This window comes from Corallococcus sp. AB030 (genome assembly GCF_003668965.1).
Lineage (GTDB): Bacteria > Myxococcota > Myxococcia > Myxococcales > Myxococcaceae > Corallococcus > Corallococcus exiguus.
The window spans coordinates 1-57,671 of sequence record NZ_RAWQ01000003.1 but is presented as its reverse complement, the minus strand read 5'-3'; the positions used below and the strand labels follow the sequence as shown (position 1 = coordinate 57,671).

At 70.7% G+C, this 57,671-nt stretch carries 41 protein-coding genes; 12 read left to right on the top strand and 29 right to left on the bottom strand.

Annotated features, from left to right (window positions below; genetic code table 11):
- Positions 1-509 precede the first annotated feature (509 nt).
- From D7Y15_RS01340 to D7Y15_RS01255, 20 genes are all read right to left on the bottom strand, one after another.
- Positions 510-2,672: a hypothetical protein gene (locus D7Y15_RS01340; protein WP_121751458.1), complete on the bottom strand. Its 2,163-nt coding sequence runs from the start codon at positions 2,670-2,672 to the stop codon at positions 510-512.
- Positions 2,669-4,279 carry a hypothetical protein gene (locus D7Y15_RS01335; protein ID WP_121751457.1) on the bottom strand — a complete coding sequence of 537 codons (1,611 nt, stop codon included), beginning with the start codon at positions 4,277-4,279 and terminating at the stop codon, positions 2,669-2,671. The genes D7Y15_RS01340 and D7Y15_RS01335 overlap by 4 nt, the downstream gene beginning before the upstream one ends.
- Positions 4,248-4,442: a hypothetical protein gene (locus tag D7Y15_RS44025; protein WP_120594156.1), complete on the bottom strand. Its 195-nt coding sequence runs from the start codon at positions 4,440-4,442 to the stop codon at positions 4,248-4,250. Before D7Y15_RS44025 ends, D7Y15_RS01335 begins: the two co-directional genes overlap by 32 nt.
- 4 nt (positions 4,443-4,446) lie before the next feature.
- Positions 4,447-5,634 carry a phage baseplate assembly protein V gene (locus D7Y15_RS01330; protein ID WP_121751456.1) on the bottom strand — a complete coding sequence of 396 codons (1,188 nt, stop codon included), beginning with the start codon at positions 5,632-5,634 and terminating at the stop codon, positions 4,447-4,449.
- Positions 5,631-5,840, bottom strand: a complete 210-nt coding sequence (locus D7Y15_RS01325) for a hypothetical protein (RefSeq protein WP_120565664.1) — start codon at positions 5,838-5,840, stop codon at positions 5,631-5,633. The genes D7Y15_RS01330 and D7Y15_RS01325 overlap by 4 nt, the downstream gene beginning before the upstream one ends.
- On the bottom strand, positions 5,840-6,181 hold the full coding sequence (locus D7Y15_RS01320; RefSeq protein ID WP_121751455.1) for a hypothetical protein: 342 nt from the start codon (positions 6,179-6,181) through the stop codon (positions 5,840-5,842). The genes D7Y15_RS01325 and D7Y15_RS01320 overlap by 1 nt, the downstream gene beginning before the upstream one ends.
- Positions 6,182-6,212: 31 nt before the next feature.
- Positions 6,213-13,820, bottom strand: coding sequence for a hypothetical protein (locus tag D7Y15_RS01315; RefSeq protein ID WP_121751454.1), 7,608 nt, complete (start codon positions 13,818-13,820; stop codon positions 6,213-6,215).
- Positions 13,817-17,587, bottom strand: coding sequence for a phage tail protein (locus D7Y15_RS01310; RefSeq protein WP_121751453.1), 3,771 nt, complete (start codon positions 17,585-17,587; stop codon positions 13,817-13,819). Before D7Y15_RS01310 ends, D7Y15_RS01315 begins: the two co-directional genes overlap by 4 nt.
- A gap of 451 nt (positions 17,588-18,038) precedes the next feature.
- The gene (locus tag D7Y15_RS44570; protein WP_158628982.1) at positions 18,039-20,552 is read right to left on the bottom strand and encodes a hypothetical protein; all 2,514 of its coding nucleotides are present in this window, start codon (positions 20,550-20,552) and stop codon (positions 18,039-18,041) included.
- The gene (locus D7Y15_RS01300) at positions 20,549-24,316 is read right to left on the bottom strand and encodes a baseplate J/gp47 family protein (RefSeq protein WP_121751451.1); all 3,768 of its coding nucleotides are present in this window, start codon (positions 24,314-24,316) and stop codon (positions 20,549-20,551) included. The genes D7Y15_RS44570 and D7Y15_RS01300 overlap by 4 nt, the downstream gene beginning before the upstream one ends.
- The gene (locus tag D7Y15_RS01295) at positions 24,313-24,687 is read right to left on the bottom strand and encodes a GPW/gp25 family protein (protein WP_121751450.1); all 375 of its coding nucleotides are present in this window, start codon (positions 24,685-24,687) and stop codon (positions 24,313-24,315) included. Before D7Y15_RS01295 ends, D7Y15_RS01300 begins: the two co-directional genes overlap by 4 nt.
- Complete coding sequence (locus D7Y15_RS01290; protein ID WP_121751449.1) at positions 24,687-25,874, bottom strand: phage late control D family protein; 1,188 nt, start codon at positions 25,872-25,874, stop codon at positions 24,687-24,689. Before D7Y15_RS01290 ends, D7Y15_RS01295 begins: the two co-directional genes overlap by 1 nt.
- Positions 25,874-26,152 (bottom strand): LysM domain-containing protein, encoded by a 279-nt coding sequence (locus D7Y15_RS01285; protein ID WP_120574501.1) that lies wholly within the window; start codon positions 26,150-26,152, stop codon positions 25,874-25,876. Before D7Y15_RS01285 ends, D7Y15_RS01290 begins: the two co-directional genes overlap by 1 nt.
- 10 nt (positions 26,153-26,162) lie before the next feature.
- The gene (locus D7Y15_RS01280) at positions 26,163-26,891 is read right to left on the bottom strand and encodes a hypothetical protein (RefSeq protein ID WP_121751448.1); all 729 of its coding nucleotides are present in this window, start codon (positions 26,889-26,891) and stop codon (positions 26,163-26,165) included.
- Positions 26,888-27,100 (bottom strand): hypothetical protein, encoded by a 213-nt coding sequence (locus D7Y15_RS44020; protein ID WP_126932725.1) that lies wholly within the window; start codon positions 27,098-27,100, stop codon positions 26,888-26,890. The genes D7Y15_RS01280 and D7Y15_RS44020 overlap by 4 nt, the downstream gene beginning before the upstream one ends.
- 18 nt (positions 27,101-27,118) lie before the next feature.
- Entirely contained in the window at positions 27,119-27,994 is an 876-nt protein-coding gene (locus tag D7Y15_RS01275; RefSeq protein ID WP_121751447.1) for a hypothetical protein, read from the bottom strand.
- Between the two features lies 1 nt (position 27,995).
- A complete protein-coding gene (locus tag D7Y15_RS01270) occupies positions 27,996-28,487 on the bottom strand; it encodes a phage tail protein (RefSeq protein WP_120574497.1) in 492 nt (163 codons plus the stop codon).
- Between the two features lie 24 nt (positions 28,488-28,511).
- Positions 28,512-29,075 (bottom strand): phage tail protein, encoded by a 564-nt coding sequence (locus tag D7Y15_RS01265; protein WP_121751446.1) that lies wholly within the window; start codon positions 29,073-29,075, stop codon positions 28,512-28,514.
- Entirely contained in the window at positions 29,075-31,396 is a 2,322-nt protein-coding gene (locus D7Y15_RS01260) for a phage tail sheath subtilisin-like domain-containing protein (RefSeq protein ID WP_158628981.1), read from the bottom strand. Before D7Y15_RS01260 ends, D7Y15_RS01265 begins: the two co-directional genes overlap by 1 nt.
- Before the next feature lie 16 nt (positions 31,397-31,412).
- Entirely contained in the window at positions 31,413-33,371 is a 1,959-nt protein-coding gene (locus D7Y15_RS01255; protein WP_120574494.1) for a hypothetical protein, read from the bottom strand.
- 273 nt (positions 33,372-33,644) lie between these two features.
- On the opposite strand from D7Y15_RS01255, the gene D7Y15_RS01250 reads away from it, so the two are divergent.
- The gene (locus D7Y15_RS01250) at positions 33,645-34,019 is read left to right on the top strand and encodes a DUF1622 domain-containing protein (protein ID WP_120574493.1); all 375 of its coding nucleotides are present in this window, start codon (positions 33,645-33,647) and stop codon (positions 34,017-34,019) included.
- Between the two features lie 201 nt (positions 34,020-34,220).
- A complete protein-coding gene (locus tag D7Y15_RS01245; RefSeq protein ID WP_158628980.1) occupies positions 34,221-36,542 on the top strand; it encodes a PAS domain S-box protein in 2,322 nt (773 codons plus the stop codon).
- A 75-nt stretch (positions 36,543-36,617) separates the two neighbouring features.
- On the opposite strand, the gene D7Y15_RS01240 is transcribed toward D7Y15_RS01245, so the two are convergent.
- Complete coding sequence (locus D7Y15_RS01240) at positions 36,618-37,769, bottom strand: hypothetical protein (protein ID WP_120574491.1); 1,152 nt, start codon at positions 37,767-37,769, stop codon at positions 36,618-36,620.
- 304 nt (positions 37,770-38,073) lie between these two features.
- On the opposite strand from D7Y15_RS01240, the gene D7Y15_RS01235 reads away from it, so the two are divergent.
- The 3 genes from D7Y15_RS01235 to D7Y15_RS01225 are packed head-to-tail and all read left to right on the top strand — an operon-like array spanning position 38,074 to position 41,170.
- Positions 38,074-39,105 (top strand): hypothetical protein, encoded by a 1,032-nt coding sequence (locus D7Y15_RS01235; RefSeq protein WP_120574490.1) that lies wholly within the window; start codon positions 38,074-38,076, stop codon positions 39,103-39,105.
- On the top strand, positions 39,102-40,784 hold the full coding sequence (locus D7Y15_RS01230; RefSeq protein ID WP_121751443.1) for an AMP-binding protein: 1,683 nt from the start codon (positions 39,102-39,104) through the stop codon (positions 40,782-40,784). Before D7Y15_RS01235 ends, D7Y15_RS01230 begins: the two co-directional genes overlap by 4 nt.
- The gene (locus D7Y15_RS01225; protein WP_120574488.1) at positions 40,784-41,170 is read left to right on the top strand and encodes a DUF4280 domain-containing protein; all 387 of its coding nucleotides are present in this window, start codon (positions 40,784-40,786) and stop codon (positions 41,168-41,170) included. The genes D7Y15_RS01230 and D7Y15_RS01225 overlap by 1 nt, the downstream gene beginning before the upstream one ends.
- Position 41,171: 1 nt before the next feature.
- Here the strand turns inward: D7Y15_RS01225 and D7Y15_RS01220 are convergent, their stop codons facing one another.
- From D7Y15_RS01220 to D7Y15_RS01200, 5 genes are read right to left on the bottom strand one after another with little or no spacing between them, the layout of a single operon-like run.
- Positions 41,172-42,839: a type VI secretion system baseplate subunit TssF gene (locus tag D7Y15_RS01220; RefSeq protein WP_120574487.1), complete on the bottom strand. Its 1,668-nt coding sequence runs from the start codon at positions 42,837-42,839 to the stop codon at positions 41,172-41,174.
- Between the two features lie 3 nt (positions 42,840-42,842).
- Complete coding sequence (locus D7Y15_RS01215) at positions 42,843-44,474, bottom strand: hypothetical protein (protein WP_120574486.1); 1,632 nt, start codon at positions 44,472-44,474, stop codon at positions 42,843-42,845.
- The gene (locus D7Y15_RS01210; protein ID WP_120574485.1) at positions 44,471-44,857 is read right to left on the bottom strand and encodes a GPW/gp25 family protein; all 387 of its coding nucleotides are present in this window, start codon (positions 44,855-44,857) and stop codon (positions 44,471-44,473) included. Before D7Y15_RS01210 ends, D7Y15_RS01215 begins: the two co-directional genes overlap by 4 nt.
- A 14-nt stretch (positions 44,858-44,871) precedes the next feature.
- On the bottom strand, positions 44,872-45,816 hold the full coding sequence (locus tag D7Y15_RS01205) for a hypothetical protein (RefSeq protein WP_120574484.1): 945 nt from the start codon (positions 45,814-45,816) through the stop codon (positions 44,872-44,874).
- A 13-nt stretch (positions 45,817-45,829) separates the two neighbouring features.
- Positions 45,830-46,816, bottom strand: a complete 987-nt coding sequence (locus tag D7Y15_RS01200; RefSeq protein WP_121751442.1) for a type VI secretion system protein IglI family protein — start codon at positions 46,814-46,816, stop codon at positions 45,830-45,832.
- A 55-nt stretch (positions 46,817-46,871) separates the two neighbouring features.
- Here D7Y15_RS01200 and D7Y15_RS01195 point away from each other — a divergent pair, with 55 nt between their 5' ends.
- The gene (locus D7Y15_RS01195) at positions 46,872-47,471 is read left to right on the top strand and encodes a hypothetical protein (RefSeq protein WP_120574482.1); all 600 of its coding nucleotides are present in this window, start codon (positions 46,872-46,874) and stop codon (positions 47,469-47,471) included.
- A gap of 63 nt (positions 47,472-47,534) precedes the next feature.
- Here D7Y15_RS01195 and D7Y15_RS01190 read toward each other — a convergent pair whose 3' ends face one another.
- The 3 genes from D7Y15_RS01190 to tssB are packed head-to-tail and all read right to left on the bottom strand — an operon-like array spanning position 47,535 to position 50,343.
- Positions 47,535-48,182 carry a hypothetical protein gene (locus D7Y15_RS01190; RefSeq protein ID WP_120574481.1) on the bottom strand — a complete coding sequence of 216 codons (648 nt, stop codon included), beginning with the start codon at positions 48,180-48,182 and terminating at the stop codon, positions 47,535-47,537.
- A gap of 32 nt (positions 48,183-48,214) precedes the next feature.
- Positions 48,215-49,732: a type VI secretion system contractile sheath large subunit gene (gene tssC, locus D7Y15_RS01185; RefSeq protein ID WP_120574480.1), complete on the bottom strand. Its 1,518-nt coding sequence runs from the start codon at positions 49,730-49,732 to the stop codon at positions 48,215-48,217.
- A gap of 50 nt (positions 49,733-49,782) precedes the next feature.
- Positions 49,783-50,343: a type VI secretion system contractile sheath small subunit gene (gene tssB, locus D7Y15_RS01180; protein ID WP_120574479.1), complete on the bottom strand. Its 561-nt coding sequence runs from the start codon at positions 50,341-50,343 to the stop codon at positions 49,783-49,785.
- A gap of 310 nt (positions 50,344-50,653) precedes the next feature.
- Between tssB and tssK the strand changes: the two genes are divergently transcribed.
- The 6 genes from tssK to D7Y15_RS01150 form a co-directional block, all read left to right on the top strand.
- On the top strand, positions 50,654-51,907 hold the full coding sequence (gene tssK / locus D7Y15_RS01175; RefSeq protein WP_120574478.1) for a type VI secretion system baseplate subunit TssK: 1,254 nt from the start codon (positions 50,654-50,656) through the stop codon (positions 51,905-51,907).
- Between the two features lie 27 nt (positions 51,908-51,934).
- On the top strand, positions 51,935-52,513 hold the full coding sequence (locus D7Y15_RS01170; protein WP_120574477.1) for a hypothetical protein: 579 nt from the start codon (positions 51,935-51,937) through the stop codon (positions 52,511-52,513).
- Between the two features lie 12 nt (positions 52,514-52,525).
- A complete protein-coding gene (locus D7Y15_RS01165; protein WP_121751441.1) occupies positions 52,526-53,164 on the top strand; it encodes a DotU family type IV/VI secretion system protein in 639 nt (212 codons plus the stop codon).
- On the top strand, positions 53,161-53,478 hold the full coding sequence (locus tag D7Y15_RS01160) for a hypothetical protein (protein ID WP_233596578.1): 318 nt from the start codon (positions 53,161-53,163) through the stop codon (positions 53,476-53,478). Before D7Y15_RS01165 ends, D7Y15_RS01160 begins: the two co-directional genes overlap by 4 nt.
- Before the next feature lie 3 nt (positions 53,479-53,481).
- On the top strand, positions 53,482-57,183 hold the full coding sequence (locus D7Y15_RS01155) for a type VI secretion IcmF C-terminal domain-containing protein (RefSeq protein WP_121751440.1): 3,702 nt from the start codon (positions 53,482-53,484) through the stop codon (positions 57,181-57,183).
- Positions 57,180-57,671, top strand: a 492-nt coding sequence (locus D7Y15_RS01150) for a hypothetical protein (RefSeq protein ID WP_121751439.1), incomplete at its 3' end; no start/stop codon positions are given. The genes D7Y15_RS01155 and D7Y15_RS01150, both read left to right, overlap by 4 nt.

Sequence of the window (57,671 nt, the reverse complement as noted above, 5' to 3'; positions counted from 1 at the left end):
TTGTGAAGTGACATCCCCGCCCGCGGTGCGAGGCCGAAGTGGTCGTGGCTCCGCGACCTCCGTCTGGAACTCTGGGGCGCTGGGGACAACGGGGAGCGCGAGCGAGGAAGGCAGTTGCCCATCTGGGCTTCGGTTCACGGGTTCGACCGGTGGCCGTGGTTCCTGGAGCTGTGCCGACGTACCGACAGGTCGGGGAACACGACGGCGGATGGGTGCGCTGGGTTCCGTTACGGCCGGGACTCCGACCCGCTCATGACGCTTGAGCACGGGTGGCGTCGCGTTGTCAGGTTCCGTGAGCCCCATGGACCTGGGGCCTGTCGATGGCGAGGCGGTCTTCACCGCGCGGCCTGGCTCCCCTTCCCGCCTCCGCGCACCCGGCGTTGGCAGGGACGGTGGCAGCGGTGGATCCACCTTGAACTCTCCGCGCTCCCCCCGCTCCAGGGGATGGAGCACCCGGTCCAATTCCGCGAGCAGCGCGGCCACCGCGAAGAGGTCGTCTCTGGCTTCGCTCATGTCGGCACTCCCAGCCAGGACTTGAGGACCGTGGTCGCGGCTCTCAACTCCGGGTCCCTCAACACCGTCTTCGTCACGCCGCCGTCCTGCACCGTGATGTTCGCTGTGCCTGAATCCAGCTCGATGGGGAGCATGACTCCCGTGGCGAGACTCGGGCCTCCGAAGCCCTTGAAGTCGCGCCGCAGCGTCACGTCGCGCACCAGCGCCTTGGGCATCTGCAGATCGCGCAGCGTGATGACCACGACCTCCTCGTCGTCCTCGCAGCACAGCGGCGTGGGCGTCGTTGTCACCTCGTCGTCCGCTCGGGCCGCCGCGCCCGTGCGCACGTCCACCGTGTCCACGGTGGCCACTCCCTGCCACCACGTCCCTTCGTCGTCCGCTCCGCGCACGAGCAACAGCTCCCCCGGCCTTGCGACCTGCACCGGTTTGCTCGAGCCAGATGTGCTCGTCAGCGGGCTGCCATCCAGGAACAGTCGCGTCGCGCCGACCTCCACCGGCGGCAGCAACTTGAACGTCTGGCCTGGATACGGCGCGGCCACCGATGACGGCACCAGACCCAGCGCGCCGCCGCCCTGCCCCAGGATCAGGTTCAGCTTCGCGCCCAGGGCGATGATCTCCTGCACCACCCCGTCCGCCTGCGGACCCGCCGCCGCGTGTCCATCCATCAACTCCTGCGTGGAGATGGACACCGCGCTTCCACTCACGGGCGACCCGCCCCTCACCATTCCGGCGACTCCGGGCAGCTTCGCATCCGTCGCGATGGACACATTCAGCGGCGCGATGATCAGCCGCTTCTCGGCTCCTTTCACCTCCCAGCCCAGCACCAGCGCCAGCGTGGGCCGGTCCCCTCCCACGTTCGCCACATGTCCCGGCTGCACTTGTCCCAGGTCCACCGTAGGCGTCACCGACAACGCCGTCGCCTGCGTGAGCGTGTCCTTCACCAGGGCCACCGGTCCCACCAGCGGGATTCCCGTGGACTGTCCCGCGAGCACTCGCGTCAGGCTGTCGCAGAATGGCTTCAGCACGAGCTTCAGCAGCGGTGCCAGCGCAGCCCGGTTGCGCACGTCGAACCATCGCTGACGGAACACCCAGTGGAAGCGCAGCGACCACTCCAGCGTCCGGAGCATCCGCAGCGACCCGTCCGGATATGCCAGCCGCGACGCCACCGCCTCGTCCATTCCCTTCCCTGCCTCGATGTCCAACGTCGTCAGCTCGTTGGACAGCTGGCCGGGGATGCCCGGTGAATCCGCCCTCCGCAGCGTGGTCTTCAACGATGCCAGCCCCGGCACGGACGCAATCACGGTGCGTGGCGGCTGGAGCGCCGTGGCCACCGCGCCGTAGTCCGTCGCCGATGCCTGAAGTGAATCCGCCGCGCGTTGGAGCGCATCCGTCAGCTCCGGGGCCGCGCCCTGCTCCTCCAGCGTGGCCTTCGCCTGGAGCAGCACGTTCCGGTCCGACAGGCACTCGCTCTGGCGGGTCGAGGCCCCGGACGCCACCGGGTCGAAGGCGCTGGATGCCGACGAGATGCTCAGCCCATCCAGCACGTTGCTCAGGGACACCGTCTCCGATGTCGTCTTCAACTCCGCCCGCCTCGTGGTGCGCAGGCCCGTCCAGGTCCCCAGCTCCGCGACGCCGCTCTCCGCCGCATCCTTCCGCTGGTCCGTGGTGAAGAGCCCCGCGTCGATGGCGTCCTCCACGGTGCCGCTCGTCGACAGGGGCCCGAAGTCATACGTGGGCACCCGCACCGCCACCTCGCCGCCGTGCTTCTCGTCGCGGAAGGCGAACAGCGTCACCGTTCCCGCGAGCAACGCCGCTCCCGTGAGCTTTCCGTCTCCATCCGCTCCGATGGTGCCCACCGCGAACTCCAGCTCCTCCACGCCCGGCAGCCGGCTCTCACTCCCCACGAGCGAACCGGCGGACACATTCGGCAGTCCTTCGCCCCGGGGCGCGGCGGCCAGGGCTGGCGCTAGCGCGATGCCCACCGCGCGACGACGGGCCCGCTCGATGACGTTGAACACGGGCAGGAGCGCGCACACCGTCTGGACGTGCGGCGCGTCCTGATCCGCCACGCCGTCCATTCGGTCCAGGAACGCCTCCAGCTGCTTCCAGGCCGCTGTCCAGCCGTCCAGCTCCGCGCTCAGGCGTGTCACCGCGCTCACGGGCCGGTTCCCTTCTTTGGCGTGTTCGGTGGCGGCGTGGATGTGTCAGCCGAGGGGGGCTGCGGACTCGGCGGACGTTCGGACGCGCCCGGACCTCCGAAGCCGATCGCCAGCGAACGCCCTCCCCTGCGCTGGGCGTGCTTCGTGGACGCCATGCCCTGCAGGATCTCCTTCTGTTCCTCCACGTGCTCCTTCGACTGGTCCAGCACTTCCACCAGCGCGGCGCGGCTCCGCTCGGCAGCGGCCTTCAGTTCATCTGGCGTGCGCCCCACCGCCCTCACGAACCGCTCGGGCGCCTTCTCCACAGCGTTCACGAACTTGTCCGCCTGCTTCTGGGCCTTCGTCTTCAGGTTGCCCCAGGCGTCCTTCACCTCGTCCCCGCTCGCCTCCAGCACCTGCGCGGCCTCGCTCTCCAGCAGGGCCTTCTTCACGTCCTGGAGTGTGAGGTCTCCCGACGCCAGCTCCATCGCGGACGACAGGCCCAGCAGCTCCCAGAGCATCGCGGCCTTCGCCAGGTTGGGCCCCGCCGCCAGCAGACAGATGCCTCCCACGTAGCCTCCCGGGGGCCTGTTCGTCGCCGTGAGGAAGGCCTGCTTCAGCCCCGCCACTCCGCCCGTCGTGGACACCGGCAGCGCGTACATGCCCGCGGACTTGAGCGCGTTCAGCAGGTCGATGATGGCCTGCACCGCCTGCGCCAGCTTCATCAACACCTGCACCTTGTCCTGCATCGCGGCGGCGAGACTCCGCAGAAGCGTCGCCAGGTTGTCCACCGACAGGAGCAGCGCCCTCAGCGCCTCCGGGAGGATGAGCAGCTTCTCCAGGTCCGGGAACAGGTCGCGCATGCGCGCGGACTTCCAGTCCGGCTTCACCGACCTTCCGCGCGCCCGGCTTCGGCGTGGATCCAGCGCGCCCTTCGGGTACTTCTCGAACGCCTTCTTGAACGCGCTGATGTTGAGCAGCTTGCCCAGCAGGTACAGCGCCTGCCGGAGCGCATCCAGCGACGGCGCCGCCATCACGATGAACACCGCCTGCACCGGCGCGCCGTCCGTCACCGTCGGGCGCGAGTCATCCCCCGGATCATCGAAGGACGCGACGAACCGCCCCGCCCAGCGCGCGAAGCCGTCCGGCGTCACCGGCGGGCGCTCCAGCGCGAAGCCCGCCTTGAAGTCCTTGGGGATGTTCGGGATGAAGCCCGTCTCCGCCAGGTTCGTCTCCGTGGGCCCGATGCCCGGTGCGTCCGCGTAGAGGTACGCGCCCGCGTTGAGCAGGTCGTTGATGATGTCCTTGAGAAGCTCGTAGGCCGCGAGGATGAGCGCCCGGAACGGATCCGGCAGGCCCAGGAGGATGGCCGCCAGCGCCTGGAGCAGCGCCTGCACGAACTGGAGCACCGCGATGATGATCTGCAGCGGCGGCTTGATGATGCCCACCAGCTGCTCCAACCCCGGCGGCACGCCAATCAACAGCGGCCGCCACGCGGGCCCGGCCCCGGCGTCCGTGCCGGTGGCGTCCGTGCCTTCCGCATCCTCCAATGCCTTCGCCAGGTCCTCGCAGCAGGCCTCCAGCGCGCCGTGGAGCTCAGCGATAGCGGCGTCGTTGAACTCGGCCACGCGCGTCCTCCCGGGTGCGTTGTTCCAGCTCCATCAGCTTCTCCAGCCGCTCGGCGTCCTGGGCCACGCCCACCGCCGCCGCCTGGAGCAGCAGGGCCTTCACCTCCTCCAGCCGCTCGCGCAGCACCGATGCTTCCAATGGCTTCCAGTCAGGAGCCTTCATCGCGTCACCCCACCGGCATGCGCTTGACGAAGCCGAAGTAGGACCAGTCCAGCATCGGCGTCATCGCCGCCCAGACATCCAGGAGCGGCCCGTACGCGGCTACCGTCATCGGGTTCACCGCCTTGAGGATCTGCGCCAGCATCGTGAAGTGGATGGCCAACCCGTCCCCCAGCACCATGGGGGAGATGGCGGTGAGGCCTCCCATCTGGCACACGCCCAGCATCGTGTTGATGGACACGTTGCCCGCCAGCGCGTCGATGGAGACGGCGTTGAGCGACGGGCCCGGCAGGTCCGGCATCGCCGCGGCCACCTTCACCGCCTTGCCCGCCGCGAGGTTCACGTTGCCGCCGGACGTGACGCCAAAGCCCCCCACCGCCGTCTCCTGCGACGCGCCGGAGACAATGCGCGTGTGGCTGCCCTGGATGCGGTCCTCGCGCGGACCGCCCACGATCTCCTTCAGGCCGCTGCCACCCACCGTGCGCGAGTAGCCCGCCACGTCCACCTTCTCCGTCAGCGACCCCGTCACGTGCAGCGACACATCCCCGCCCACGTCGCGGGTGTGGCTGCCGTCCACCGTCTCGTCCTGCTTGCCCGCCACCTCCAGGTGGTCGTCGCCGTCCACCTCCGCGGAGCGGTTGCCCTCGTTCACCGTGCGCTCGTTGCTGATGAGCCGGTCCAGGCCTTCCGCGGACAGGATGACGCGGTTGCCCTGCCGGTCGTGGATCTCCACGCGCGCGGTCTCCGGCCGGTCGTCCAGGACGATGTAGTGGCCCGTGGCGGACTTGAGCATCCGCACGCCCGGCACCGCGGACTGGGGCGGGTAGTCGTGCTTGGGAATCTCACTGACGTCCGGGGCCACTCGCGCGGTGGAGTCCGGCTGGCCCAGGTCCGCGAGCGCGGGCTGCCCCCACCACATGCCGCTCCAGATGGGTTGGGACAGGTCTCCGCCCTCGAACTCCACCCACACGCCCGCGCCCACGTCCGGCACCACGAAGAGGCCCTGATCCGGTCCCGCGTATGGCGTGCACGGCATGGCCCAGCCCGTGGCCACGTCCCCCATCAGGCGCGGCACCACGCACTGGATGCGCCCCAGGTTGAGGGGGTCCGAGACGTTCGTCACATAGCCCCGGTACTTGCCGAAGTAGCGGCTCTCCGTGCGTTCGATGAGCTGCTGCAGCAGTTGTTCGATCATCGCGCGCTCCCCAGGTCGTCGTCCTCGTCGTACTGGCGCACGCCGGAGACGTCCGACAGGTTGATGTAGACGGGTGTGGCGCCATCCGGCCCGGTGAGGTGGACGACGTCGTCGATGAGCTCCACCACCAGGCCCACGTACACCTGGCCCAACGTGGTGAAGAGGTAGCAGCGCTGCCCCATGCTGGCTTCGAGCAGCTTGCGCATCACTCCTCCAGCTTCTGCACCAGCCGCGTGGCCAGCTTCACGCGCGTGTCCACCCAGATGCCCACGTCGCGCTGGCGCTCGGAGGCGAGCCTGCGGCGCGCGGCGCGCACCAGGTCCTGGAGCGTCACGGGCACCGTGGGCACCGGCGGCAGACGGGAGATGCGCACGTCCAGCGCCCGGAGCACGGAGGTGTCCAGGTCCAGCTTCGCGCGCGTGCCGGCCAGGTTCTCCAGCGTCGCGGCCTTCGCGTCGGGCGCGTCCGGCGTGGCGGAGAGGGAGACTTCGGGCAGCGCGGTGCGCTGGAGGGCGACACGGCCACTGAGGGCGAAGGGGTCGGGCATGGGGGTGTCCTCGCGAAAGGGACTTCCAGCGCTACGGGTTGAGCTCCACCACGGCGTCGGCTTCCTGGACGTGCACACCGGAGGTGGTCGCGTTGCCGACGGCCGCCACGCGCGAGCCGCCCAGGATGATGACGGAGTGGGCATACGGATCCGGTAGCGGCTCCGGCGGGAGGGGCCGGATGCCCGCGTCCTGCACCGGGATGGGGCCGGTGGTGCCGCCCGTGTAGAACGAGTCCGCCAGCACCTCGTGCAGCACGGAGACGTTGAGGATGCTCTCCTTCACCGTGGACGCCGCCGAGTCGATGCCGAGCACGCTCTTGTCCACCAGTTGGAGGGCCTTCTTCGGGTCGCCGTCCGCCGCGGTCAGCACGGAGCGCACCTGGCCCTGCACGTCCTCGGGCTTGTCCGCGTGCATCGCGACGCGGTCCACCAGGTCCCGCAGGGCGCTCGTGGGCGAGTCGTCCTTGGTCACCGCGATGCCGTAGAGCGTCCGGGCCGCCATGCTCACGTCCATGGTCGCGGGCAGCTTCGAGCGGACGTCCTGCATCGTCGTGTTGTCCAGCACGCCCTTGGCGGGGATCTCCGCCCGGGCCTGGGGAGGGAGGGGCGTGGGTTGGAAGACGAGCTCCGCGAGCAGCGTGGAGAAGGCATCGCTCGCCACGTCGCGGCGGCGCTGGAGGCCGCCCAGGAGCAGCTCCTGGTCCAGGGGCACGCCCAGGGTGGAGCCTCCGCCCACGGGAATCTGGAGCGTCAGCCTGTCCGAGGGCATCAGCCACTGGGGACGCACCACAGGCGGGGGCGGCGTCACCGTCTCCGCTCCCAGCACCACGTTGCCGGTGAAGGTCACCGGCGCTTTCTCCACGCGCAGGACGACGACGTTCACGGCGTCCAGGCACTCGCACCGGTTGCCGCTGAAGACAGTGGAGTCCGCGCGGCGCAGGTACACCGCGCCCACGCCGCCCTCGCTGCGCAGCTCATTGCCGGACACGGCCACGGAGATGACCGCGCCGCCGTTGCCCAGCAGGAGCAGCGCCGGGCCTCGCGCGGTGATGTCGTTGCCCTCCACCTGCACGCCCCGCTTCTCCTTCACCACCGGCTTCGGAAGGATGGGGAGGGGCTTGACGAGGAAGTCCACCAACGCGGGCTGCACCAGCGCCGTCGTCGCCGAGAGGTAGCGCGAGGCCGCCGCGCTGGCGCTCAGGGTGGGCGCGAAGTCCGCGGCCGTCACCGTGAGCGCGCGGTTGAGCACCGGCCCCGCGGCGAACTTCTGCTTCAACGAACCCAGCTGCACCAGGTCCTCCACGCGGGGCACCGACGCGAGCGTGGCGATGGAGGACGGCGCGGAGTTGCCGGGGACCGTGCGGCCATCCGTGCTCGGTTTGGGCACCGGGTCCGTGGCGAGGAAGGGCACGCGCGACAGCTTCGCCACCAGGTCCGGAGGCAGCGTGTCGGTGACGACGAGGACGCCCGCGCCTCCGCCACCACCGCCCGCGTGGCGCACGGTGTTGCCGCGCACCACCGTCTCGCCTCGCCAGTCGATGGCCACCTCGTGGAGCACCGCCTGCGGCAGCGTGTTGCCGCTCTCCAGGAAGACGTTGCCCTTCACCACCAGCTCGCCGGAGCCCACGAACGAGGCCACCGCCTGGCCCAGGCCGGGCTCGCCCGCGGTGGGCAGGCCCGCGCACGCGAAGAGGTGGTTGTCGGAGACCACCGTCACGGACAGGTCCGGCCGCAGCCGCAGGCCCGCCACCGCGCAGCCCTCCAGCCGATTGCCGTCCACGTCCAGCAGCGAGCCTGGATCCGTGGGCGCCTCCGTCAGCAGGTGCCCCGCAGCGCCCAGGGCGGTGATGCCGGTGGCCGTGTCGCGCACGGTGTTGTCCGCCAGCCGAACGCGGCCCTGCACGCCGGACACGAAGAGGCCGTCCGCGGGCAACGGGAAGGTGTCGAAGACGGGATCCACCAGGTCGCCGGGGTCAGGGGCCTCGCCGCGCGCCAGCTGCTCCAGCGACTTGCGCAGCATGTCCAGGATGGCGTCCAGCGCCTGCATGCCGGTGACGACGGCGACGAGCGACGCGGAGACCTTGTCGGAGCGCTGGCGCAGGTACTCCTGGAGCCGCGCGACTCGTGATGCGTCGTCCTCGTCGGGATCCAGTGCCTGCTCCACGGCGCGCAGCAGGACCGCGGCGGCGTCCAGCTCGGCCGTCACCGCGGTGGATCTGGAGACGGCCTCCGCAGCGGTGGTCGCGGGCTCGTCCACCAGCAGGTGCAGGGCCTGACGCGCGGGCACACCACCGTTGCCGCTGGTGAGCGCGGTGATGGCGTCGCTCACGCGCTGGAGCGCGAGCGTGCGGAGCTTTCCCTGGACGCCAGCGATGTCCAGCACGCGGTCGTACTGGGAGAGGTAGAGCTGCAACGAACCGCTGAGCACCGGCCCCGGCGCCATGCCGCGCACGGCCAGCACCAGCGCGCCCAGGGCGGAGACCCAGCGCTCCAGCGGCTCCGCCTTATCCGGCACGGGCGGTAGGGGCATGGGCAGCACGTCCAGCGTCTGCACACGGATGCGGTCCAGGAGACTCCGGGCAATGGCCACCTGCTCCATGCGCTTCTGCGGCTGGGCGATGGCGTTGAGCACCGCCTGGTGCGCCTGCAACGAGAGCGAGGACAGCTCCGCGTCGCCGCTCACCAGCTCGCCCAGTTGGCCCACCGCGGTGCCGAAGGAGCGCAGCTGCTTCTCCACCGTGTCGTCGGATTCAGAGACGAGGCCCGCCGCCTGCCGGTCCAGGTTCGTGGCGTACAGGCCGATGGTGGCGGTGAGCCCCTGCGCCGCGACGCGCGCGCCGTCCTCCGGCGTGACGTCCGACGTGGGCAGCACGCCGGTGGTGAAGTCCAGCACCTGCTTGAGGGTGGCGCGCATGCGGTCCACCATCGGCTGCATCTGTCCTCCGGTGCGCTCCACGTCGCGGTAGTCCGCCTCCACTTGCGAGGCCAGCCCGGGGTGAAGCTGCTGGAGCTGATCCGTCAGGGCCTCCTTGGACAGGCGCAGCTGCACGAGCACGTCCGTGTTGGCCTTCGCGCCCCGCGTGCCCGGCTGGAGCGGCAGCTGTTGCAGCGCGGCCTGGGCGAAGGTGCCGATGATGGTCTTCTTGGGCCCCACCGCCTGGCCGATGACGGGATGCCTCGCGCGCTGCGCCTGCGCCTCGCGCAGTTGGGCCACCTGGCTCAACGCCCCCGCCAGCGTGACCAGCGCGGTCAGGTCAGTCGGCCCGCCCTGTACCCGGGCCAGGGCCTTGAGGAGTCCCTCCTGCGTGTCGGAGGGCAGCCCCTGCACCAGCGAGTCGAAGGCGCCCTTGATGCGGTCCGCCGTCGCCACCACGGCGTCCTTGCCGGACACAGTGGCCAGATCGAATTGCGCCACCATGTCCCACGCCTCCTGGGACACAGGATCCGGCGCGGTGAAGCTGGAGGCGCGCGCCAGCGACGAGCGCACCGCGTGCGAGGTCTGGGTGTGGTCGTTGAAGCCCTGGGCGGCACGCAGGTCCGCCACGTCGCTCACCAGCGCGTTGAGGATGTTGTCCGGTACGGTCCCCAGGTCCTCCAGCTCCACCACCAGGGTATCGAGCGGGCCGTACAGGCCCCGGCCGGCCTTCTGGCGCCCGTCCACGTTCGCGCCCGTGTACCGCAACAATGTGGAGTACAGGCCCACCACGGCGCTGTGCACGTCCGCGCGCTCCGGGCGGACGGTGGAGCTCGTGACACTGAGTTGCTGAAGCACCACGGTGATGGGCGGCAGCTTCACCGGGCCCGTCACGGGCGGCGGCTGCGTCGTCGTCACCGGCGCGTGCACGCCGTCCACCTCGTTGCCCTCCACGGTGATGCCGGAGCCGGACACCACCGCGATGCCCGCCGCGCGCACCTCCGCGTCCGGGAGTCCGGGCGCGCCGTAGGCCTCCGTGCGCCCCACCTGGAGCAGCCGGTTGCCGCGCACCTGCGCCTCGTCCACGCCCGAGAGCACCACCGCGCCCCGGAGCGTCAGCCGCTCCAGCCAGCGCAGCGCCGCGTCCAGGGGAGCGCGCACGCGGGTCGTGGCGTTGGCGAGCAGCGCCTCCACGAGCGGCCGGGGACGGGACTTCGCGTCCGCGCTCAGCACGGCCTCCAGGCCCGGGTCCAGGCGGGACAGCGCCAGCGTGTTGTCCTCCTGCGACGGCACGTCCGCGAGCGCCACCTGTTCGAACCGGTTGTCCTCCACGCGCAGGCGTCCCACCGCGCCGCCCGTGCCCCAGGTGCGCACGGCCGAGTCCCCCAGCGCGCGCACCACGTTGCCCCGGATGCGCACGTCGAACACCGGCTGCGGACCGCCCAGCAGGATGCCGAAGCCCGGCGTGGACTCGCCGTCGCCTTCGATGCGGTTGTCCACCACCTCCACGTCCGAGGCGGGGCGGCCGTTGGACGCGCCGTCATCCAGGCCGTCGCCCACGACGATGCCGGCCACCACGCCCAGCACGGACGCGGCGGGCACGGCCGGCAGGGAGATCCACGACTCGCGCACACGCAGCGCCCGGCCCACCAGTTGGATGCCCACCTGGAACAGGCTGTCCGACACGGCGTTGCGGATCTCGTTGCCCACGACGTCCACGCCGTCGCCCGCGACCTGGATGCCCACGGCCGCGGATCCCAGAATCTGGTTCTCCGCCACCACCACGCGGTCCACCGGCCCCGCGAGTCCCCCTTCCGCCAGGTCCTGCACCAGGATGCCCACCTGGAAGCCCTGGACGCTGTTGCCGCGCACCTCCACGCCCGCCAGCCGCCCGTCCGCCACGTGGATGCCCGTGGTCGCGTCTCCCAGCGGCTGGAGCCGGTTGTTGGTGATGGCCAGCGCGTCCACGAAGAGGCCCGCGCGCGGGAAGGACGCGAGGAAGCGCTCCGCGAGATACGGGGCATACGGCGCCACCGCGATGCCTGTCGCCGCGCCGACGCGGTTCTCGTCGATGACGATGCGAGCGCAGGTGCCCGTCACCAGCACGCCTGTCGCCTCGGAACCAGCCTGGTTCGCCTGGATGTGGCAGCGGCGCAGCGTCACGCCGCTGGAGTCCGCCAGCGTCACCACGCCGTGAGGCAGCGCCGCCAGCGCGTCGAGCAGCGGCTTCGCTTCCGGCACGTCCTCCAGCGGCTGGCCTGGATGCTGGCGTTGCAGCTTGCGCAGCTGCACCAGGGTGGCCACCACGGAGCCCGCCGCGCGGCCCTGGCCCGGGACGATGGCCTTGATGCGGTCGACGACCACGTCCACGAAGTCGGCTTCGGCGGACGGGTGCTTCACGTCGTCCTCCTCCAGCACCCGGTCGTCGTCCACCTCCACCAGCGGCACGAAGCGCTGGCCGTTCGACATGGCCACGCTCGTCTTCACCGCCTTCACCACGGGCTGGAGGCCTCCGCCAATCACCACGTCCTCGAAGGGGGCCTCCACCAGCTTGAGGTCCTCGATGCGCACGTCGCCATCCAGGCCGCACCGGTCCACGAAGAAGGCGCCGCCGGAGCCCTGGGTGCGCAGCTCGGTGGCCTCGCCGTCGCCCAGGAGGTGCACGGAGGACAGGTTGCGCAGCAGCACCGGGTGCTCCAGCTTGTAGCGGCCGGCTCGCACGAAGATGGAGCCGCCCTGCCCTCCCATCCGGTCCACCGCGGCCTGGAGCGCCTCGTCGCCGGTGATGCCTTCGAGCAGGTCCTGGTCGACGTCGCCGAAGCTGCGCACGCCGTCGCCCACCACCACCGTGAAGACGCCCGGGCCGATGACGCGCTCGGAGAGCTCCACCAACCTGTCTCGCACCTGGGCGAGCGGCAGGTAGCGCGGGCGCAGGTCCTCGAAGATTCGCGTCTCGCCTCCTGTCACTCGCGCCAGGGGCACGCAGTGGTGCACCGGACCGTGCACGGGCGCGTCCGTGAGCTGCTCGACTTCACCCCGGGCCGCGCCGTCCGCCGCGCGCACTCGCACGGTGAAGGACCAGTATTCGGTCGCGCGCCCTTCAGTGTTGCCGAACGCCAGGGTGATGCCATCGTCGAAGCGGTAGCGCACGCTGGGCACCAGCAGGTCGCCGCCGTCCCACCGGCGCACCACCGCGCCCTGCTCCGGACTGAAGGCCCGGCCCAGCGTGCCTCCCACGGGGAGCGGCACGGGGTCGGTGGTGAGCACCGTGCTCGCATCCGCCAGCTCCAGCTTGCCCGTGTCCGCCTGGACGCCTCGCAGCAGTCGCAGTACTGGCAGCGACGGGCCTTCCGGCTGGAGCCGGGTGACCCGGTCCTCGATGACGACGAGATCTCCCGCACGCAGCTTCGCGGCGCTCGCGGGGGAGACCTGGAGCGTCATCGCATCCGCCGCTGCGGGCGCGGTCAGCGGGAGCACCGTGGAGCCGTTGTCTCGCGACCACAGCACCACCGGCTGCGCGCCGCCTCGGAAGAACTCCACGCGGAAGTGGAGATTGTCGGAGCCCGTGTAGCCCTCGCCCGTGGAGGCGTTCTCCGTGGACAGGCAGCGGTCTCGGCAAGGGTCCAGCGGCTCTGGTGGGAAGCGGTCCGGCAGCGCGCCCTTCGGGATGTTGGTGGTGAGGCGTGCGCCGCTGGTGGGCGTGGGCAGGACCTCCGCGTCGGTGTCAGCCAGCCCCTGGAGCGCGCGCACCTGGGTGACGAGCCGCAGGCGCACGGTGGTGTCCTGGCCGTCCAGCGCGGGTTCCTCCAGGAACGCGTCGTCGTACTGGGTGGTGGTCTGCTCCCAGCAGTCGAGGAAGAAGAAGTGGTGCCGCGTGCCGTCCGTGGGCAGCGCCGCCAGCGGATCCGCCTCCGGTAGATCCAGCTGCACGGAGTAGCGCAGGTCCTGCTCCAGGAAGATGCGCACGCCGTCGAGCAGCATGCGGCCCGCGCCCGGCAGCGTCCCGTCACCACCCCTTATAATGATATCGGCCCCCAGCGCCGCGTCCTCCACGCGCAGCGCGGCCACCCACGTGCGGGCCACGGGCGGCAGGCCCAGCACGCCCCAGGAACTCAGCTTCGTCGGGTCCACGCCCGCGAACGCGGCGACGGGGAAGCGCACGTCGTTCCATCCCGTGGGCCGCTGCCCCAGACCGGCGGAGAGGACCGCTTCGTTCCCTTCCGTGTCCGCGACGACCACGCGCAGGTCGATGAACTCATCGTCGGTGAGTGGCCGTTCGAAGCGCAGGCCGATGACGAGCACGGAGGCGGTGAAGGTGGTGCGGTCCGAGCGCGGCACTGCCGTGAGGTCCAACGGCGCGGGCAGCGTGCGGCGCAGCGCGATGTGGCCCCGGCTGCGAACCACGAACGGCAGCGTCTCCGAGTCATAGCGGTCCAGGCGCAGCTCGCGCGGGATGATGCGCTCGTCGTCCGCGGGCAGGCCCTGCCCCGTCCAGCCGAGCACGTTGCGGATGGGATCCACCAGGTACGTGTCGACGATTCGGAAGCCGTCGTCGGGCGAGCCCTCGGCGACGTCGGCGGAGCGGCGGCGCGAGTCCACGGTGCGCAGCCGCACCTCCTCGTTCCAGTCAGCGTCGAGGCTCATGCGCCCCATCTGCTGATAGACGCCGGAGAATCGCCGGGCTTCGTCGAAGCGGGACCTGGAGGTGTACGCTTTCACGGTCATGGTCGGCTCATCCGAACGAGGTCGTCCTGGCTGCGGTCGGCGTGGAAGGGCGTGATGCCAATGGGCATGCTGTCGTCGGTGCGCGCGGAGAGTTCGCGCTCGTGGTCGGAGCGCTCGTCGTGGGCACCGGGGACTCCGCCGCGCTCGGAGGCGTGGAGCGCTTCGGGGCCGTTGTTGTCGCCCAGGACGAGGTAGCCCGGGTCCGTCTGGCGGTTCGATTGGACGGACACGGTATGCACCCGCGACTGGTGCGACACCGGAGGCTGTCCGCCGCGCGCGAAGAGGCTGTAGCGCAGCCAGCCCAGGTCCGGCCGGTCCGTGCGCACCTCGCCCGCGAAGGCGCAGGAGGAAGCCTCCAGCACGCCCGCTTCCGTAGCCCCGAGCACCGTGCAGTGCCGCAGTCGCACGGTCGCGCCCGCCGCGCGGATGGCGACGGCGTCGCGGTCTCCGGCGTCGAAGGTGCAGCCCGCGGCGATGAGGTGCACCCAGGGCGGCAGTTCGATGACGCCCACCATGCAGCCGTAGAGGCGTAGCTCCACGTCGGAGGGAGGCAGCGAACGCCGCGCGCTGATGTCCTGGTGCCCACCGCCCGGCATCCACAGGCCCACCTGTCCGGGGACGCCCAGGTTGCACCAGCGCAGGTCCGCTTGCCCCCGAGCGAGCACCAGGTCCAGCCGTCCCGCGAGCCACAGACCCGCGAGCCACACGCGCGTGGCCGCGCTGCCGCCGAAGCCCGGGTAGAGCGCCAGCGAGAGGCCGTGCTCGTCCGCGCCGATGCAGGGCGCCGCGCCCGTGTCCGCGGCGAAGAGGGACAGCCCGTTGTCCAGGCCCTGCGACAGACGCTCCGGAGCCAGACGCGGCGAACCGATGAGGCCCAGCACCGGAGGTGATCCGGATGGGCTTCCTTCCGCGATGTTCACCATGTCCGTCGGTGCCTGGCCTCCGGTTGTCAGCACCGACGGCGAGCCGCTTGCAACGATGGGTCGCGCCTGGCCTCCAGGCGCCAGCGCCGGAAGCGCTACGGCTTGGAGTCCGTCCGCGACGGTGGCGACGATGGGCCGCTCCTGGCCTCCGGCGGCCAGCACTCCGCCCGCGCGCTCCGGGGAGATCCACGCGGTGACAGGAAGGCCGGCGCCGGAGCGGTCGCCAGGACGGTCCGGCGGATCGATGAACGGGAAGTCCGGCTCCGCCCACGCGGCGGGCGGACGGCGGTCCGGCGGAAGCAGCCCCGCTCCCAATGAGGCGCCCCGCCCTACCCGCGCGGAGACAGTGACGCGGCCCACGGGAGCGTCTTCCTGGATCACGACGCGGCCCAGGCGCGGATCCACCGCGACGATTCCGGCGGCGATGCTCGGAGCGAGCGTCGTCCACGGGCCCAGGCTTCGCTGGCGCAGCTGGAACGGGTGGCGACTCAGCCGCCCAGGCACCGAATAGCGCCGCGCACCGCCGGCCACGGAAGCATCCCGCGAGTGGTACGCACCACCGGGCCGGGAATCGAGCGGGAGCGGCTGGCCCTCGCGAGGCTCGATGAACGCGGCGCCGTCGTTGGCGACGTTGAAACGCAGGAGTTCATCCGGGAGCAGGGCCAGCTCTGGCAGGAAGGCCAGGTAGCCCCGCCCGCCCAGTGAGAAGACGACCTCCGACGCGGGCAGCGGCGCCGGATCCGTGAGGAGCACGCGCCCGTCGACGTACAGCGCTTCGCCCGGAACCGGCGGGTTCGTCCCCGAGGCCTCCAGCAGTCCGGCGACCCAGGCATCCTCGCCTGCCTTCAGCGTCATCCGTTGAGGACGCGTCGTGTCCGCCCAGACGAGCGCCTCCACGCCGTCGGCGGTGGTGGTTGCCACGAGCGTGCCGGGCAGGTTCGCGGTGATGGGCAGTGGGGCCAGGGGGCGCCAGACAGGGCTCGCGGAGGCCGGATCACAGAGCATCACCGGCACGGCCAGTTCTCCCGTTACGGCCTCGCCGCCCAGGAGCATCAGTCCTTGCGCCGTGCTCAGCAGCGTCGCGGCCTTGCGCTCCTGGCGGTTGCGCACCGCATGGGGCCGCCACGGTCCGCCCGTGACCGGCAGCGACCAGAGGTCTCCAGTGGGCGCACCGCCCAGGTCACCGCCGAAGACGAAGACCCGGCCGCCGCGCACGCACAGGCTGGGATCCAGTCGCGCCGAGGGCTGCCGTGGGCTCGCGGTGTCCAACCGCGTCCCCGTCGGAGTCGCGGTGTCCAGGCCCGTCACCGACCACACGCCCAGCTTCCCCGTGCCGTCCGGTGCCACCAGCAACAGTGAGTCACCAGCGATGGCCAGGGACATGCCTGGACCGTCTGGAGGCAACGCGCCGATGAGCTCCGCCACCTGCCAGGGCGCGCCGTCAGCGCTCACGTCGAAGCGGGCAAGGCGCAGACTGCCATCCGCGAGGTGTTGCTCGATGCGAGCGACCCACGGCGCACCGGCCAGGTCCACGCGGATGGCATTGCTGCGAGGAGGCCCCTGGCGCAGACCCACGGTGAGGGTGCGCCACGTGCCGTCCACGTCGCGCAGGCGCGGCTCACCGCTCACCCGTTCCACGAGCAACGCCGCCGTGGTGCCGCCCAGGAGCTGGTTCGCTTCCGGCGAGACGGTGACGGCGTTCAGTGCGTCCGACACCAGTTCAGTGGACAGGAGCACCGTGTCCGAGTTCTCACGCGCGGCCAGCAGCGTCAGTCGCCAGGTGTCTCCGGGCGAAGGCCTGCCCCGGTCCGCGAAACGCAGCGTGGGCGAGGGCCCCACGGGCGCGGTGGGCAGCGGTCCGCGCAGGAGCGGCAGGGCTTCCGGTCCCACCAGCGGAATGCCGTCGACGGAGACGGTGATGGCATCCGCGCGTTCAGCGGCGTCGGCGTCCTCGGCCAGCGAGGTAGGGGTGAGCAGCATCGCCGCCGTGCGTCCCGTGACGAGCGACGGAGGCGCGGGCTCATGGCGAGCGGTGAGGCCTCCAGTGAGGTCCGCGCGCTCCAGGGGCTTGAGCCACACCAGGGGACCATCGCGGTCCAGTGGATCCACGCGAAAGCCCCGGTAGCCGTTGGGCAGCGTGAGCACGGTGGCCGGGGTGACTTCCTCCAACTCCACGGGCGTCAGGCGCGCGGTACGGATGAGGGCGACATCCGGACGTGCCCAGCCCAGCAGGTCCAGCGTGCGCGGCGTCGCGGCGACACGGCCCGCATCCGCGCTCCCCAGCCGGCGCAAGGCCTGGTCCAGCGTCTCCCCGGGCGCGATGCCAATGAAGGGGCCACGCTCCGGGACACCGGCGCGGGGACGCTCGATGCCAGGCGAGCGGCGGGTGAGCGGATCCGCGAGGCCGATGGGATCCCACAGCACCGCGCTGCGCCCGCGCCAGGGCAGCAGGTCGTTGAGGTCCTGGGTCTCCAGCAGGGAACGGAAGGACTCGTCCACTTCCGCATCCCAGAGGCTGGTGACGGAGAGCACCTCCTCCAGCGACGCGAGCGTGCCCTTCCGTCGGCGCCACGCCACCGCGCGAGCCACCACACCTCGCTGCACGCGAGGGTCGTCGGTGATCAGCCGTGCGCCCATCAACTCCGCGAGCAACGGCAGCGCCTGCGGACCCGCACGCTCCACGAAATGATCATCCCAGAGCTGATCCACCGCGCGCGCGAACGCATCCAGCTCCATGCCCAGCACGGCGAGCAGCTTGAGGAGCGGCTGATCCGCGAGCGTGAAGTCCCGCGCCGAGTAGAGACCCGGGAGGAGCTGGCTCAGCCGCTGAGAAGGAGGGCTCATGGGGCCAGCCCCTCCACGACCGGAAGCGTCGCGGCCAAGCCGTAACGCGCCGCACCAAGCGCCCAAACATCAATGCCGTGCACCTTCCGCCCGACACGGTCCCAACCTGTCCGACTGTCGGACAGAATCCCGCAGCCCGGCTGGAGCAGAGGTCCCCCGCCTCGGTCCTCCAATCCTGTCCGACTGTCGGACAGGTTTCCGCAGCTCGGCTGGCACGGTGGTCCCCCGCCTCGGTCCTTCAATCCTGTCCGACTGTCGGACAGGTTTTCACTGCGCGGCGGGCGCGGAGGTCCCCGGCCTCGGTCCTCCAATCCTGTCCGACTGTCGGACAGGTTCTTGCGGTGCGCCGCAGCCGGGAGTCCCCGCAGGGTTCCCTCTTTCTCAGCCACGGAGACTGACCCCTTGTCCGCGGGCCTGGGGCGGGGGCCGGTCGGGCGCGTCGAGGCGGGGCTCATAGGTCCTGGGCCTCCTCGTAGGTGAGCGCGACGCCATCGCTTTCTCCAGACGGCGGGGCCCAGGCCAGCAGCTCGCCGGGAGCGGTGACGATGCGCTCGAAGAGGGCTGGCGGCGTGCCTTCGCGATGCAGCCGCTGCACCACCACCGAGCGCAGGCCCGTGATCTCCGCGAGCGCGCCGTACACGTCCGACAACTGCAGGTCCTGTCCCAGCTCCACGCGATCCGGATCCAGCAGACCAGGCTCACGCTCCGGGTCTCGGTCCACGCCCAGCCGCAGGCGCGTCTCTTGAAGCACCGCGACCGGATCCGCCCCCTTCACCACGCGCAGCAGCACCCGCAGCCGCACTTCCACACGCTGCCGGTTGATCAGGTTCAGCTCCACCTTCGGCGCCACCCGTGCCGCCAGATGCGCGTGGAGTGCTTCCAGATCGGCTGCGCCCAGGGCTGCTCCTTCCGGCCCGGCCACCACCACCTTCAACGAACGGCGGCGCACGCCATCCCGGAACACGTTCGCGCGGTGCACGCCGTCGAACACCAACGTCAGCGCCTGCACGTCCGAGAGCGACACGGCGCGGTCCATCGCGCCCACCGTGGCGGGCCCTCGCACGCGCGCCAGCGCTGGTGCCTCCGGATCCGTTCCTCCGGCCAGCGGCAGCGGGTTGAACGTCTTCTCCACGCAGGGATGCGGGCTCGCCATCGCCAGCAGCCGCAGCGCGGCCCGGTTGCCACCTGTCCCTCTGCCAACCCGGTAGCGGACCCGCACCTCCGCGCCCAGGGGCAACGCCGAACCGTGGTCCCCTTCCCCGAAGCGCAGCCGCGCGGCCCCGGCCGGCAGCGACTCCACCGAGAAGGCCAGCTCATCAGGCGCGGCGTCCAACAACGAATCCACCGGATGCCACGCGCGTCCCCCCACCGTCAGGGACACCTCCGGCCGGCGGCCTCCCGCGCGGCTCGGATCACGCAACCAGGTCACCGGCTCATGCAGCAGTGACACCGTGCGCAGATCCAACGCGGGAACGGCGACCTCCTCCACAGTGGAGCCCTCGCTGACGAGCATGTTGTTTCCCAGCAGCACCACGCCGTCCAACGCGTACGCGCGCGACAGCGGCGGCTGGAACGTCACCTGCGTCATCGGCGTGCGCTGACCGGGCGGAACCTCCGTGCGGACGCGCAGCACTCGCAGTGCTTCGCGGTAGATCCGCTCCGTGCCCTTCGCTCCTCCAGGGCCCAGACGCTCCACGTCCTCCGCCAGCACGAACCAGTCTCCTGGCCGCACCGGCGGCTCCTGTGAAGTGAGCCCGGAGGCATCCGTCAGCGGCAGCAGGTAGAGGGAGTCCGTACCGGATGCCGCCACGCCCAACGGCCGGGCCACTCCCGCGTCCGCGCCGAAGGCCTGGTCCGCCCGATTCAGCGCCTCACTGCCCTTGAGGATGACGAGTTGATCCCGCGCCTCCTGGATGAGGCTGTTCACGAAGGCATCCAGGAACGTGACCATCTTGTCCAACCGGACCGCGTGCACGGTCGGGTCCTCGTCCGCGCACGGGGCCAGCGCCTCCTCCAACGCGGCCAGTGCGTCCGCCTGCCGCTTCTGCAGGTTGCGGAGCTGGCGGGCTAGGATCTCCTGCGACTCGGACAACGCGCCCACGGGACGGCCGGGCGGAGGCACCGCCTGCGCCACGACCTTCTGGGCCTCGCACAGTTGTTCGCAGAGCGCGTCCAGCGTGCTCTTGCACGCCGCATCCCCGCCCAGGTCCAGCGTCTTCATCAACGACGCCAGCTTGCGAGCATCCTGCTTGGCGCGAGCCACCTGCCGTTCCTCCAGCGGCCCGTGGCGCTGCACCTCGATGCGATCCTGGAGCCCCGCGACCACCGAGCCGGGCCCGAAGATGCCGCCCGTGGGAGCAGGAGCCCCGGGCTCACCCGCCTCGCCTGAAGGCGCACCGGTTCCCCCACCCGTTCCACCCGTCCCCGTGCCTCCACCTGTTCCCGTCCCCGTCCCGGTTCCAGTTCCTGTCCCCGCTCCAACCGGAGGAGGCAGGAACGCACGCAGTTCGTTGAGCTCCGGCAGCAGGCGCAGCGGCGCGAGCGTCTCGAACACGGCGGCGGTTTCTTCCCCCTCCGCCGCTGAATTCACCGCCGTTCCCGGCGACAGCGTGCCGCGCACGTTCGCCTTGCAGCGGAAGTGCTGGAGCCCCACCGCCGCGGTGCCCGGACTCGGCCGATAACCGATGTGCCCGAGCAGCTTGGAGACGGAGTCCTCCAGCCGCGCGGTGGCGAGGAAGCTCTCCTCCGCCCACGCCTGCTGATACGTCCACAGCACGTGCAGCGCGAGCGCCACGCTGTCCAGCAGCCCCCGCCCCAGGTCCACCGACGATGGCGCCGCGTACGCGAGCGGATTCCACGTGGGCGCCTCGTCCAGCCGGGTGAAGACGGTGCGCGCCGACTCGCCCAGCCGGGTGCGGAGCTGCTCATGCGTCAGCGCCTGGTGCGTGGAGGGAACGCGGCTCATCGCAGCCCTCCGCACACCTGCACGGTGAGGACGCCTTCCGAACCCGGCCAGTAACCACCCCGAGCAGTGGCCACCTCGTCGGGTCCAATGGGAATGACGCCCGCCTCCAGCCGCTCCTGCGATTGTGGCTCCAGCCGGCGGAAGCGCTTCACCCGCACCGCCGTCACGCCCGGGACGCGCAGCACCGCCTGGTACAGGTCCGCGAGCTGCACATCGCCGTTCAGGCCAGAGCGGTCCGGATCCAACAGGCCGCCGTCCCCAGCGATGGCGCCCACCACCGCGTCGCGCACCTGGTCGGCCTGCGCATGCGGCGAGGCATCCACCTCCAGGTCCAAGTCGAGCGGCACCCATTTGGGCGGCAGCGCTTCCACGTCCACGCCCAGCAGGCGGATTTCCTCCAGGCGACTGCGCACCCCCGCCCATCGGCGCAGCAGCTCGTCGCGGTCGAGCGTGTCCTCGTCGCGCAGCAACACCGTCACGCGGATGACCGTGCGCAGGTCCCGGTCCACGGCGCGCGCCGAGGCCCCCGCCACCTCCGGCATCTGCTGGAGCATCCGCACGTAGTCGTCGACCGTGACGGCGGACAGCGGCTGCGACACACCCGCCGGTGCGCGGTAGCGAATGGAGTCGAGCGACTCCGCGTCGCGTCCCTCCACCGCGGGCAGCGGGTTGTCCACGCGCACCAACGCGCGCACGTCGTCCATCGATTGGGCCAGCAGCTCGCCCGCGGACGCGGAGCGCTGCGGATCCAACGGCACCTGGAGCAACCGCGTGAGCACGCCCTCCCCCACGTTGGCCACCGTCCCCAACCCCACGCGCAGCGACAGTCCCAGCGTCGTCTCCCGGGGCGGAAGCACGGCGCCGTTGACGCCGTCGCCCCAGCGCAGGCTGGCGCCACCCGTGGGGGTCGCGCGCAGCACGAACACCTCATCCCCCGGCCCCTGGATGGACAGGTCGTCCACCAGCGTCCAGGGGTCGTCCTCCACGCTCACCTGGAGCTGGGGCGTCCCGCGCCGCGACGTCTCCTCCGGCAGTGGATACCCGAAGGCCTGGACGCTGACCGGATGGAACGGCAGGGCGAACTCACGCTCCTCGCTGCCGTCCACGACCGGGGACAACAACGCACGCCACTGCGCGAGGCTGCGCGCGAAGGGCTCCGCCGAGTCCGCCTCGAAGCCCTCTGGAAGCGGCGTCACCGGCAGCCCGTGATGCGCGGGCACCACGTTGCCCAGCACCGTCGCGCGAGGCCCGGGTGCGGGGTCTCCCGGCGCCAGGAACACCTCCGGCGCGAACCTGCGGGGATCCCACCCGACGAAGGTCGTATCGGTGGCGAGCGCTACAGACGTCACTCGCACCACGTGCCCGCTCTCGCCGCGGCCCCGGTAGAGGATCAGCCACCGGCCGGGCTCCAGCTCCGGGTACAGCCCCGCGAGTGTCGCGCCCGTGTCCCCCAGCTGCACGGACTCCGCGAGCGTCACGGTCTCCAGCCGGGGGAAGTACGACAGGGGCGACTCAGTGACGAACACCAGCGAGTGCTCGTCCGTGGAGACATTCGCCACCAGCGTTTCAGCGGGAATCTCCAGCACGCCGCCACCGGTGAGGAACTCCAGCGCGGTGGTGCCGGGCGGAAGCACCGACAGATTCAGTTCCTCCAGCCGTGCCTTCACCAGCGCCGCGAGCGCCTCCGGATCCAATCGGAACCGCAGCATCACCGTGGCGGAGAGCCCCGGATCCGGCACGTAATCCAGTCCGCGCGCGTGGTCCTCCACGGAGCGCCGCAACCGGGCGTCCTCCAGGAAGCCCTCCACCACCGCGCGCTCCTGCTGGTACGCCAGCGAGTCCAGCTGCGCGGCCACGGCCTCCAGCAACATGGTCGTGAAGTCCGCGGGCCCCCGGTCCTCCCACGGCGACATCACCGTGCGAGCCCGCTCCAGCATCACCGCCAGCAACGACTGCGCATCGCGAGCCTGGTAGTCCACCAGCGCGCCAGGCGCCGGACGCTCCGGGGCCGCGAGCCACGGGCGCGGCTGCGGATCCCTCACGTCACAGCCTGGCACGACGTCCGGAGCCCACGCGCCAATGAATGGCGGCGGGTCGCGAGGACCATCGCCCGGAACCGGCACGGCCGCCCGCGAGATGGCAGCATCCGGAACCAGCCGCAGGTCCACGGTCTCCGGGGGCGGCAGGCCGCCAGTGAGCAACACCGGAGGAATCTCCGGAGTCCCCGGCGTCCGATACGGCAGTGGCCCCACCTCCAGGAACGGCGGGGCCGCGCCCTGAGCGAACAGCGCGGGAGAGGCGGACAGCTCCGCGTCCGGCTCCAGCACGAACGGCGCGCCCACGATGGCCGTGAAGAGCGAGTCGTAGGCGCGAATCTCCCCGGGCCCCAGCCGCAGCCCATGCGCATGCCGGTGCCAGGTGAGCTGCGCGAGCAACAGCTGTTCCGCCTGGAGCCAGCCCGCGTGCACCGACGTCCAGGCCTCGGTGCGTCGCACCAGCGCCGTGCGCAGTCCGCCCTCCAGTTGCAACGCGGTGCCGGTGATGACGAAGAGGGAGCAGTCCTCGACGGCGATCTCCCCCGGCGTGCCCACGTCCAGCACCGGCTCCAGGCCACCCAGCGGCGCGGCCACGTGCAGTCCCACGACGTCCGCATCGGTGGGAAACGCAGGCAGCGTCAGCGGCCCCACGACCGAAGCAGACAGTGCATCCAACGCGGCGATGAGCCAGTCCGACCAGGACGCTTCGGGCTGCGCGGACACCGGAACAGGCGCCGCTGACACACGGCTCACCTCCACGTCACGAACCACCACCGGCTCCAGCGAAGGTCCCCCCAGCACCCGCATGCCCGTGGCGCGCGTTCCGGCGGAGACATCCTCCACCTGGCCCATGGCCACTTCGATGCTCCGCCCACCCAATGCGAGCACGCCCATCGGGAACCCGCCCTGTACCCGCTGCACGGTGAAGCCACGCACCTGGAGCACGCCCGCCGAGGCCACCAAGAGCCCGATGCTCCACTGCACCCCGAACGCATCCACCTCGCTCACGGACACGTCCACCATGGACAGGCCCTCGCCCTCCTCCCGAGCCACCAGCACCCGCGCTCCGGTCGCGTTCGGCCCGGAGACCTGCGACACCGTGAGCCCGGACAGGTCCGCACGGGTGAAGCCCGCCAGCTCCAGGCCCACGCCCGTCTCCATGCCCATGACGTTGCGCACCGCCACGTCCGCCCACTGCGAACGCTGGCAGACCGCCCGCACGCCGAAGGCATCCCCCACCGTGGCCCTCACGCCGTCCACGGACAGGCCCGTGACGCGGGCCTCCGTCGCCAGCAACCGGAGCCCCGTCGCCACCTCGCCCTTCGCCTGCGTCACCGTGAGCGAGTCGATGACCACCGTGCCGTCCGGCGTCTCCACGCTCATCGCCGCGCAATCCCCCGACGCCGTGGCGCTCACCGTGACGTCCGACACCTCCACCCGCGCCCCCAGGAGGACCAGCCCGGCGTCCACCGCCACCACCGTCACGCCCGACAATCCGGTGACGAGCCCCGTGACTTCGAGCGTCCCGCCGTCGAGCTTCAGCGTCACGCCCGGACCGCCCGTGAGCCGCAGCGCGTGCGCGGGCGTGCCGATGACGAAGTTCGTGGTGAGCACGCCCTCGCCCACGGGCAGCACCCACTCCACCTCGCCCGGCGGAGTGGTCTCCAACGCGGCCTGTGCCTCCGCGAGCGACTCCTCCAGCGGCAATGTCAGGACCCGCGCGCTCACGGCGGCGCCTCCAGGTCCCGGCGGAACAACTCCGCGTGTTCCTCGCCCGTCGCCAGCAGCGTGTAGAGGATGTCCACGTAGAGCGTCGCGTCCTCGGCGCTCACCTTCACCGCGTCCAGGCGCACCTGGTCGCGCATGAACTCCTGCACGTTGAGGCGGATGATGTACTCGGCCGTGGCGGCGGCCTCCGGGCTCGCGGCGCCGAACACCATTCGCTGCACGCCGCATCCGAAGCGCGGCCGGTTCACCCGCTCCCCGGGCAGCGTGAAGAGCAACTGCTCCAACTGCTGGCGGATGACCTGCGAGGGACCCACCGTGCGCGGAGTGCCCAGGTCTCCCAACTGGAAGGGGAAGTTCAGGCCGCGCCCCATCACGCCACCCCGTTGAGCGCGTCGCGCGCCAGGTCCACGTCCACTTCGTAGCGGGCCAGCGCCTCCGCCCACACCCAGCGGTGCCGAGCGCCGCGCACGTACCAGGTGCCATCCATCAGCTTGCCCGCCCCCACGAGCCCTACCGGACGCCGGGCGCGAAGGATGCGCTCGTAGCGCAGGCCCTGCACCGTGCCGTTCGCCTCCGCGAGCCAGTCCGCCTCGCGGTAGTCCGACCACGCCAGGTTCTCCACCTCCGGCACGTCGTGCGGCACGTCCACGTACTGCAGGCCCACTGCCTTCGTCTGGGGCCGCTTCGGCAGCACCGCCGCCATGCGCGCCTTCAGGATGTCCGCTCGGCTCGTGGGCCCCATGCGCGGGAAGCGAGGCGCCGTCACCGTGGCGGAGCGGATCCGCCGCGTCCGCTCGTCGATGTGCTCGCCATGCAGCTCCGTGGGGCGGTGGCTCTCCCAGCGCGCCTTGAGCTCAATGACGGTCGGCGTGGAGCGAGGAATGAGCGACAGGTCCGGCTGCTTCGGACCATTTGGCCGGGGCAGGTGGAAGTGGCCCACGCTCTCCGGCGCCGCGTTGGCGCCCGCGCCCACCGGCCCCTGCTTGCGCTCCACGAAGACCTCGAAGCCGTTGCGCCGCGCGAGCCACCGGAGGAGCGACGCATCCGTGCCGCGCTGGAGCACCACCGCCCGCGCCGGGTCGCGCACGGGCGCAGTCTCCTGCACGTCCAGCGCGAAGCCGTATTCACCGTACAGCTGCCGCACGATGCCCGCGTCGGACAGCCCGCTGAACGAGCGCGTGCGCTCCTCCAGGTGCATCAGGCACGACGCGTCCAGCCCGTACACCTCCAGCGACGAGTCCGGCATGCGGGAGGGGCCGAAGTACGGCTCCACCGCGGTGATGTAGCCGTCGAACACCACGTCCTGTACGTCCGGCGCCTCGCTGTCCGGAGCGCCCAGCCCGAAGCTGATGGTGACGCGCTTGAGCAGCGCGAAGCGCCCGTCCGCCAGCGCGTCCCAGTCCCCCGAGTTCGTGGGAGCCATGTCCAGGGACAGGTGGAAGGAGGACGCGTCGTCGGTGCGCTCGTCCACCTCCAGACGCGACACCCTGCCGCGGGCGTCCGTCATGGGCTGCCCGTCGATCCACAGCTGGAGGAACGCCGCGCGCTGATCCGCCATCAGGGTTTCTCCGGGATGAACAGCACCGTTCCCGGCTCCAGGAGCGCCTCGGGCTCGAAGGTGGGGTTGGCGTCCACGATGCGCCACGCCTGATACGGGTCGCTGAAGTAGCGCTGCGCGAGCAGGTCCAACCGGTCCCCCGCCACCACCTTGTGCAACAGGGACGTGGGCACGCTCGGCGCCACGCGGGGCACGTACAGCGACACCGTGGCGCCCTCCGGGCCCAGCGGCACCGCGTACGTCGGCAGGTCCTTGTGTCGCGAGGAAGGGTCGCTCATGGCCGTCTCTTCAGCTCGCCCCGTTGAGCTTCACCTGCGGCGCCAGGGCCTGCGCGATGAGGGTGCTCGCGTCCGCGCCCTTCACCGCCGCCAGGTCCTCCATCCGCAGGCGCTGGTCGCGCAGGTTCGCGAACGCCTGCTCCACCTTGCTGTTCGCCGCGTTCTCCCCCACCTCCAGGATGCGCATGCGCAGGTCCACCTCCGCGCGCAGCGGGAACAACGCCGGGTCGAAGCGCTGCTCCACGATGGTCATCCCCGTGATGACCACCGGGAAGGTGCGCGGCCCCAGCATCAAGAGCAGCTCCGTGGGGTTGAGCGAGACGAGCTTCGTCGCGGGCTTCTTCTCCTCGTCCCCCGTCTGGTCCTTGCCCAGCGCCATGCCCTCCAGCATGGCCAGCTCCGGCAGCACGCCCTGGATGCCCTCCCCCTTCGTGTCGCGCAGCAGCGCCTCCGTCACGTCGAAGACGAGCTTCAGGGCAATGGTCTCGCTCTTGGCGTGCAGGCCGCCGCCGCGCTGACCGTCGGTGAGGATCTTGGTCTGCTCGGGCGTCTTGCCGGGCTTCGTCTCCCACTGGCCCGCGCGCGTGCGCGTCACCGTCTCCGGGTTGTACTGGAAGCGCAGCGCGATCACGCCCGACTCGGCCTTCGGGTCGGCGGACGACGGCGGCAGCGTCACCAGCATGCCCTTCTGGAGCTGCTGATCGAACGCGATGAGCGTCGGGTCCAGGTTGCGCGTCATCCGTTGCCCCGAGCGCCGGGCGGCTCGCGCTGAGCGAGGCTCCGGGCAATGGCTTCGTTGTTCTTGTCCATCAGCGCCACCACCGTCTGGGTGAACAGCTTCACGAACTCCTTGGGGTTGTCCGGGACGCTGCGCAGCATCCACGCGAGCTCACGCTCCATCTCGCGACGGGTGAGTCCGACCTGTCCTTGCACCGGGGGTGGGGCCATGGCGTGCGCGTCCTCTCGTCAGCTCCAGCCATCCACGAGCGGACGGCCTTCCAACTCGTTGCGAAGCAGCTCCAGGTAGCGCCACCGCCGGGCCCGCGGCAGGGCCAGGATGTCCGCCTCCGACCAGTGGTAGTGGAAGGCCAGCACGTGCACCTCCGTCTCCAATCGCGCCGCGCCGCCCCGCAGCTCGCGAGCCAGCAGCGAGAACGGATCCAGCTCCAGCTCCAACCACGCGGAGCACTTCGGACAGCGCGCCAGCAGCCCCAGGTCCGGAGCGCTCGTGCCGTCCGCCAACGCCAGCGCCACCGCGTGCCGTGAGCGCGCGGGCAGCGCCAACCACGCGGATGGCGTCAGCGTCTGCCCGTCCACCACCACCAGCCGCGACCACAAGAGCGCGGATCGCTCCGCCCGCGTTCCATGCACTTCCGCGAGCAGCGCGTCGTCCTCGCCCGTGGGCTCGCGCACCTCCGCCCGTCCCTCCGGCAGCGCCACGGTGAGCACCTCCGGCGCCGCGTCCACCCGCTCCGGCGAGAGCGCGGAGAGCCGCACATCCACGTCCGCCATCGCCTCGCATCCAGGCGCGGGGCAGCGCGCCACCAGCGTCGCGCGGTCCCCGTACATCCGGGCCCGCAGGTGCAGCGCCAGGTGGTGCCGGTCTCCGCGCGTGAGGCAGGCCGCCAGCTCCGCGTCCACGCGCGAGTAATCCCCCAACCGTCCCAGACACGCCGCCAGCCACCCGCTCACCTCGCGCGGGCCGGGACGCTCTCCGGCCTGGGCCAGCGCCCACTCCTCGCGGCCGGTGAGCGGGCGCAGCTCGCCCTGGCGGTGACAGCGGCCGTCCTCGTCGAAGAGGCCGTGCGGCAGCAGCACCGGGATGGGAGGTTCCAGGAGCACGTCAGACCACCGGCTCCAGCGTGAAGCCCTCGTGCTGGACCTCCAGGGACTCGATGAGGATCTCGTTCGCCTCCGCGGCCAGCTCCGACATCGCGGTGAACTTCGAGACCCACGCGTTGCGCAGCACGAACTTCTTCACCGCGCGGTTGAAGTCCAGGTCGAAGACGAGGATCTCCACGGTGCGCCGGAAGTCCGGCTCCGCCGAGCGGAATCCGGGCGTGGCTTCATGGCGGATGAGCTGGGTGGCCCAGTCCCGGAACGTCGTGTCCTGGGTGAGGCCCGCCTCCAGCGTGAGGGGCTCGTAGTGCACCCGGCCCGGGGACAGCTCGTCCACGGAGGACGGGCTGTTGCCGGAGCGGAACTTCACCACCTCCACGGTGCCGGTGATGCCGGAAATCTTCCGGCACGCGGCCACCTCGATGTTGTTGAAGAGCACGCGGAAGTTGAAGTTGCGGTACGGGTCACGCTTCGTGGATTCGACGAATCGGGGCATGGCTTCACTCCTCGAATGGGGACGTCAGGGCGTCGGGAGGCTCGTCGCGGGCATGGACAGCACGGGCCGGGGCACCGGCTCCCAGCCCTCGTGGGTGAGCTCCAGCGTCAGGAGCGCCACCTCGCCCGCCATGGCGTCCAGCTTGGGCAGGGCGTGGAGCTTGCTCACCCACGCGTTGTGCACGTGGAAGCTGCGGATGCGCGCCTCCATGCCTCCGGGAGGCGGCACGTCCGTGGGGTGCGCGTAGGCGTCCCACACGTCGATGAAGAGGTCGCGCTTCACCGGCTCGCCGGGCGCCTTGCCGGTGCGCGCGAACTCCAGCACCGCGCGCGCCCAGCGCTCCAGCGTGTCGTCCAGCGCCAGCCCCTGCTCCAGCACGAGCGGCTCCCAGTTCACCTTGTGGGGCTGCGCGTAGCGGTGCAGGTTGTTGCCGCCCTCCCACGTCTCATAGGCGCCCACGCTGACGGACAGGCCGGACACGGTGCGCACTCCCGCCACGTAGTCGCCGGCCGCGGACGTGCTCATCCGGAGCCGGAATTGGAAGGTCCGCAGCGGGTTGCGGGCGTTGGCGGGGACGGGCGTGGGCATCAGGCCGCCAGCAGGCTCTTCTGGCTGATTTCGATGACCACGAACTCCGCGGGCTTCAGCGGCGCGAAGGCCACCTGCGCGGTGACGATGCCCGCGTCCACGTTCTCCTGCGGGTTGGTGCTCCGGTCGCAGACGACGCTGAAGGCCTCTTCCGGCGTGCTGCCCTGGAACGCGCCCTGCCGGAACAGCCCCAGCATGAAGGACTCGATGGCGACGCGGATGCGGCCCCAGAGCTCTTCGTCGTTGGGCTCGAACACCGCCCACATCAGGCCGCGCCTCAGCGACTCCTTGAGGAAGAGAGCGGTGCGGCGCACCGGGATGTAGCGCCACTCCGGGTCCGGCGACAGCGTCCGCGAGCCCCACGACACCAGCCCCACGCCGGGGAACTGGCGCAGGCAGTTGAGGCTCGCCGGGTTGAGCTGGTCCTGCTCCGCGTCGATGACGGGGTACTGGAGGCCCAGCGCATTGGCGAGGGACGCCTCGATGCCGGCGGGCGCCTTCCAGACGCCACGCGTGGTATCCGTGCGCGCGAAGAGGCCCGCCACGTGGCCGGACGGCGGCACCAGCCGCGTGGGGTTGCGGCCCACGCCCACGGAGTCCGCCACGCGGATCCACGGGTAGAACATGGCCGAGTTCTTCGAGCGTGAGGGCAACCCCTCCACGAACTGCTTCGCGTCGTCCGGCACCACCGCGAAGTCCTTGTCCACGCCGCCGGGGCCGTCCGCGAGGAAGAAGCAGTCGCCCCGGTTGTCGCAGTACGCGACGCCCGCGGCGATGAACGACACCTCGTTCTTGCCGGGCAGCGCCACGATGTTGACCTCCTCCGTGTCCAGCGCGTGCAGGCCCGTGCGCAGCTTCGCGTCGCCCGCGAAGTCGGACGTGTCCAGGAGGCCCGCGCCGTCGTCGCCGCCCAGGAGGCGCAGGTTCGTCACAGAAGACGGCCGCACCACCGGGTTCGCGGGCGAATCATCGGAGTAGCCACGTGCGCGCGGCGCGAAGCCCAGCTGCCGGAGCATGGTGGGCACCGTGGGCTGGAGCGTTTCGCTGATGGAGAGCTGGAGCCCGTCGAAGGACTCCGCGCTCGTGCCCGCCGTGCCGGCGGCGGCGGTGCCGGTGAAGCCGGTGGCGGAGAGCGACAGCGTGGAGGTGCCCGCCGCCGTGGCCAGGCCCGTGATGACGGTGTTGCCCTGCGCATCCGTCACCACCGACGCGACCTTGCCGACCAGCGCCACGCTCAGCGAGTGGTTCAACTCCGCGGGCGTCACCGCGCCCTTGTCCACCGCCAGGATGGGGATGGGCACCACCGTGGTGCCGCTCGGCGAGCCCACGGTGACCTTCGCGTCCTCCGGGTCCAGGTCGTACGTCGCGCCCGTGGGCTTGGGGATGGTGAGCGTGGGCCCGGTGGCCACCTTCAGCGAAATCTCCGGCGAGTCCGTGCCGCCGATGACGAAGGTGTTGGTGAGACCCGCCGCGGTGACGGCCTGGGTGAGGAAGGCCTTGAGCTCCGTGGCGGTCAGCTGCACTCGGCCGTTGACGAACGCGGCGGCCGGCACGGCGGCCACCACCAGGGCCTGGGTGATGGAGACGTCCAGCGTCGTGCGGGGCAGGTCCGGCTGGGCCTCGTCCCAGGCGGAGACCTGGAGCTTGCCGCCGTCATAGAGGCTGTACTTCGTGCTGGCCAGCACGGCGGCCTTGAGCCGGGGAGGCACGCCCGGGACGAGCACCGCGCCGGGTGCCCTCGCGGCGAGCGCCACCTGGAACTCGTCGCGCACGCGGAGGTAGCGGGAGATGTCGTTGATGCGGTCGCCGACATAGTCCTCGCTGGACGGGTCCATGCGCACGTCCTCGAACGTCTCCAGGCGGCGCGTGGCCCCGGCCTCCGTCCACATCACCTCCACGCGGAACGCCTCGCTGGGGAAGTTGAGGGAGTCGCTCACGTTGACGCGGAGGTAGTCGGACCACTCGCCCGCGCCCCGCGCCAGGAACGTGAGGGCGTTGAGGCTGCCGCCCGCTCTCGCGACCAGGGGCGTGGACACGCCGCCCACCGCGTCGGAGGGCAGCACGCGCACGACGTAGGCGCGCCGCCCGCCCGAATCGAAGAAGGCCTCCACCGCCTGCGCGACGAGCCCCGCCTCCCCGGGCTCGTGTCCGCCAAAGGCCCGCTCGTACTCGGCGAAGCCGGTGACGAACGAGGCCAGGGCCGGGATGCCTCGCGCCGTGCGTCCGACGAACGCCGCCGTGGACGTGCCCACCCCTTCAATGGGGCGCGCACCGGCACTGATCTCCTCGACATAGACGCCCGGATGCAGTCGCTCAGCCACGTTCATCCTCCTGGTTTCAGATGGTCCCGCGCCTGGCGGTATCGACTTCGGTGACAGATGTTCCCGGATGGCCGCTGGCGCCTCGCGCAGCACCGCGCGCGATGAGATCCACCCGCGGCGTCTCGACGAGGCGGGCGGTGCTGCGCGCGTTCGGCTCGTCCATCAGCGCGGAGACCCGGTAATCCACGCAGCAGCGGTACAGGTGGTTCAAGAGGTCGTCGCGGCGGCGCAGCTGCGTCTGGAAGAAGAAGCACTCCTCCTGGAACACGAGCGTGCGGCCCCGGGCCCAGGCGCCCTCCACGGGGCGACTGAGCGTCACGCGGTCGCCATCCAGCCCCAGCACCAGCGCCTGGAAGCGCTGCTTGCCCACGCGGTAGCCGTCGTCGCTCGAGCCCAGCACCACCACGTCGCCGGGCTTGAGGCGCGAGGCCGCCGTGACGGAGCGGCGCAGCGCCGGATCCAACGGCCCCACGGGCTCCGCCACCAGGTGCACGTGGTCCACGGTGAAATCCAGCGGCGTGCCCGCTTGCGCGCCCAGCGTGAGCACCATGTCGCTCGCGGCGACGGTGACGCCCGGCGCGGCGACGGGCGGCGCGGGGGTGGCCTCCGCGTCCTGGAGCGGCTGCGGCACCCCGTCCGCCGACAGCCACACCACGCCCTCCCCCGCCTCCAGCCGCGCGTGCAGCACCACGCCGGCCTCCAGCCGCTCCACCGGAAGCCGCCAGCGCGTCTCCGCGACCTGCGTCCCGGTGGCCTGCGCCAGCGTCGCGGTGGCCACCACCTCGCCCATGGGCCGGGTGTCCACCTGCTCGTAGCGGACGATGAGCCGCAGCACGGGCTGCCCCTGCGCCATCAGCACGGCCACCGGCAACGACTGCGCGGCCACGGCGCCAGCGGCGACGCGCAGCCCCACCGACAGCGCCAGCCCGTCCGGGGCCGGATTGTCGGCGTGGAAGGGGTCGGGCACGGCGGGCATCGGGTAGACGAGGACGGAGGCGGTGCCGGTGCCGGACAGGCGCAGGCCCTCGGCGGCAGGAAGGAAGGACGCGCCGGGCGTCAGGTCCACGCGTCCGCCGCGCGCGCGCTCCAGGTTCTGATCGCTGGCCTCCAGGTGCACCAGGGACAGGGCCGTGGTGGGCTCGCCGCGCGTCAGCAGGCGGACCGTCGTGGCGCCTTCGGGCACATCCTCGGCCAGCAGCGACGGGCGCAGCACCAGCTGTCCGCGCGTGGGGATGGAGAGCGCCACCGTGTCCATGATGGACGCCAGGTCCACCTGCGAGCCCGCCCACAGGTCCACCTGCACGTCGATAGCCATGGCCTTGGGCGCGCGGATCTTGCTGAGGAACACCCTGCCCTCTAGAGAGCGCTCCGGAGGCTCCAGGCCCAGAGGGCCCTCGATGCCACCAGCGACGGGCAGCACCTCCACGCTGGAGCGGAACTCCATGGAGGGGATGCCCGCGTCGGAGCTGATCGCGAGCCGGCTCCCCTCCACGTCCCAGCGCGCGATGACGCCAGCGAGCGCCTCCAGCAGCAACGGGTCCGTGAGCGGCGCGCCCGTGGGCTCCTGGAAGAGTCCACCGGTGAGCGCATCCGCCAGCCGCGCGTTGATGGCGTCAGCGAGCGCGGGGCCCGTCGCGGTGGAAGAAAACGAGCCGCCCGGCAACCCCGTGAGGGTGACGGTGGCGCGGCCATCCAGGCGCAGCTGGAGCGAGCCATTGGGCGGCACGCTGTCCGCGGAAGCGCGAGGCCTGCCGACAAGGTGGCCCGGCACACGGAAGGTGGCGACGCCCGTGCGCCCGTTCTCTCGCTCGGGTTCGGGGAACAAGCCCAGCGGGCCAACAACGGAGAGGAATGGCACGCGCGAAGGCCGGTAGCCTTCATCCACGTAGCCATGCGCGGCGAAGACGCGCACGTCGCCGCTGCGCAAGGCCACCCGGCCCTGCCAAAGCAGTCCGCTGAGGATCTCGCGAATCACGCGAAACGACCCTCCAGGGCAATGTCATGTCTGGCTTCAAACTGCTGCGTCACGGCACCCCCCGGCACCCCTCGGAAACCGCCCGACTCCCGCTGTGACACGCGAAGGGCGGCGACAATGAATCAGGAGCCCAGCCGCCGTCAACACTGCACGCATGTATTGCTTTGATATTTTGTGTGTCTATTCCGACGGGCCTCCCATCCCGAGGGGAGGGTGGATCGCGGTGGCTGTCCGCTGCGTCGCAAACCACCTTTGCCGGAGGGGGAGCGGTGGATGCGATTCGAGGATCTGGTGGCCCTGGCCGCCCAATTGTTCGACGCCTCGGGCGTGGGCGTGATGGTGGTGGGAACGGTGGTGTCCGTGGCGCTCGTCCTCCAGGACGTGCGGGGACCGCGGCGGGGGGAGGCGTACCGGCAGCTTCGCCACTACCTGGGCCGCGCCATCCTGCTGGGACTGGAGCTGCTCGTGGCGGCGGACATCATCCGCACGGTCGCGGGGGCGCCCTCGCTGCGGCAGGTGCTCATCCTGGGCCTCATCGTCCTCATCCGGACCTTCCTCAGCTTCACCCTGGAGGTGGAGATCGACAGGCGCTGGCCCTGGCAATCCAAGCCAGTTGACGAGGATGCGCCCGGCCCTCCGCGTGCATAAGCCCATGGGAGGGCCCGGCCCGCTGCCTGTCTGTCATTGGGTGCCGACCAGGCGGCAGCCGCGCCTCCGGACCGGTGTGGATTGCCCACCGGGGTCGAGGATGCACACTCTCCAAGTCAGGCCACTCCCATGGTGGGAAGCGGCGTCACGGGGCCCTGCCTCCAAGCTCGCCGGGAAGGGCCGGGGTCAAAGGAGGCGCGCGTGGAGAGCCCCAGCGCAAGCTTCGACCCGGACACCATCGAGACCCTCTCCGACGCGCATTCCCGGCTGCTCCTCGAGACGCTGGTGGCGAGCACGCCGGTGGGCCTCGCGGTGGTGGACATGGAGCAGCGCTTCGTCCAGGTCAACGACGCGCTCGCCGCCATGAATGGCCTCCCGCGCGCCGCGCACCTGGGGCGCAAGGTGCAGGACATCGTCCCGGAGATGTGGCCCACCCTCCGTCCCCAGTATCAGCGCATCCTGGAGGGAGGGAGCGCGCAGACGATAGAGGTGGTGGGCGCCACCTCGAAGGAGGTGGGCATGGAGCGCCACTTCCTCGTCAGCTACTACCCGGTGCGCACCAACGCCGGCGTGTTGCTGGGCATCGGCGTCATCGTGTCGGAGGTCACCGAACAGCGCAGGGCCCACGACGCGCTCCAGGCCAGCGAGCAGCGCTACCGCTCACTGGTGGAGGCCATGTCGCAGCCGGTGTGGTCCACCAACGCCCGGGGCGAGGTGGTGGAGCCCGCGCCGCGCTGGCTGGCCTTCACGGGCCAGACGCACGCGGAGCACCTGGGACTGGGCTGGCTTTCGGCCATCCATCCGGACGACCGCAAGCGCGTGGTGCGCAGCTGGGTGGAGTCCCTGCGCACGAAGGCGTCCTACCGGGGTGAGTTCCGCCTGCGCTTCCACGCGGGGGGCTACCGGGACGTCGTGGGCCGGGCGGTGCCCGTGTTCGGAGAGCAGGGTGTCATCCGGGAGTGGGTGTCCACGGCGGAGGACATCACCGAGCGCAAGCACGCGGAGGCCCAGGTGGAGAACGAGCGCGCGCGGCTGCGCTCCGTGCTGACCAGCGCCCCGGCGTCCATCGCCATCCTCTCCGGCGAGCGGCAGGTCTTCACGCTGGTGAACCCCCTCTACAAGGTGCTGTCGGGAGGCGCGGACCTGTTGGGCACCTCCATCAAGGACGTCGAAAGCGAACGGGGGGTCGAGTACTCGCGGCTCTTGGAGAAGGCCTATCGCCAGGGCGAGGCGTTCATCGAAAAAGAGGTCCCGGTCACCGCCGACTTCCAGGGCGACGGGGCCCGGTCGACGCGGCAGTTCGACGTGGCGTACCAGCCGCTGCGCGACGTGCGGGGCCAGGTGGACTCCGTGCTGTCGTTCGCCGTCGACGTGACGGTTCGGGTGGAGGCCCGGAAGAAGCTGGAGGAGTCCGCCGCGTCCCTGAGGAACCAGCAGCAGTGGCTGGAGGCGATGCTGGACCGGACGCCCGTGGCCATCATCCTGGTGGAGCCCGTGACCGGCCGCATCATCTTCGCGAACCAGGCGGCCCGGCAGATGGCCGGCGGTGATTTCCCCGGGGGCCTGCGGGAGGAGAGCTACAGGGGCGGCGCGCACCGCTTCACGGACGAAGCGGGCCGCGAGCTGACCATGGAGGAGATCCCCGGCATCCGCGCGGCGAGGGGCAATCCCGTGCACGCGGAGCCGGTCGTCTGGCACACGCCCACGGGGCATTACGCCTTGCTGGTGGAGGCGGGCACCCTGCCCGCCCAGCACGGCCATCCGGAGGCGGTCCTCCTGGCGCTCCAGGACGTCACCGAGCTGAGAAAGACACAGGCCCAGCTCCAGCACGCCGTGTCGCTCCGGGACGAATTCCTGACGGTAGCGTCGCATGAATTGAAGACGCCGCTGACGCCGTTGCAGCTCAAGCTCCAATCCCTGGTCAGGGACGCGCAGGCGGAACAGACGCTGGAGTCGCTGCGGGAGCGCGTGGTGAAGACGGCGGAGACCGTCTCCGGGCAGATAAGGAAGATGACCACGCTCATCAACGACCTGCTGGAGGTGACGCAGCTCACGGGCCCCTCCGCACCGCTGCAACTGGAGGACGTGGACCTGGCGGACGTGGTGCGCGACGCGGTGGAGCGCTTCCAGGCCCAGGCGGGGAAGGCGGGCTGCGAGCTCATCGTCCACGAGACACCCGGTGTCGTGGGCCGCTGGGACCGCCACCGGCTGGAACAGGTGGCGAGCAGCCTGCTGTCCAACGCGCTGAAGTACGGCTCGGGCCACCCGGTGACGATTCGCGTGGAGCAGGTCCACGGCCGGGCGAGGCTGAGCGTGAGGGACGAAGGCATCGGCATCTCGCCGGGGAGCCTCCAGGCCATCTTCGAGAAATTCACCCGCGCCGTGTCGACACGGCATTACGGCGGTCTGGGATTGGGCCTCTTCATCACCAGACAGATTGTCGAAGCCCACCACGGCACCCTGCGCGTGGAGAGCCAGCCCGGCCACGGCGCGACCTTCGTCGTGGAGCTGCCCCTGGGCTGACTCCATACACCCCCACCCAGCACCACGCCGGAGGCGCGGCGGCAGCTCCAACTCCTGCCGCTGCGCGCACGCCTGCTAGACCAGAGGCTTCTTGAGTGCTCGCACGAGCCGGTTCGTCTCCGAGTCATGCACAGTCAGGGCATCAAGGAACAGGTTCGCGGCGTCCCTCTTGCCATGGGTGCTGATGCGCGACTTGACCTGCATCAACAACTGACGCGCGACGTCCCTCACGCCCTGTTCGAACACACCGGCGCCGGCCACGATATCGGCCCCCAACTCCAGATATGACGCCACATCTCTCGCCCACAGATCATTCAACCCCTGGATCATGCGCGTGTCTTCGCTGAAGTTGAAGTCTGGATTGTCCTTCAGCGTGGTGGGAAGGGGGACCCACGACTCCGCCCGGCCAAGATGGATTGCGCTGGGCGGATATCCTGTCGCGTACATGAACGTCGTGCAGCCGAAGCATGAGGCCAGCTTCGTGGTGGCGTTCCCCACCGCGACCTCGTACGGAGTGGTCCACGGTCCAATCAGCTTGCAGTGCTGGATTGCCCAGTTCATCCCATGGCAATACCCCACCACCATGCGATCGCCCGACCAGCCACGGATGAGGTTTGCGCGCTCGAAGGAGCCCCAGGACGGATCCAGGACTGGATTCGGGCCGGCACGGATCACCCCCTGATACTGCGTCTGCGCACTCCACCGTCTGCCCTCGTGACCGTTGTAGTCGATGAGTCTCCGGACGGTGGAAACCATGCGCACCTGTTCCGTGACGGGGTCATCCACCACGCCGTAGTACGCGCCACGCTCCTGGGTGGTCACCGCGCCTTGCTGGCGCGAGCCCAGGAGAAGATCTTGCGCGAACGCCATGGAGCTGAGGCCCCTCATGGGCCGGTGCTTGTCGTCCGACGCCGCCCCTCCGGGACGCCCTGTGATGGCAATGCCACTCGTGGTCCTGGGATCCTGGGGGTTGTAGGGCTCGGTCGCCTGAGCCTTGATGCCACCGATGCCGCCCGAATCGAAGCCCGCTGAATAAAGGGCTTGATCCAGGCGGCGGACCACCGCTTCGTGCGTCCTTCGCGTAGGGCCTGGCTCGTACTCGAAGTGGAGGGTGACGGGTTGCAGGAGCTCCACTCGCGTGGCGAGAAAACCCAGCAGCGTGCTCACGGTGATAACATCCGCATGCAGCGGATCCAGGCCGCCCGGTTGTCCATCCAGAAGACTCATTGTCTGGCTTTCCTTCAGGGATTGGGAACGAAGGCCCCATGTCCGTTCCAGCAGGTCGCTGACCGGCCCGAGCCGCGAAGCGGGAGCCGCCGTCGAAGCATGGGAAGCCCCATCATCCAGACATCGCCGCAGCGGCTCCAGGACCCGGCGGGTCAACGACCCTGGGGGGCAGGGTGCCCCGGACCCACTCCCTGAAACATCCAGGCGAGGGGCGAGACTGTTTTCATCGCTATGTCTCTGTATGATGACGGCGTGAAGGAACCCGCCACCGGGTTTCACGGAAGCAGGCCGGAGCGCCCCACCCATGTCCTTGTCGGTACACAGAGCCCTCGTCGCGGGGCTCCTGCTGGGCGCCCTGCCCGCCTGGGCCCAGTCCGCCCTGCCCGGCTTCGAATTGGAGCACCTGGAGATCAATCCCGGCCGGGGAACCGCGGTGATGCGCAACGGCGAACTGCTGGTGCCCGGCGGCATGAGCCTGGGGCTGGTGGGCCAGTACCAGCGGCTGCCGCTCGTGCTCCTCAACGGCGAGCGCCGCCTGGAGGCCGTGCGCAACCGCGCGTCCTCCGTCCTGGCGGGCAGCTACGGGGTGCTGCCGTGGCTGGAGGTGGGCGCGCAGGTGCCCGTGGTGTTGTGGCAGCAGGGGGATGATCCAGCGCCCCTGGGCCTGACGCCGCTGGCCTCGCAGGGCCTGGGCACCCCGGAGATACAGGCGCGCCTGGGGCTCTTGTCGCGCCGGGACGAACACCCCGTGGACCTCTCCATGGACCTGGGCGTGGGGCTGCCCATCGGCAGCGCGGCGGTGCTGGGCCGGGACGCGGGCATCCGCGTGCGCGCCCTGGCCGCCATGGGCACGCAGGTGGGGTTCCTCAAGCCCGCGCTGGAGGCCGGCGTGCTGCTGCGCTCGCGCATTCCGCTCTCCGCGCCGGGCGCCTCCGGGCAGATGCTGGAGGTCCGCCTGGGCGCCGGGTTGACGACGGCCGGCCAGGGGCTGCGCGGCGAGCTGGCGGTGAAGGCCGCCTTCGCGTCGGACATGAACCAGCCCGCGGTGGAGGTGCTCGGCGGCGGGCGCATCCCGCTGTCGGAGGGCCTGGAGCTGCACGCGCTCGCCGGGCCCGGCCTGGGACGCACCCCGGGCACGCCCATCGCCCGGGTGCTCCTGGGCGTGTCGTTCCGCCAGGAGCCTCCTCCCCGGATGGAGGTGCTCCCGGAGCCCGTGCCCCAGCTGCGCCTGGAGGAGTTCCAGAAGCAGCCGGAGTACGTCCCGGACACGAGCGTGGAGCCGGTGCCCACCCGCGAGCTGCTCCCCCCTGAACCCGCGCCCCAGTCCTCGCCATGACCTTCGAGCCACGCATCGTGCTCGCCGCGTTCGACGGCACCCAGCCGCCTCCGGACAGCGTGCCCGCGTGGCTCGCGCGAAGCTGGGAGGATCCGGACGGCTTCGCCGCCGCGATGGCCCCCATCCACGCCGGCCGGAGCACGCCCTTCAAGAGCCGCACCGGCCAGCACCACGACTTCTTCCACGACCTGGTGGCCCGCCACGCCACCACGGACCGCATCGCGCTGCGCTCGTACTCGCGGACGCAGGGCTGGCGCACGCTGAGCTACCGCCAGCTCCAGGAGCAGGCCACGCGGCGGGCCACCGCCTGGGCGGGGTTGGGCGTGAAGCCGGGCGCGAAGCTGTGCCTGATGCTGCCGCCGGGCCCGGAGCTGATGGTGTCGCTGTGCGCCGCGCTGGGCCTGGGCGCGTGCGTGAGCCTCCTGCCGCCCGGAGCCCGCGCCTTCGTGGCGCGCCGGCTGGACGCGCTCGCGCCCCAGCACATCGCCGCCGAGCCTCACCAGGCGCCGCTCCTGGGCAAGCACGCCGCGCGGCTCCTGCCGATGCAGACGCAGGTGCCGCCCGCGCTCGCGTCGTACACGTACAAGCCGACGGAGCCAGTGGGCCTGCTCTTCTCTCCCCTGGCCAACCCCAGCGACGTGCCCGTGCCGCTCACCGCCGGGGACGCGTGGCGGAGCGCGCTGGTGGACGGGCTGCTGACCTTCGGCCTGAACCCGGGGGACCACCTGGCGGCGCCGGGCTTCCACCCGCTCCAGCACCTGCCTGCGCTGTACTTCACCACGCTCCTGCGCGGCGCGACGTACCTGCACGTGGAGCCCGCGGACCTGGACGTCTCTCCCGCGCTGCTGACTGAACACCCCGTGCGCGCCCTGGGCCTCACGCCCGCCGTGCGCGACCTGGTGGCGCGCGCGCGCCTGCCGCTCAAGAACGTGGGCCTGTGGTTCAGGGATCCGCAGGCGCCCTTCGACTTCCACGCGTGGCGCGACGCGCTCAAGGCCTGTGGGCTGGCCAGCGTGCCCGGCGGCAACGTGTGCGTGGACCCGGCGTGGGGAGGCGCGGTGCTGTGCTCGCACCGGCGCGTGGCGGCGGACGTGCACACGGACATCTCCCCCGCGCCCGGGCGCGCCTGGGCGCTGCGCGACTTCACCGACAGCGGGCAGGACGCCCCGGGAGACACAGGGCTCTTCACTCCGCTGCCGGAGGCCGGACGGCCGCCCGCGCACGTCGTCCTGACGCGGGTGCGCGGCCAGTACCACCACTTCGGCGTGCGCGAGCCCCGGCGCGAGGGCCGGGTGTTCCTCTTCACGGAGGCCGCGGACGCGCTGCGCGAGCCCCCTGGCCCCCGGCTGGACGCGGTGGGGCTGGCCGTGCCGGTGAGCGGCATGGCGGGCGCGTATCGCAGCGTGCTGCTCGTCTTCACCGGCGACCTGCCCCCCGGCGTGGAGGTCAGCGAAGCGGACGTGCGCCGCCGCATCGAACAGGCCCTGGGCGCGGACGCGCTGCCGGACCGCATCGAGCGCTTCGCGCTTCACGCGCGGCGCCTGGACGGCAAGCAGGACGGACCGGTGGACGAGGAGTGGTGCCGTTCGCAGTACCTCACGGGCTCCCTGAAGCTGAAGGCGGGGGACCCCTTGTTCCAGGCGCTCACGTCACTGCGCGCCCGGGTGGAGTCACGCTGATGGGAATCCAGGTCGTGTCCGGAGCCATGCTCCAGTGCAGCTTCGGTCTGGCGCCCTCCACGCTGTCGGTGCCGCCCGTCAACCAGGTGAACGCCACCGCGCCGGCGGCCACCATCATGGACAACATCCCGGGCATGAACGTGCCGCCCTTCGGCATGTGCCAGTCCATGGCCAACCCCACCGTGGCCGCCGCCACCGCCGCCGCGATGGGCGCCCTCACGCCCATGCCGTGCATGCCCATGCTCCCCGCGCCCTGGACGCCGGGCTCGCCCACGGTGCTGATCAAAGGCAAGCCCGCGCTCACCGACAAGTCCATGTGCACCTGCGCTTACGGCGGCATGATCAAGATCAACGTGCCCGGCCAGACGAAGACGCAGGTGAAGTGACTCACGGCAGGGGCACGTAGCGAAGGGGCGCCTCCCGCTGGGGCAGGCGCACCTCCAGCTCCACCACGTCCTCCGCGCTCCAGACGGCGAACAGCTCCACCAGCCGGCCGCACAACAGGTCCACCAGCGGCAGCAGCGACGCGTCCATGGGCCCGAAGCCCAGCTGGTACACGTACTTGAAGCCCGCGGCGCTCCGGGCGAAGGGCTTGGACTTCACGGACACCTCCGTGAGGGACGGCAGCAGGTCCCTGAAGTGCCGCTGCGTCCGCACGCCCAGCACCTCCAGGAGGAACAGCAGGTCCTCGCGCCCCAGGAACCGCTGCGTGCGCAGCGCCAGCAGCTGCAACAGGGCCTGCTGCCCGTGCTCCACCGGGTTGTCCCCGCCGGGCGCCACCGCGCCCACCAGGCTCCACGGCACGCCTTCCAGGAAGCGGTCCGCCAGCACCGGCCGGTAGCCCCGAGCATCGAAGCGCGGCGGCAGCGGCTGGTGCCACAGGCCGTCCACGCCCAGCCGCACCGGCTTGAGGAACGCCTCCGGCATGTCCAGCGCCAGCCACGACGTGCGCGCCAGGCCCTGACCTTCGTGCTCCAGCTCGTACGTGTCCGCGCCTCCGGAGATGGCGCCAGGGCGCAGGGGCACCATGCCCTTCGGAGTCAGCTGGTACACGCCCGTGGCCGTGTTCAGCCGGAAGCCCATGGACGAATCCGGGTGCTGCACCGCGTGCCGCTCCTTCGTGCCGTCGTGCTCCACGGGTGCCGCCATGGCGCGCTGCAGGTTCACCACCGGCACCGCGTGCGCCACGAACGAGTCCGGCCCCACCACCAGCTCCGACGGCCAGCGGCCCGTCAGGCGCAGCGTCAGGGTGAAGCCCTGCCAGTTGCGGGGGGCCGGCGGGATGCGGGCCTCCAGGAACAGCTCCTGCTGCGGGAAGTGCAGCAACTGCCGCAGCCGCTGCAGCGGGTGTTCGGACGCCTCGCCATCCGCCGCCACCGGCCGGGGCGCGCCGAAGCGCACCGGGCCCGAGTGCGCGTCGAAGGGCTTCACCTCGTGCTCCATCGCCTCGTCATCGAAGCTCACGGTGGCGGAGCGCACGGCGCCCTTCAGCTGGAAGAACACCGCCAGGGACGCACGGAAGTCGTTGAGGTGGTTGATGTGCAGCCGCACCTCGCCCGGTGAGTCGTTGCGGGGGAAGCCGCCCTCGAAGACGAGCCGCAGGAGCGCGCCGTCCTCGCCCTGTCGCTCCAGCCGCGCCTGGGTGAGCCGCACGGGCAACAGCCGCAGCGGGGCCAGCGTGCGAAGGGAGAGCGGCCCGGTGGGACCGCCGCCCAGGCCCGGGTTGAGGAGGAAGGGCGTGCCCCGGGGCAGCTCCGCGGCGTCCACGAAGCGCGCGTCCGGCTCCGCGCGGAACATGGCCATGGCGGGAATGGGATTGAGCAGGTAGGCGAAGTGCTGCTGGAACAACCGCAGCGTGCTCCGCTCCAACGCGCGCTGCCCCGCCCGTCGCGTGCGCGCGGTGAACAGGGCCATGGCCTCCGTGAGCCGCCGCACGTCCGCGTCCTCGCCGTCCAGCGGCGCGGATGGGTGCAGGGCCGTGTAGCCCAGGCGGAACTTCTCCAGCGCCTGGAGCTCCTCCAGGAACGACGCGTAGAGCGCTTCATCCATCCGCATGGCCTAATCCCCCTCCTGCACGCGCAGGAACATCCGGCCCTCGGTCACCTCGATGAGCTGGGTGTCCTTCTCCAGGGTGCGCTGGATGCGCAGCATGGGCTTCGAGTCCTGGTACAGGTGCTGGATGGACGTCTCGCTCTTGTCCGTCTTGCCCAGGAGCAGGTGGTTGCCCTGCGACTCCTTGGGGAGCCGCGCGCCGGGGCGCCACTCCAGGAAGCGGTCCATGCGCGCGTGCTGGTAGCCCAGCGACACCAGCACCCGCGTCCCCTTGTCCATGGGGAAGTAGAAGTGCCCGGGCTGCTGGTGCGGCTCATAGGGGACGAGCACCTCCTTGTCCCACAAGGGCAACTTCACCCGGTACGACTCCACCGACGTCTCGTCGTCCTGGCGGATCTGATACGTGCGGTCCGGATCCCCGCCCTCTTCGCTCACCACCCGCCCCTCCGCGAGGAAGGGCCAGCGCGGCGGCCGGAAGCGAGGGCGCCGGAAGGTGGGGTCCGCCGCCTCCTCCAGCGTGGCCTTCAACTTCAGCTCGTAGTCGTTGGCGTCGCTGTCCGGGTCGTGCGCGGCGTCGGCCTCCACGGCGCGCGCCTCCAGCTCCAGCGTGTGCAGCCGGTACTGCTTGCCGTGCGTCGCGGCCTGCGTGCTGAAGTCCCCCAGCGTGTAGAGCCCGTTGAGCACCAGCGACGCGCGGGGATAGCCCGCGAAGGACAGCCGCACCTCCGGGCCCTCCATCTGCTGGCGGTTCGTCTCCAGCGTCACCCGGTCCGTGAGCGTGCCCTCCAGCGTGGAGGTGACCAGGCATTCGGTGAGGACACCCGCGATGGCGTCCGCGTTCTCCACCGCCTTGCGCTTCGTGCCGGCGTCCACGTAGCTGTTGAGCACCGACAGCGCGTCCCGCCGCGGCTCCGGGTAGCGCAGGTCCACCTCCGCCACCTCGTCGCGGGTGAGCACCAGCGCCTCGCCGCCTTCGGGCTTCGCGGCCGCGAGCGTGTACTTCCCTTCCGCGTAGTTCAGGAACATGCCCGCGTGCATGCGCGCCTGCACCCAGTGCAGGAAGTCCAGGAAGCTGGCGCCGGAGTCGTCGTCCGCGCCCAGCCCCAGCGCGTGGAGGCCGTGCTTCGTCCCCGCCGCCTCCCACTCGTAGGCCACGTCCAGGCCTCCGGGCGTGTTCGCCTGGATGACCGCTTGCAGCGTCTCGTCCACCCACACGCCGCTGGGGAAGTGGCGGCGCCACAGCATCGCCGCGGGGTCCACCAGGCGGATGCGGTAGCGCCGCTGCATCACCGGCGCGTCCTTCACGTTCGCCAGCGAGCGCTCGCGGACGTGGCGCTCCTCCACCCGCCCGATGAACTTCAGCGGCAGGGCCTCCGCGCCCTCGCGCCCCTCCGCCTGCGCGCCGTAGCGGCGATCCACGGTCAGCGTCGCCGTCAGGGGCTTGGTGTCGGTGAAGGGGGTGAAGAGCGTGTCCTCGTCCCCGCTCTCCTTGCACATCACCCACCACTCCACCTGGGCCTCGAAGCCGTAGGAGCGCGCCTTCACCGACAAGCGCTTGATGCTGCCCGCGGGCAGCGTGAAGGACTCGTCGCCGGCCTTGAGGTCCAGCGTCAGCTTCAGCTGTTCGGTGAACTTCATGGGTCGTCCTCCCCAGCTGCCTCTTCCGGAGGCCGTTCGCGCAGGCGGCGCGAGCCCGGGTCCAGGAGCAGGTCCATGGGCTCGTGGGAGTCACGCAGGAGCAGGCGCACCACCAGGCCGGGCGCGCCGCCTGCCGTGGCGGGCGCCTCGTCGATGGACACCACCTCCACGCGCTGCTCGTAGCGCGACAGCGTCTCGCGGATCTCCAGGCCCAGGCCCGCGAGGCGCTCCGCGTCCGAGCGGAACCCCGTCTCCGTCAGCCCGAAGCCGGGCAGCACGGACGCCGCGCCGCGCTTGGCCTGGAGCAGGTGGCCCAGGTTGCGGAGCACGGCTTCACGAGGCGTCTCCACCACCCCCAGGAACTTCCGGTGCAGAAAGCCCACGGTCCCCTCCCCTCCTAACGTCCAGCTGCTTTCGGCGTGCCCATGGCCATGCCCTGCCGGTCGCCTTCGACACGCGGAGGCGCGGCCACCGGCACGGACGTGTCGCCCAGGAAGATGAGCTGCCGCAGCGGCTTGCCCTCCGCGCCCGGCAGCCGTTCGTAGCCCAGCTGCCCCCGAGGCCCCAGGCGCACGGTCCGCCCGTGCGCGAGCACCGTCAGCACCACCTCCAGCTGCATCCGCGCGGGCACGAGCAGCGGCAGGATGTGCCGGTGGAAGCGGTGGCGCACCCGCGCGGGCCAGTCCCGCCCGCGCATGTCCGCTTCCTCGTCCGCGAACACCTCCACCTGGAAGCCCCCGATGTCCGTCGCGTACGTCTGGCCCAGGATGCCCGTGCCATCCAGCGGCGTGGGCCCGAAGGCGGGCCGCATGCCGGAGAAGCGCGTGCGGAAGGAGCGGCGGACACACGTCACGCGCAGCTCCGGGAACACCTGCTGGAACAGCCACTGGAGCGTGGCCTGCGAATCCACGCCCACCATGCGCAGGTAGAAGCCCTTCGTGCGCTCCCAGTCCCCCACCAGGCTCGCGTCCCGTTCGGGGTGCAGCGCGTCCACCAGCGCCAGCAGCAGCCGGTGGTCGAAGAAGCGGATGAAGTCGAGGAACGGCTCCGGCTCCGGCAGCTGTTCGGCCACCTGGAGGAAGTAGCTGGGCAACAGGCCCGGCGTGGCCAGGAGGCCCAGGTTGAGCGTCACCACCACCCGGCGCACCGGGGCAAGGTGGAACGTCACCGCCTCCACCAGCGACGCGGACGCCACCGGCTCCGGGTTGCTTTCAAAGAGCACCCGGTCCCGGCCATAGCCCTGCGTCTCCAAGAGCCGCAGCAGCGGTCCCAGGTCGAAGTCCTTCGCGCGGGCGCGGATGCGCCGCTCCAGCGGGGACAGCAGCGGCGAGGCGCCGATCATGAGCGGAGCCGCCTCACTCGCCCGGCCCCACGAAGGCGCCCAGGTCCACCTGGTAGAACTGCGACAGCGTGCGCCACTCCATCGTGTCCTTGCGCTCCCAGTGCTCCTGGATGTCCCCCACGTGGCGGTTGAGCAGCGCGCCGAACGACGAGAACAGCTCCGGCAGGTAGCGCCGCGGGTCGAACTCCTCCAGCGTCCGGAGCACGTCGTCGCTCACCATCGCGGCCTTCTGGAAGTCGCCGCGTTCCACCAGCACCTCGAAGGCCTTGAGCTTGTCGCACAGCTCCAGCAGGTGCACGGATCCCCGCAGCTGCAGCGGCCCCGTCGTGCGGGGGAACGGCGATGGCGGCGTGGCCGCCGCAGCCGCGGAGGATTTCGCGCCGCGCCCCTTCGCGGGGGCGGCCGGCTTCGCGGGCTCCGGGGCCGGAGCGGGAGCGGCCGCGCGCTCCTGCGTCGTCTCCCGCAGCCACTGTCCCAGCCCCGCCAGGCCCTGGGCCCCGTTGCGGAACGCGGGGCCTTCCAGCACGCCCTGCAGGGTCTGGATGCCGCGCAGGGCGTCCTTGCGCTTGCCGTCCGTGAAGCCCTTGGTCCACGCCTCCCAGCCGGCGTCCCGCTTGCCGTGGTGATACTTCAGCGCGCTCACCAGGATCTGGAACAGCCACGTCAGCGCCTTGTTGAGCAGCACCGCGGGCTTGGACTTGTCCTTCCCCTCGCCCTGCGCGGCCTCCTCCGCCGCCGCGCGCGAGAGCGCGACCAGCACCTCCAGCACCTCCGGCAGGCGCGAGAGCCCGTCCTCGCGCAGCGTCGCGAAGAGGTAGTAGGCCGACAGCCGGACCTCGTAGACCCCTTCACCGTCCAGGGCCTCGATGGCGTCCGCGGCCTCGACGTAGGCCTCCCGCTGCACCAGGTCCGCCACCGTGAGGAAGCGCGGATCATGCGACTCCAGGCGCTCCAGCGATCCGCCCTCCACGGGGCGCAGGCACAGGCTCAGGTCTCTCATGGTCTGTCTTTCCACTTCATGTTACATGTCTTTCATTCACAAGGACAGACACCCCATGCCCATCGCCAAGCCCGACGTACTCGAACTCGAATGCAATTGGCAGACCGGGTTTCAATACCGGCCCGGCTTCCGTGGAGCGCTGGGATATCTGCTGGAATGGAACGGCTGCGGGGGGCTGAACCTGGCGAAGGACCTCACCCTGTTCTCCCCCACGGTGGGTGACTTCGGGCCCAAGGCGCAATGCATTGGTCTCATTGAACGGCTGGCCATGAATGGTGCTTCCGGCCCCATGGACTTCACCGTGTACGTGGGCCGCGTCACGGCCGCGAACGTGCTCAACCACTTCGCCAAGCCCTTGGACAACCTGCGGCTGAAGCTGGCGTGGGCCATCATCGACTTCGATGAAGCGGGTGATACCTGGTTCGAAGCCGCCAAGCTGAAGAGCCCTGCTTCCGCCGAGGCGCTGATGGACACGGAGAAGGGCCGCCCCAAGGTCTTCCTGGACAATCAGCCCGCCACGCTGGCCGAGGACCTGGACATCCGCTTCCACCGCTTCCAGTTCCGGGTGGTGCCCGCGCCCAAGAAGAGCACCACCCTGGAGTTCGCCACCAACTCCCAGGAGCGCCGCGTCACCAAGTGGGGCTCTGACAAGTAGCCCCCCAACGCGGAAACGGGGAAGGCGCTTTTCCCGCCCTCCCCGTCCTGCTTCAACCGCTGACTACTGTTTGCCTTCGACGTAGCCCCAGGCGTACACGTCCTTGTCCAGCGAGTTGTGCCCGTAGTGGATGTTGCACAGGTGCGCCTTGTCCGGGATGAGCTGGAAGGTCATCTGGCAGAACTTGACGTCCGTGACGCCCACGTTCTCCGGATCACCCACGTGCATCATCACCTCGCTGCCCTTCTGGTTCAGCCGGGCGGACATCTCGTTGGCGGGGCCACCGGCCTCGTCACCGAGCGGATAGCACTTCTCGAACCACTTGCCCTGGGCGCTGTCCCACTCGCAGATCCAGAACTTGAGCTGACGGATCTCCGTGTTGGTGATGCCGGTGAAGTCCGCCTTGTTCTCCGGCGAGATCAGCACCGTGAAGTCAATGGGGTCGAGCTTGCCGCCCTCCCACTGGAGCTGGGTGATGAGGCCCACCGCGCGCACGGCCTTCTTCGCGCCTACGTCCTCCAACGCCACACCGGCGTAGGCGGGATCGCCGACGAACGGGGTGTAGAAGAGGCTGCTGCTCTTGGGGAACGAGCCGTCGTCCTTGCCCATCCCCTTGATGTCCAGCAGGTAGCCCACCGGGATGTTCTTCTGGGGGCGCTGCTGGATGGTCTGCTGCCAGTCACACGAAATGCCAAGCGGTCCATCACCCATGGTTTCGGTCCTCCATTTTGCTGCGGGGTTTGTCAGCCGAGCCGCGCATCCACGCGGAGGTCCACGTTCATGCCTTCGAACTGGATGTGCGGGAGGACGGAGAGGTTGCAGTGGTACCAGCCCACCTTGCCGGGCACTTCCGCCACGGTGAGGTTGTAGGCCTTGAAGGGGTAGTAGCGCAGCGTCAGGTCATCCGGGTTCACCAGCGTGGTGACGTACCGGGAGATCCACCGGTCCAGCTGCTGCTGCATGTACGCCGCGTTGGCCGTGCTGCCGATGTTCTCGCGCATGATGGCCTTCACGTAGTGCGCGATGCGGCTGATGGAGTACGTGTAGGCCAGGTTCGTCACCAGCTGCGAGTTCTCCGAGTCCTTCGTGTCCTCGAAGACCTTGGCCTTCTTGAGGGACTGGACGCTGAAGAAGACGGCCTCCGCGCTCCCCTTCTTGTGGATGAGCGGGATGAAGCCGCCGTTGGCCAGCTCCAGCTCGCGGAAGTCCGGGATGGACATCTCCACGGGCAGCTTCATCTCCTCCTCGCCGCGCAGGTGCGTCAGGTGCACGGGCAGGCCCGCCACCAGGCCGCCGCCCTTGGGGCCGCGGATGTGCTGGCACCAGCCGGAACCCGCGAACGAGCGCACCAGGTTGCGCGCGAACAGCATGGCCGCGTTGCCCCAGAGGTACTCCTCTTCCTTGTCGCCCTTCACCGCCTCCGTGAAGTTCATGCCGGGGGCCGGGTAGGTCTCCGGGTTGTAGGGCGGCCGGACGATGTAGCGCGGCAGCGTGAGGCCCACGTAGGCGGCCTCGTCCGTGTCACGCAGCGCGTTCCAGGCGGAGTACTTGGGCGAGTCCAGCAGGCTGGCCACGTCACGCAGCTGGGACACCTCCTTCATGGTGTCGCAGCCGAAGAAGCGCGGGGACACGGACGCCACGAACGGCGCGTGGCTGGCCGCGGCGATCTTCCCCATCGTCTTGAGCCACAGCATGTCCTGCGGCGTGTTGGCGAACTCGTACATGCCCACCAGCGCGCCGTAGGGGGCGCCGCCGTACTGATCGTACTCAGCGACGTACAGCTTCTTGAAGAACTCCGAACCGGCGACGTCCGCCGCGTTCGTCTCCAGGTCGCTGTAGGCCTCCTCCTTGGAGACATCCAGCAGGCTCAGCTCGACGTTGGCCTTGAAGTTGGTGTTACGCACCAGGTCGTTGAGCGCGGTCCACTGCGCCTCCACCTCCTGGAACTCCGGCGCGTGCAACACGGCATTGAGCTGATCCGACACCAGCGCGTCGATGGTGCCGACCAGCTCCTGCACCGTCTGCTTGTCGAAGCGGCCCTCGTCCGTGTCCATGTTGTGGACCATGGCCGCAAGGCTGGAGACGAAGCGCTCCTCGGGGGTGGCGTCGTCGGGGATGACCAGCAGGTCGGTCTGGGTGGAGGCGTCGCGCGCGGTGGGCACGGAGCCCAGGCGCACGCTGTTGAGGAACAGCGGAAGGTCCAGGGGAACATCGGCCACGGCGGTCGTCGCGGTGGTGGAAGACGCAGGAGCGGTAGGCATGGCAGGAGCTCTCGTTCAGGAAGGTCGTGGGGAGGGGCTTGCGCCCGGCATCACGTCGTCGGCGGCTGCGGGTTCGTCGCGGCCAGCTTCGGCAGGCTCATCGACTTGAACGCGGCCAGCTCCGTCTTCAGCTTCTGGACGGCCTCCGGGTTCTGCGCGAGCTGGCGCACCAGCTGGCGGAACTCCTTGCGGTTGTCCAGGTTGCCCTGCAGCTCCAGCAGCAGCTTGCGCAGCGTGAGCAGCGCGTTGATCTTCGGAACCTGACGCGCCACGTCCACCGGGCTGAAGGACTTCATCGAGTCCAGCTTGAGGCTCACCTGCAGCGGCGCCGGCGCCGACCCATCCACCGGGTCCTTCTTGTCCACGCGGTTGGGCACGCTGAAGTTCAGCGTCATGCCCATGTTCTGGATGACCTGGTTCAGGTTCTTGCCATCCAGGTTGCGGATCTCCCGCTGATCCAGGTCCTTCTTGCGGTCAATGGAGGTGCCCTTGGAGAAGTCCCCCATCACCAGCAGCCGGAACGGAAGCGCCTTGTCCGCCCGGGTTCCGTTCACCTGGGTGCGGTAGGTCAGCGTGATGCGTGATCTGGGAATTTCGTCGGTGATGGCCATGAGTACCCCCAAGAACTGAACCGCCGTTTGTGAAGGAATTGATAAACCATACGAATACAAAAAATCAATACGCCTCCAACGTATAACCCGACACATTGGGCGCATCCGCACCCGGTGAGACAAATTGGACTCAACCCAGGGCATCCCCTGCCCCTCAGTGCGAGAAACCAGGCACGGTGGATCATCCAGGCTGACTTGACGCCACCGGCATCAGGCCGGTAGTTTTTTTGAAACACTGTCACCCAGCCCAAGCAAGTTTTTGCCCCGGGCGGTCCCCGTGACAGGAAACCCGCTCCCGCCGCTCCTGGACATGAACCCAGACACCCTCGCGAGAGTCCTGTGGCAGGAGGGGCAGACCCTGCTGCCCGAACACTTCCGGGCGCAGGAGGAATCCCTCTCCACGGAGGCCCGGCGCTACGCGGGGTTCGCGGGCCTTCCGGTAGTGGGCGTGAGCGCGCTGCGTTTCAACAATGTGTTGCTCGCCAAGGGCTCGGTGGCGCTGGAGGAGTTGACCGCGGTGTTACCGGGAGGCCACCTGGTGGAGGTGCCGGGTAACGCGGATGTAACACCGCTGTCGCTCGAGGAGACGGGCCGCATGCGGGTGACGGTGTATCTGCACCTGCTGGGGGTGCTGGAGCCCCGCGAGGACATGGCGCCCGCGGGCGGAGAAGCCCCCAGCGTGGTGCGCGCGGGACGGCGGCTGTGCCTGTCGCTGGAGCCAGTGGTGGACGACACGGTGAGCAGCCTGTCGCTGGCCGTCTTCACCCGGAACGCGGACGGGCCCTGGCAGCTGTCCGCCACGCACCTGCCGCCGCTCTTGAGCGTGGGCCCCCACCCGTTCCTGGAGCCCCTGTTCGAGCAGCTGGACGGCCTGCTCCAGCAGGCGCAGGGGCAGCTGCGCACATCGCTGCGCGAGGGCCTGGTGCGAGGCGACCGGCTGGCCAGCGCGCGGCGGGCGCTGTGCGAGGTGCGAAGCCTCCAGGTGCTGCGCCAGGACATGCGTCACGGCCTGCAACCGCCGCCCTACCCGCTGGTGCAGGCGCTGCGGCGGCTGTACTTCGAGACGTGCTGCTACCTGGAGGCGGAGCCGGACGACGAGCTGCCCGCGTACGAGCACGAAGCGCCGGGCCCGGGGCTCGCGCGGTGGATGGAGCTGCTCACGCGCGGGTTCCGCCCTCAGGCCAGCCCCCTGTCCTACCGGGTCTTCGACTTCCAGGACGGCCACTTCAAGCTGACCCCGCTGCCCAGGGAGACGCCGGCGCCGGATGACTTCTACCTGCTGGTGCGCCGGCAGGAGCGCGACCGGCCCCGCTCCATGGAGGGCGTGAAGCTGGCCAGTCCCCTGCGGCTGCCGGCGGTGCGTCGCCAGGCCTTGAAGGGCGTGCCGTACCGGCACGTGGCCTTCCCGTCGTTCCCCCACGCCTTCGACGCGGACATCGACTGGTATCAGCTGACGCCCCAGAGCGAGGAATGGCAGTCCGCGACGCGCGAGGACGGGCTCACCTTCTTCGCCACGCCCGCGCTCGAAGGGGCGCAGGTGCTCCTCTACTGGCGCAGGGCCTGACGGAGGACCGACGGGGGAACGGCGCGCATGCCCAAGCTCATCTGCATCATCGACATGGACAAGGAGAAGGGCCTCACCCTCACCACGGAGGACAAGGACGGGAAGATCCTCCAGACAGTGAAGATGGACGGCGAGGCCATCACCCTGGAGGTGAAGGGTGACAGCGCCACCAGCACCATCGTGCAGAAGCAGGACAGCGTCACGGTGACCGTCAAGTCCTTCGTGCTGAAGGCGGAGACCATCGAGGTGACGTCCACGAAGGCGTCGTCGTGGAAGAGCGACGACACGTTCGCGCTGGAGAGCGCCAAGGCCTTCACGGTCACCACGAAGGACGCGCTGACGCAGAAGGCTGCGAAGGACGCGACCCTCTCCTCGGACGAGGCCGTGACGCTGAAGGCTGCGAAGAAGTTCAGCGTGGAGGGTGACGACGTCCAGGTGGAGGCCAAGACCGGCGCGGTGGCCCTGAAGGCCCCGTCCATCAAGGCGGAGGGCCAGAAGGACGTCGCCATGGAGGGAGCGCAGGTGACGGTGACCGCCAAGGCGAAGCTGGGGCTCAAGGCGGACGGCGTGGCGGAACTCAAGGGCGGCATGGTGAACGTGGGTTGACGGGGGGCGCGGATGAAGCTCGAGCACTGGCAGGTCGTCTTCACGCAGTACCGGCAGGCCCAGTCCGTGCTGGACGGGTGGCTGCCGCAGTCCGCGCCCGGTTCGGCCGCGGCCGTGGGGCTCTTGGGCCGCGAGGGCCTGCGCAGGCTCCACGACGAGCTCCTGGAGGTGATTGAGCGGCTGCGCGCGGGCCTGGGCGCCCACGCCCGCGACGAGGAGGTGCAGGACGCGCTCAAGCCCTTCACGTACCTGGTGGACGAGCGCGTCCTCCTGAGGCTCGCGGACTCGGAGCAGCCGCTGTGGCCGCTGTTGCAGTACCGCCTCTTCGGCGAGGACGGCGGCGGCGAGGCCTTCTACACGCTGGCGGATCAACGGCTGGATCAGCCGGGTTCGCCCGCGCTGCTCTTCGAGATGCTCCACTTCTGCATCACGGCGGGCTTCGGAGGCCGCTACCTGGGACACACCGCGAAGCTGCGCGAGTACCAGGAGCGGCTGTCCGCGCGCATCGTCACGCCCCCGCCACCGCCCGCCTTCGCCGGGGCTGGTGAGTCCTCCGGGCCGCTGCTCTACGCCTTTCCCGCCCGCTACTACGCGGCCAGCGCCGCGAGCGTGCTGGGGCTGCAGGTCCTGCTCTGGTGGGTGACCCGGTGAAGCCACAAGCCGCCGCACCCCAGGCTCCGGCCGCGGCGCCCATCGACGCGGCGCCCGCCCTGCTCCAGGAGGTGCGCAAGACCGTCGCCGCGCGCCTGGGGGTGGGGCGTCATGGCCTGGAGCCGATGCTGGACGAGCTGGGCCAGACGCTGGCCCGCCTGATGCCGGGGCCGGGTGACGCGCGGTTGTCGCCGGAGGAGCAGGAGAAGGCCCGCGCGTCGTTCGCGGGCACGGTGGACACACTGGAGGACGTCCTGGAGGCCCTGCATCGCTCGGGCCGGGCTGGGAACGTCCTGGGCTGGGGAGAGCGCTGAGCCATGGATGTCATCAAGAAACTGATCGCGTTCATCCCACCGAAGTGGAAGCCCTACGCGCTTCTCCTCATGGCGCTGCTGGCCATTGGCATTCCGCTGTTCCTCGTGTGGCGTGCGAAGCGAAAGAGCGCGCCGGCCGGAGGGGCCGCCGCGCCGGAGCCCCTGGCGAAGAACCGGCTGCGCAAGGTGCGCGAGAAGTTCCTGGCCGGGCTGCCCCTGCGCCACCGCGTGGCGGTACGGGACCTGCCAGGTGTGGTGGTGCTGGGGCCGGCGGGCGCGGGCAAGTCGCGGCTCATCGAGCTGGACCTGGACTGGAAGCGGCAGGCGCGGCAGTTCCTGCCCAGCCTCCTCACGGACTCGCTGCTCCAGGTCTACCTGGGCGCGGACGTGGTGGCCCAGGAGCTGTCCGCGCAGCTCGTGGAGGACGAGTCGCCCCAGGCGCGAGAGGCGCTGCGCCGGCTGTGGAAGGACAGCTTCGGCAGCGGCCAGCAGGCGCTGGCGGTGCTGGTGCTGGACGCGCGCTGGCTGCAGGACACGCCCCCGGACGAGGTGCGCCGCGCGGCGCAGCTGCTGCGAGGCAAGCTCAACCTGTTGTCGGAGGTGCGCGGGGGCGAGCTGGAGACGCGCCTGTGCCTCACCCACCTGGATGAGCGGGAGGGCTACGCGGACTTCGCGAAGCTCTTGCGCGCCTACCACGTGCCGCTGCGCTTCCCCCTGCCCCCGTCGGGCCAGGAGGGACAGGTGGGCTCGCTGCTCAAGGCGCAGGAGCACTACCTCGCGCTGGGTCTCACGTCGCTTCCGGTGGAGTCCTTCGAACGGCTGGAGCACTTCTATTCGGAGGGCCACGCCCCTTTCGAGGCGCTGTCGCGCTTCGTGACGGCGCTGATGGAGGGCCAGACGCTGGCGTACGCGCCCCGGCTCGCCACGGTGTCGCTGTCGTCCGCGGACAAGGACACGAGGGACCCTGACGTCCTCTCGGTGTCCGCCGAGGCCAGCACGGCGAAAGCGGTCCACGAGCGCTACCTGCACATCCACCTGCGCCGGGCGGTGCTGCTGGGGCTGGCGTGCGCGCTGCCGCTCCTGGCCGTGTACGGGCACTTCGCGTGGAGGCTGGGCCAGGCGCGCACACGCGTGCAGCGCTTCGAGGAGATGGTCCAGCGCATCCGCGACCAGGGGCAGGAGGTGTCCGGGGCCGCGGTGCAGGAACCGGTGGTCGCCGCGGGCCACTCCCTGGACTCGTTGTGGCGGGCCATGAACACGTGGCCCCTGTTGCGCTACAGCTTCACCGACGCGCGCGAGGACCTGCGCCAGCGCCTGGCGCGGGGCATCCGCGAGGCCCACATCCGGCCCGCCCTGGAGAAGTGCCACCGCCAGCCGGACACGTGCCGTCCGGAGCAGGTCGTCTACCTGCTGGCCGCGTTGCACGGTTCGCGCGAGGAGCCGCTGGGCCAACTGGTGCTGTCCAGCCTGAAGACGCGTCCGAACTGGGGCTTCGTGTCGGAGGACGGCTCGGCGGAGCCTGCCGCGGACGCGGCGGCGTTGGAGGGAGGGCGCTCGTGGGTGACGGCGGTGGGGCTGAACGACTCCCTGGTGGCCGACTACGTCGTCATGAGCAATCCGCCGTGGTCCGCGCCGGACACGCCCGAAGCCAGCTGGGCGCGCTGGCCCTACCCGGAGCCGCTCACGCAGGAGTCCCAGCTGATGCCGTGGCAGGCGCACCTGCGGCGGTTGCAGGACCTGCTGGCGAACCGGGCCGTGGAGCCGCGCGCGCTGGAGCAGCTGGACGCGGAGCTGGAGTCCATGCAGGACGAGCGACGGAGGCTCCAGACGCTGCTGGATGACAGCGCGCGCTTCAGCAGCCTGCCGCGCGCGCTGGAGCTCCTGGCCGCCTCCGAGGCGCGGGTGGACACCAGCCGCTTCCGGGGCATCCCCTCCACCATCAGGACGGTGGCGTGGATCAACGACCACCGCGAAGTGCTGACGAACGTGCTGCGCATGGAGGAAGAGGCCTTCCTGGGCGTGAAGGCGGTGCAGAAGATGAACGTGGCGGAGCTGCTGGTGCGCGACGGCCTGTGGCTGCCGGGCAACGGCCCCTCGGTGCTCCAGGTCCCGGTGCTCCAGAGCACCTTCGAGTTCCGGCCCAAGGACAGCTCGCGGCTCCTGCACCAGGCGCTCTTGCGCTACCACGAGAAGACGGGGCGCATGCCCTTCGGCGTGGTGGAGGGCGAGGAGGCGGTGGCGGCGCGGAGCGGCGCGAGCCTGGCGTCGGACCGGCTGGAGTTCGACACGCGGTTGCGCCCGCTGGTGGATGAGTTCACCACGCGCATCAAGGGTTCGGGGCTGCCGGTGGAGGAGGTGTTGCAGCGCCACGAGCACGTGCGCCGCAAGGTGAACCAGTTCGCGGTCCAGTACCGCAACCGCCTGTTCCAGCGCGTGGGCGGCTACCGCTTCCAGGCGGTGATTCCCGCGCTCCTGGCGGAGGAGCTGTCGCGTCTCACGCAGCCGTCCTCGGACCTGGTGGACATGCTGCGCGACGTCGCCCAGAGCGTGGCGCTGGAGCCGTTGGAGGGGCCCTTCTACGAATCCCTGCGCAACGCGGTGGCGCCCTTCAAGCCCATCGCCACGGTGATGAAGCCGGACGAGACGGGCAACTACACGGCGCTCAACCCCTACCGGGCGCTGGTGGCCCAGATGTCGGACGAGCTGAACGCGGTGCCCCGTCCGGGCATGGTGCCCGCGGAGGCGACAGCGTCGCTCACGGGAGGCCTGGCCACTGGCAGCGCTCAGCCGGCCGGCGGGGCCGCGAAGCTCCAGGAGCTGCTCACGCCGCTGGGGAGGCTGGCCTTCGCGATGATGATGGAGGACGACACGTCCTACCTGCGCAAGGTGGACGCGTGGCTGGACCAGCAGGGGCTCATAGGAGAGCTGCGGCAGCCCTTCCGCCAGCCGTTCCTCGCGGTGCGCGAGCTGGGCCAGCGGGAGCTTGAACGAACCCTGGAGCGGCAGTGGGACGAGGCCTCGGGCCGGTTCCTGCGTCCGCTGCTGAAGCACTATCCGTTCACGCCGGACGCGTCGCAGGAGGTGGCGCAGGAAGACCTGGAGGTGCTGCGCCGGCTCGACGGAGCCTTCTGGGACTTCGTGACGCGGGTGCTGACACCGGTGTGCGAGGAGCGAGGCTCGGAGTGGGTACCGCGAAGCGCGCTCCAGTCGCGGCTGGCGTTCCCGCAGGGGATGTTGCCCTCCTTGGGGAAGCTGTCGCGGCTGGCCCGCGTGCTGTGGGACGCGGAGGGCAGGCCCCGGCCGCTCATGTTGCAGGTGATGCCGCTGCCGCTGCCGAAGGCGCCCGTACCGGGCAGCTTCGTGACGCTGGGTTCGCTCAAGTGCGGCAAGACGACGTTCCTCGCGTACAACCAGAGTCCGTCGTGGCAGGAGTTCCCGCTGGCGTGGTGGGACCAGCAGACGGCGTCGCTGATGCTGGAGTTGCGTGCGCCCACGGAGCAGTCGGTGCAGTACGCGTCGCTGGAGAAGTCGCGTTCGGCGTGGAGCTGCTTCCGGCTGCTGGAGTCATCCCAGGCCACGGAAGACCCGCAGCACCGCAAGTGGTCGTTGAGAGCGCGAGCAGCCACGCCCCCGGACGGGGTGATGGAGCTGCGCGTCGGGCTCAAGGGTGAGCCCTGGATCCCGTTCCGCGAGGTGCCGCGATGAAACCGTGGGCAGGCTGCATCCCCCTGGCGCTGTGTTTCCTGGCCGCGTGTCAGCCGAGCACGCTGCACCTGAGCGTGAAGGCCCCGTCAGGGACGAACCAGGGCCGGCCGATGTACATGCTGGTGCGCAAGGTGGATCCGAAGCAGTTCGCCGTGGAGTCCTACGGCGAGGTGTCCGCGCGCATCTTCCAGCCGGACGCGGACGTGCTGCTGTCGGAGGTCATCTACCCGGGCAGGTTGCAGCGCATGAAGGTGCCTCTGCCGGACAACACGCCGGTGGCGGTGTCGTTCCTCTTCACCGCGCCGGACGGCACCTGGCAGCAGTTCGTGAACGCGCCCGCGCCCGGCTCGCTGGAAATCGAGCTGCTCGAAGGCCGCATCCGCACGGGCACCCAGCCCGCGGCCCCCAAGGAAGGCGACGACGCGGCGAAGCCGCCCGAACCGCCCCCCGCCCCCCAGCCCCCCCCCCCCTCCCCGTCTCTTATACCA

Coding starts and splice junctions, on each gene's coding strand:
- D7Y15_RS44025 (WP_120594156.1), bottom strand. CDS start 4,442: ATGAAGGCTCCTGACTGGAAGCCATTGGAAGCATCGGTGCTGCGCGAG.
- D7Y15_RS01330 (WP_121751456.1), bottom strand. CDS start 5,634: ATGATCGAACAACTGCTGCAGCAGCTCATCGAACGCACGGAGAGCCGC.
- D7Y15_RS01325 (WP_120565664.1), bottom strand. CDS start 5,840: ATGCGCAAGCTGCTCGAAGCCAGCATGGGGCAGCGCTGCTACCTCTTC.
- D7Y15_RS01320 (WP_121751455.1), bottom strand. CDS start 6,181: ATGCCCGACCCCTTCGCCCTCAGTGGCCGTGTCGCCCTCCAGCGCACC.
- D7Y15_RS01315 (WP_121751454.1), bottom strand. CDS start 13,820: ATGACCGTGAAAGCGTACACCTCCAGGTCCCGCTTCGACGAAGCCCGG.
- D7Y15_RS01310 (WP_121751453.1), bottom strand. CDS start 17,587: ATGAGCCCTCCTTCTCAGCGGCTGAGCCAGCTCCTCCCGGGTCTCTAC.
- D7Y15_RS44570 (WP_158628982.1), bottom strand. CDS start 20,552: ATGAGCCGCGTTCCCTCCACGCACCAGGCGCTGACGCATGAGCAGCTC.
- D7Y15_RS01295 (WP_121751450.1), bottom strand. CDS start 24,687: ATGGGGCGCGGCCTGAACTTCCCCTTCCAGTTGGGAGACCTGGGCACT.
- D7Y15_RS01290 (WP_121751449.1), bottom strand. CDS start 25,874: ATGGCGGATCAGCGCGCGGCGTTCCTCCAGCTGTGGATCGACGGGCAG.
- D7Y15_RS01285 (WP_120574501.1), bottom strand. CDS start 26,152: ATGAGCGACCCTTCCTCGCGACACAAGGACCTGCCGACGTACGCGGTG.
- D7Y15_RS01280 (WP_121751448.1), bottom strand. CDS start 26,891: ATGACGCGCAACCTGGACCCGACGCTCATCGCGTTCGATCAGCAGCTC.
- D7Y15_RS44020 (WP_126932725.1), bottom strand. CDS start 27,100: ATGGCCCCACCCCCGGTGCAAGGACAGGTCGGACTCACCCGTCGCGAG.
- D7Y15_RS01270 (WP_120574497.1), bottom strand. CDS start 28,487: ATGCCCCGATTCGTCGAATCCACGAAGCGTGACCCGTACCGCAACTTC.
- D7Y15_RS01265 (WP_121751446.1), bottom strand. CDS start 29,075: ATGCCCACGCCCGTCCCCGCCAACGCCCGCAACCCGCTGCGGACCTTC.
- D7Y15_RS01250 (WP_120574493.1), top strand. CDS start 33,645: ATGCGATTCGAGGATCTGGTGGCCCTGGCCGCCCAATTGTTCGACGCC.
- D7Y15_RS01240 (WP_120574491.1), bottom strand. CDS start 37,769: ATGAGTCTTCTGGATGGACAACCGGGCGGCCTGGATCCGCTGCATGCG.
- D7Y15_RS01235 (WP_120574490.1), top strand. CDS start 38,074: ATGTCCTTGTCGGTACACAGAGCCCTCGTCGCGGGGCTCCTGCTGGGC.
- D7Y15_RS01230 (WP_121751443.1), top strand. CDS start 39,102: ATGACCTTCGAGCCACGCATCGTGCTCGCCGCGTTCGACGGCACCCAG.
- D7Y15_RS01225 (WP_120574488.1), top strand. CDS start 40,784: ATGGGAATCCAGGTCGTGTCCGGAGCCATGCTCCAGTGCAGCTTCGGT.
- D7Y15_RS01220 (WP_120574487.1), bottom strand. CDS start 42,839: ATGCGGATGGATGAAGCGCTCTACGCGTCGTTCCTGGAGGAGCTCCAG.
- D7Y15_RS01215 (WP_120574486.1), bottom strand. CDS start 44,474: ATGAAGTTCACCGAACAGCTGAAGCTGACGCTGGACCTCAAGGCCGGC.
- D7Y15_RS01205 (WP_120574484.1), bottom strand. CDS start 45,816: ATGATCGGCGCCTCGCCGCTGCTGTCCCCGCTGGAGCGGCGCATCCGC.
- D7Y15_RS01200 (WP_121751442.1), bottom strand. CDS start 46,816: ATGAGAGACCTGAGCCTGTGCCTGCGCCCCGTGGAGGGCGGATCGCTG.
- D7Y15_RS01195 (WP_120574482.1), top strand. CDS start 46,872: ATGCCCATCGCCAAGCCCGACGTACTCGAACTCGAATGCAATTGGCAG.
- D7Y15_RS01190 (WP_120574481.1), bottom strand. CDS start 48,182: ATGGGTGATGGACCGCTTGGCATTTCGTGTGACTGGCAGCAGACCATC.
- tssC (WP_120574480.1), bottom strand. CDS start 49,732: ATGCCTACCGCTCCTGCGTCTTCCACCACCGCGACGACCGCCGTGGCC.
- tssB (WP_120574479.1), bottom strand. CDS start 50,343: ATGGCCATCACCGACGAAATTCCCAGATCACGCATCACGCTGACCTAC.
- tssK (WP_120574478.1), top strand. CDS start 50,654: ATGAACCCAGACACCCTCGCGAGAGTCCTGTGGCAGGAGGGGCAGACC.
- D7Y15_RS01170 (WP_120574477.1), top strand. CDS start 51,935: ATGCCCAAGCTCATCTGCATCATCGACATGGACAAGGAGAAGGGCCTC.
- D7Y15_RS01165 (WP_121751441.1), top strand. CDS start 52,526: ATGAAGCTCGAGCACTGGCAGGTCGTCTTCACGCAGTACCGGCAGGCC.
- D7Y15_RS01155 (WP_121751440.1), top strand. CDS start 53,482: ATGGATGTCATCAAGAAACTGATCGCGTTCATCCCACCGAAGTGGAAG.